The following is a 56,847-nucleotide window of genomic DNA, read 5'->3' as shown; positions in this document are numbered from 1 at the left end:
TCAGCAGCCCGCCGAGCAGCGGCGGCACGGTCTGATGAAGCGGCGGGGCGGCGGGCATAGGGTGCAGACGGTCCGTGATTCGATACCGGGCCATCATAGCAAGTCGGCGGCGGACCCTCACCCGAGGCATGGGCCGGCCGTGGATTGGAGCTGCCAAGCCGTTCTCAGCATCGGACCTCAGGGTGCCCTAGGGTTAGGTTAGCTCCGGAATCCCGTACAGGAACCCGTTGCAATGAGCTCCTCGCCCAAGCACCTGCTCGCGCTGTCGCCCGCGATGTACGCGGGGGAGCCGCTCCAACCGCCCGCCGCGGCGGCGTCTGGCGCCGATACGGCGCAGGAAAACGCCGCGCCTGAGCGTACCGGCGGGCCGCCGCCGCCCGCTGACAGCGGCCATTTCATCTTCACGCGGCTCAAGCACCGGCTCGCGCCCGCGGCGGTGGCGCGCGCAGCGGATGCCGCCGCGGCCGAGCCTGCGGCCGGGCCAGTGCAGCAGGAGATGCCCGCGCAGCAGGAGATGTCCGTGCAGTCGGGAGAGGGTAAGACCGAGGAGCTTTGGCGCGCAGCTCGCGCCGGGCGCCAACGGACGCCGGTGCCGGATTGGCTGCCGGAGTCGCAGCTGGAGCATGCCGCGCCGAGCGCCGTCGCGCTGCTGACGCGGCTCTGGGGCGGCGCCGCCGCGGGTAGGGCGCTGCACGTCCTGGTGCTCGACGGTGAGGGCATGGTGCGGCGCTGGCCGAGCTGGGTGTGGCCGGAGCTCGACATGCTCTGCGCCGTGCATGCATACAGGCTTGCGGTGAGAACAGGGGCCCCGAGCACATCCGTGCTCGCCAGCCTGCCGCTGTTGGAGAAAGGGTACCGCCATGTGGTGGAGCGTCTGCTGCGTAGCTGGGGCAACGTGGAGGCCTTCGCCGTAGTCTGCCACGATCTCTTCTTCGACCATCGCGGGGGCCGGACCGGTTGGCCCGCTGCTGTCTGGGAGGACCTGGTGCTGCTGCAGCAGATCCATGAGCGCGTCCACGGCCGCCTACCGGCCAATGCGCAGCCCTGGAACGATTTCGATCTGCATAGCGTTTAGCAGGGTGGATTTCGCTGCGCTCATCCACCCTACGAGTAAGCATGGGCCATGGCTATCCGTAGGGTGGACAAGCGCAGCGCAGTCCACCCCACCCCTACTCCAGCCGCCACCCGCGAATGTCCTCGGGCTCCGCTGCGCCCCAGTGCAACGGATACCAGCCTTTTCTCACCGCGGCGTGGAAGGAGCTGTACGGCCACTGTGCGGGGCGCTCGACGAGTCCGTGCTTCACCGGGTTGTAATGGACATAGTCCACGTGCCGGCGCCAGTCGTCCTCATCCCGGATTAGATGCTCCCAGAAGCGCCGCTGCCAGATCGCCTTCTCGCCACGGTGGTTGACGGGGGCATCCAGCTGGCTGGAGAAGCCGCGCTTGATATCGCGCCAGCGCCGGGAGAAATCCGCATCATCCTCCGGCAGTTGCCAAACGGCGTGGAGATGGTCAGGCAGCACCACCATGGCCTGGATCGTAAAGGGACGCGCCCGTTGGACGGCGCGCATCGCTTGCCGCAGCAACTGCACCCGATCCGGAGAACCGAAAAGGGCACGGCGACGATGGGTAACGACGGTGAAGAAGTAGCAGCCGCCCGGGACGTAGCAGCGTCGATAATCGCTCATGGGACTCTTGCTGGCGCCCGAAGCCCACAAGGTGTGTTCTGCCGCCGTATGTTGCACGAGCCTAGCGTCTCGGCTCAAGGCCGAGCGCGGATTTTGCGTGCTTGAGCGACGCGGAGCAGGGTGGATTTCGCTGCGCTCATCCACCCTACGGCTGGCCCTCGTCGTAGGGTGGACAAGCGCAGCGCAGTCCACGCCGCGCGGGCCATCAGCCTCCGGCGCGCAGGGCCGCCAGCGGCGGGCGTACCAGGGCGCGGTAGGTGCCGAGGGTGCCGGCGAGGCCGATGGCCACGCCGCTGCCGAGCACGCCGAAGAGCCACAGCCAGGGGTTCAGCGCGAAGGGCAGGTCGAAGAGCTGGCGGGCCAGCACATAGCCCGTGGCCTCGGCGAAGATGGACGCCGTCAGCCCCGCCAGCAGGCCGGCGGCGGTGAACTCCACCAGCAGCCCCCGCAGCAGCTGGCGCCGGTTGGCGCCGAGCGTGCGCAGCACCCCGTGCTCGGCCCGGCGCACGGCGAGGCTCGCCTGGATGCCGGCGTACATCACCAACAGCCCCGCCGCCAGCGTGAACAGAAAGACGTATTCCACGGCGCGGATGCCCTGCTCGATGATGCCGCGCACCTGCTCCAGCAGCGCGCCGACGTCGATGAGGGTCACGCTCGGGAAGGCGCGCAGCAGCTCCGGCACCAGGGCTTCGCGCGACTCGGGCAGGTAGAAGCTGGTGATGTAGGTCGCCGGCTGATCGCCCAGCAGCCCCGGCGTGCCGATGACGAAGAAGTTGACGTTGAAGCTGTCCCACTGCACCTGCCGCAGGTTGGTGACGGGCGCCGTCACATCCTCGCCCGCCACCTGAAAGCGCAGCCGGTCGCCAAGGCCGATGCCAAGGGTCTCGGCGATGCCTTCCTCCACCGAGAACTGCGGTTCTGGGTCGTCGCCGGTCCACCAGCGCCCGGCGGCGACGGTGTTGTCCGGCTGCATGTCCAGCGCGTAGCTCAGGTTGAACTCGCGCGCGGCGAGGCGCTGGGCGCGGGGGTCGGCATAGTCGTCCGGCTCGATGTCGCGCTCGCCGATGCCGGTGAGGCGCCCGCGGATCATCGGGAAGATGCCGGCGCCGTCGATGTTGCGCGCGGCGAGCCAGTCCGCCAGGCCGTCCGTCTCGTGGGGCTGGATGTTGATCAGAAAGCGGTTCGGCGCGCCTTCCGGCAGGGTCTGCTGCCAGCTGCTCAGCAGGTCGACGCGCACCACCGCCAGCAGCAGCAGCGCGAGGATGCCGAGGCCGAAGCCCGTGATCTGCAAAATGGCCGCCGCCGGCCGCCGCGCGAGCCCGGCGAGGCCGAGGCGCCAGATACCGCGGGTGCGCGCGGCCGCCAGCCCGGCGAGCCAGACCATCAGCGCGCCGAGCGCCACCAGGGCCGCGACGGCGGCGACGACGCCGAGCAGCAGCTTCCAGGCCAGCTCGAAGTCCCCCGCCTGCCACAGGATCATCAGCGCCAGGGCGCCGGCGGCGCCGAGCCCGGCGAAGGCTACCGACACCCGCGGCGGCCCCAGGTCGCGGCGGATCACCTTGAGCGGCGGCACGTCCGCCAGCTGCAACAGCGGCGGCAGCGCGAAGCCCGCCAGCGCCACCAGCCCGGTGCCGATGCCGACGAGCACGGGCTGGATGGACGCCGCCGGCAGCGGGCCCTCGAACCATTGCGCCAGCAGCGCCGCGAGCCCGCGCTGGCCGAGCCAGCCCACCAGGCAGCCGACGAGGCTCGCCAGCAGCCCGAAGGTCAGGAGCCGAATGGCGAAGATCCGGGTCAGCAGGTGGCGGGGGGCGCCGAGGCAGCGCATCACGGCCACGGCGTCGGTCTGGCGGTCCACCAGCCGGCGGCTCGCCAGCGCAATGGCCGCTCCCGCCACCAGCAGGGTGGTGAGCGCCGCCAGATGCAGGAAGCGCGAGGCCCGGTCCACGGCGGCGGCGAATTCCGGGCGGGCCTCGCGGGCGTCGATGAGCCCGGCGGCCGCCGGCAGCAGCGGCTCGGCCCATTCGGCATAGTCGGCGATGGCCTCCCGCGGGCCCGCCAGCAGCAGCCGGTGGCGCACCCGGCTCGCGTCGGTGACCAGGCCCGTGGCCGGCACGTCGTCCAGGCGGATCATCACCCGCGGTGCGATCTGGAAGAAATTGCCGCCGCGGTCCGGCTCGTAGGCGATGAGCTTCTCTGCCGTGAAGCGTGCTTCGCCCAGATCGATGCCGGCGCCGACGTCGGCGCCCAGCACGTACAGGAGCCGCGGCTCCACCCAGGCGGCGAGCGGCGGCGGCGGTGTGCCGGCCGGCTCCTCGGCGGCGTCGAGGTCCGCCTTGAGGCGCATCTCCCCGCGCAGCGGATAGGCGTCGTCCACGGCCTTGACCTGCACCAGCTGGCTGTCGTCGCCCGCGAGCACGACGCTGCGGAAGGTCAGGGTGCGGGCCACGGTCAGGCCGCGGGCGGCGGCCTCGTCGGTGAAGGCATCGGGGATGGGGCGGGAGGAGTCGATGGCCAGGTCCGCGGCGATGAGCTCGCCGCCATGGCGCTGCATCGCGCGCTCGATGCGGTCGGTGAAGAAGCCGACCGCGGTGATGGCTGCCACCGTCAGCACCAGGGCGGCGGAGAGCAAATAGAGCTCGCCGCTGCGCCAGTCGCTGCGCAGCAGCCGCAGGGCCAGTCCCCAGGCGGGCAGGCGCAGGGCGCTCATGGCAGCACCTCCAGGTGGCCGTCCTGCATGCCGAGCCGGCGGTCGCAGCGCCCGGCCAGGGCCTCGTCATGGGTTACCAGCACCAGGGCGGCGCCGGCGTCTTCGCGCAGCGCGAACAAGAGATCGATGATTTTGCGGCCGGTGCCCAGGTCCAGGTTGCCCGTGGGCTCGTCCGCGAACAGGATCTGCGGGCCCGGCGCGAAGGCGCGGGCGATGGCGACGCGCTGCTGCTCGCCGCCGGAGAGCTGGCGCGGATAGTGCCCGGCGCGGGCGGCGAGGCCGACACGCGCGAGCGCCTCGCGGGCGACGGCGCTGGGGTCGTGGCCGTTCAGGCCGGTGTCGGGGCGGACCTGACCGTTGCCCTTGGTGGTCTGGGCGCCGGCGGCGGCCAGCTCCAGCGGCAGGGAGACGTTCTCCAGCGCGGTCAGGGTCGGCAGCAGCTGGAAGTTCTGGAACACGAAGCCGACCCGCCCGCCGCGCAGTGCCGCCCGGCCGTCCTCGTCCAGCGTGGACAGATGCGCGCCGCAGAGCTCCACGTCGCCGTCGCTGGGGGCGTCCAGACCGGCCAGCAGCCCCAGCAGCGTGGACTTGCCGCTGCCGGAGGCGCCGACGATGGCCACCGCCTCGCCGGCGGCGACGCTGAGCGAAAGCCCGTGCAGGATGGTCAGGCGCCCCCCGGGGCCGCTAACATGCTTGGCCAGCCCATGGGCGCGGCACAGGATCTCTGGGGTATTCATGCGGTCTCCTTGCGTAAGCTGTGCGCCGGCACGGCGTCTGCTGCTTTGTGCGGCGGCGCTGCTGGCCGGTGTTGTGATGTCGACGGTCGGCGCTGCCGCGCCGCCGCGGGTGCTGGTGTTGGGTGACAGCCTGAGTGCCGGCTTCGGGACAGCGCTAGATCAGGGCTGGGTCAGCCTGCTCAAGCAGCGCATCGATGCCGAGGGCCTGCCGCACCAGGTGGTGAACGCCAGTATTTCCGGCGAGACCACCGCAGGTGGGCGCTCGCGGCTGCCGGCGCTGCTGGCGGAGCATACGCCGGCGGTGGTGGTCATCGAGCTCGGCGCCAACGACGGCCTGCGCGGCTTCCCGCCCAAGCGCATCGCGGGCGCCTTGACGGTGCTGGTGGAACAGGCGCAGGCCGCCGGCGCCCGGGTGCTGCTCATCGGGGTGCGTCTGCCGCCCAATTACGGCAGCGCCTATGCGGAACAGTTCCAGCAGCTGTATGTCGAGGTGGCCGAGGATACGGGTGCCGCGCTGGTGCCGCGGCTGCTCGCCGGCGTTGCCGAGGATCGGGCTTTGATGCAGGCGGACGGCCTGCATCCCACGGCCGCGGCGCAGCCGCAGCTGCTGGAGAACGTGTGGCCGCAGCTGTTGCCGTTGCTGGAGGCCACTGCGCAGGCCGATGCCGGGACCTGAGCCCATTCGGGTGGACTGCGCTTCGCTTGTCCACCCTACGGCGGCCGGCGCGGGGCTTGGACGGCGTCGGGTGGATGAGCGCAGCGAAATCCACCGGGGGCCGCCGCGGTTTTAGGGGCTCGCGGGGTTTGCCTGCGCCGGAGACAAGCCCAAATCCCAACCAATCGCAAATGTGTTTTGAGGAGGAGATCCGATGCCACGCGTCAGCATCGTCGGTTCCGGCTTCGGGGCGCTCACGGCCATCTCGTCCCTGCGCGAGGCAGATCCGAGCCTCGACATCACGGTGGTCAGCCCCAAACCCGAATTCGTCTACTACCCCGGCCTGATCTGGGTGCCGTCGGGCCTGCGCAGCGGCGAGGACCTGCGCATCGACCTGACCACCTTCTTTCGCCGCATGCAGGTGACCCATTACGCTGCCGAGGCCACGGGCTTGAGCGACGATGGCCGCACCCTGCACACCAGCGACGGCGACATCGACAACGACGGTCTGATCATCGCCAGCGGCGGGCGCTTCATCAAGAAGCTCCCAGGCATCGAGCACGCCATCACGCCCTGCGAGGGCATCCCGGCGGCGGAGGCCATCCGCGACCGGCTCAAGACCTTGGACGGCGGCACCGTGGCCATGGGCTTCGCGGGCAACCCCAAGGAGCCCGCGTCCATGCGCGGCGGGCCGATTTTCGAGTTCCTGTTCGGTCTCGACCGCCAGCTGCGCAAGGAGGGCCGGCGCGAGCGCTTTCGCATCGTCTTCTTTACGCCGGCGGAGCGCCCGGGCAACCGCCTGGGCCCGAAGGCCGTGGACAAGCTCCTCGGCGAGATGCACAAGGTCGGCATCGAGACGCACCTGGGCCACAAGATGAAGGGCTTCGCCGCGGACAAGGTGATGACCGAGGGCGGCGAATTCCCGGCCGATCTCATCATCTTCATGCCCGGCATGACCGGCAACCAGTGGTTCGACAATACCGAGCTGCCGCGCTCGCCGGGCGGGCTGATCCAGGCGGATGCCCACTGCAAGGTGCCGGGGACCAACCGCGTCTATGTCGTCGGCGACTCCGGCAGCTTCCCGGGGCCGGAGTGGATGCCCAAGCAGGCGCACATGGCGGATCTACAGGCCAAGGCGGCGGCGAAGAACCTGGCGGCGGAGCTCAAGGGCGAGCCGGCGGCGGCGACCTTCGACGTCGAGCTGCTGTGCATCGTCGACGCCAACGACCGCGGCATGGTGGTCTGGCGCACCGAGAAGCGCAATTGGATCCTGCCCAACTCCGTCGCCTTCCACTGGCTGAAGCGCGGGTTCGAGTGGTGGTACCTGCGGCAGTACCGGTGACGAAGGGCTGAGGGCTGGGGGCTGAGGGCTGGGGCGAGCACTTCGGTCGGGTGCGCAGAGCCAGGCGCGCGGACCCCCTCGCTTAGAGCCGCATGCACCCGTCCAAGCGCAGACCTCCCTCAGCCCTCAGCCCTCAGCCCTCAGCCCTAATAAACAGGCCGCTCGCCGTACTCGCGTGACAGGTCCTTGGCCGCTGAGTCGGCGGCGTCGATGATGGCGCTGCGCTGGCCGCGGCGCTTGCCCCGATACACCTGGTCCAGCCCGACGGCGCCGGTGCTCTTGCGCCGGGCCCGCAGGCGCAGGTCGATGCGGTCCAGGCCGCCGCTGTAGCGCTCCACCCGCACCACGCTCGGGTCGATGAGGACCTCAGCCTCGTTGCGCTCGCCGCGGGCGGACAGCGGGATTACCGTCGCGAAGGCGTCGGAGTCGCCGAGCACGCGCACGATCTCACGCTGGAGCCAGTTGCGGTCCGTCGCCGACGCGCCGGCGAACTGCACCGGGGAGACCGCAGCGGCGAGAGGCCCGCGATAGGCCTCGTCATCGGCGATGGCGATGACGTCTGGACCCCCGCCGGAGGAGCCGCAGCCCGCCAGCACGGCAACGGCGGCCGCGAGGGTGAAAACGCGAAGCAGTGCAGGGCGCATAGGGAGCCGTCCTCTCGAATCTGAGCGAGTCCAGGCCACGCCTGCCGGCCCGGCCCCAATCAGCCCACTATTGTCGGGGCAGGCGCCGCAGGTTGCCAGCCTGGCCGACGACCTCGTGGCTGCTGCCCGCACTGGGTCGACGCCGATGATCGCGCGTCAGTCGGTTGATCGAAGTCGAAAAACAACGCACAATGGCGGGCTTCGCCGCGTGCGCGGCGCTCTCCTTGCCTCACCGCGGTCGGCTTGCACCCGCCGTCGGGAGGCGCCTGATCCGTGAGGAGTCCAATGCGACATTACGAAGTGGTGTTTCTGGTGCATCCGAGCCAGAGCGAGCAGGTGCCGGCGATGATCGATCGCTACCGCACCAATCTAGAGGGACATGGCGGCAAGATCCACCGGCTGGAAGACTGGGGCCGCCGCCAGCTGGCCTATCCCATCAACAAGGTGCATAAAGCACATTACGTGCTCATGAACATCGAGTGCGACAAGGACGCGCTGGACGAGCTGGAGAATGCCTTCCGCTTCAACGACGCCGTGCTGCGCAACCTGATCATTCGTCGGGAGTGCGCCGTCACCGAGCCCTCGCCGCTGCTGAAGAGCGAGGAAGAGGGCGGCGAGGAGCGCGGCGGCGAGCGCGGGGAGCGCCGCGGCCGCCGCGACGATGAAGGCAGCTCCCGGCCGCGGCGTGAAGACGCCTGACGCCGCCGTCAATCCAGCACCCAGAGGATACCCACCATGGCCCGCTTTTTCCGCCGCAAGCGCTACTGCCGCTTCACCGCCGAAGGCATCACCGAGATCGACTACAAGGACTTGAACCTGCTCAAGGCCTATGTCAGCGAGTCGGGCAAGATCGTGCCGAGCCGCATCACCGGCACCTCCGCCAAGTACCAGCGCCAGCTCGCCGATGCCGTCAAGCGCGCGCGCTACCTGGCGCTGCTGCCGTATACCGACGGGCATTGATCTCAGAGAGCCTGGCTTCGGTCCCGAGACCTGGTGATCCGGGTCCGCGCCGCCCGGCCCTCGCCGCTGGACTCGGCAGCCGACCAGGGCCCAACGGCTCGATCTCGCCCCGCGGCCAGTCAGTGATGGCGCGGGCTGTACACCCCTCGCCATGATTCCAATTTTCGAGGATTTCCAATGGACGTCATCCTGCTGAAGAAGGTCGGCGGTCTCGGCGATCTCGGCGACAAGGTCGCCGTGCGCCCGGGCTTCGGCCGCAACTATCTGATCCCCCAGGGCGCTGCCGTGCCCGCGACCGCAGAGAACCTCAATGCCTTCGAGGCACGCCGCGCCGAGCTGGAGGCCCAGGCCGCCGAGGCCCTGGCCCACGCCGAGCAGCGCCGCGAGCACCTGGAGGGACTGACGGTCACCATCCCGCGCAAGGCGGGCGACGAGGGCCGGCTGTTCGGCTCCGTGGGTGCCGCGGACATCGCCGACGCCCTCACCGACGCGGGCTACGAGGTCCAGAAGGGCGAAGTGCGCCTGCCCCACGGCCCCTTCCGCAACATCGGCGAGTTCGAGGTAGAAGTGCACCTGCACTCCGACGTCCATGTGGTCATCCTCATCGAGGTGGTCCCCGCCGACTGAGCCAATTTTGGGGACGGTAACCTTAACTCCGCTGAAGCGCTTCTTGAGGTTACTGTCACCATTTCGGGGGAGGATCACCGCAGCTTCGGCCACTTAATACGGTGACAGTAACCTGATTTGCTGCGACCGCGTTACGTTGTCTGCGGCACTTCATCGAGGAAGCGATCGCCGGCTCTCGCAAATTAAGGTTACCGTCCCCGTATCTGGGCCGGGTGCTTGCCGCAGCGCCTTGTCGCGTCGACAATCGACGGCCTTTCCAGCACGAGTGATCGGTCGCTGCGTCCCCGTCAGGCGTTGCGCCGGGGCATGGCCAGGTGCTGATTTTCTCCAGTGAAAACAGGAGGCGGCGGAGTGGAGACCGACGAGCATGAGGCGCCGCCCCCGGCGCCCTTCGGCGGCGAGGGCGCTGGCGTGCCCGGCTTCGAGGGCATGCGGGTCCCGCCGCACAACGTGCATGCGGAGCAGTCGCTGCTCGGCGCCTTGATGCTGGAGAACGGCACCTGGGAGCTGGTGGCGGACAAGGTGCGGGAGGTCGATTTCTACCGCCGCGAGCACCAGCTGGTTTTCCGCGCCGTGGTGGTGCTGGCCGAGGGCGACCAGCCCTTCGATGTGGTCACGCTGGCCGAGGCGCTGGAGAAGCGCAAGCTGCTGGATGACATCGGCGGCATGGAGTATCTGGCGGAGATCGACCGCAACACCGCCTCCGCCGCCAACGCCGCGCACTACGCCCGCATCATCCGCTTCAACTCGGTGCTGCGCCAGCTCATCAAGGCTGGCACCGGCATCGCCGACCTGGCCTTCGACACCGGCGGGCGCTCGGAGGCGGAGATCCTCGACGCCGCGGAGGCCAAGGTCTTCGGCATTGCCGAGCAGCTGGCCCGCGGCGGCGGCTTTCAGCCCATCGAGCAGTTGCTCAAGCTCGCGGTCGATAAGATCGACGAGCTGTTCCATCGCGATGAGCCCATCACGGGGCTGCCCACGGGCTTCATCGACTTCGACATGAAGACCTCCGGTCTGCAGCCGGCGGATCTGGTCATCGTCGCCGGCAGGCCGTCGATGGGCAAAACCAGCTTCGCGATGAACATGGCGGAGAACGTCGCCATCAAGACCGGCCAGGGCGTGGCCGTGTTCAGCATGGAGATGCCCGGCGACTCGCTCGCCATGCGCATGATGTCCTCCCTGGGGCAGATCGACCAGCACCGGGTGCGCACGGGCAAGCTCACGGACGAGGACTGGCCGCGGTTGACTTCGGCAGTGCACATCCTCTCCCAAGCGCCCCTGCACATCGACGATACGCCGGCGCTGTCGCCGACGGAGGTGCGCGCCCGGGTGCGGCGGCTGCAGCGCGAGCTCCAGCGCAACGAGCAAGACCTCGGCCTCATCGTCATCGACTATCTCCAGCTGATGCAGGCGCCCACTGACGGCGAGAACCGGGCGACGGAGATCTCGGCCATCAGCCGGTCGCTGAAGTCGTTGGCGAAGGAGCTGAACGTGCCGGTGATTGCGCTCTCGCAGCTGAACCGCTCCCTGGAGCAGCGCCCCAACAAGCGCCCGGTGATGTCGGACCTGCGTGAATCGGGCGCCATTGAGCAGGATGCGGACGTGATCGTCTTCATTTACCGCGACGAGGTCTACAACGAAGACAGCCCGGACAAGGGCGTCGCCGAGATCATCATCGGCAAGCAGCGAAACGGCCCCATCGGCACCGTGAAGCTGGCCTTCCTTGGGCAGTACACCAAGTTCGAGAACCTCGCCGACAATCTGTACGGCGACGACGGCTACTGAGCACAGCAGCCGCCTGATCGTGGCCGCAGGCCGCTCCCACAGCGCACGGCACCCCATGGCTCAACGCCCGAAAAAGCCCCGCGGCGCCTATGTCTGCAACGCCTGCGGCGCACAGCAGCCGAAATGGTCCGGGCAGTGCCCGGACTGCGGCGCCTGGAACAGCATCGACGAGCTGCCGGCGGCGTCCGCCACGGCCAGCCGCGGCGGCTGGGCCGGGGCTGGCGCCGGCCGCGGCGGCGCGCTGCCGGTGCCGAGCGAGGTGCTGTCCCTCGCAGACGTGGCGCCGGAGCAACAGACCCGGGCGCCGAGCGGCATCATGGAGCTGGACCGCGTCCTCGGCGGCGGCCTGGTGCCGGGCTCCGTGGTGCTCATCGGCGGTGATCCCGGCATCGGCAAGTCGACGCTGCTGCTGCAGGCGGCCGCCGCCGTGGGGGCCCGGGAGCGGGTGCTCTATGTCACCGGCGAGGAGTCGCCGCAGCAGGTGAGTCTGCGCGCCCACCGCCTGGGCCTGGCGGCGTCCGGCGCCGGCGAGTCTGCGGCGGGGCTTGGGGGTGCTGCGGCGCCGGGTGGTGCAGCAGCACCGGGTGGTGCAGGAGCGCTGGGCGGCGCACTGCGGCTGCTGGCGGAGACGGGCGTGGAGCAGATCCTCGCCACCGCCGCCGCCGAGCGCCCGCGGGTGCTCATCATCGACTCCATCCAGACGCTGTTCACCGACAGCCTCGCATCGGCACCGGGCAGCGTCTCCCAGGTGCGCGAGAGCGCGGCGCAGCTGGTGCGCTTCGCGAAGCTCACCGACACCACGGTCTTTCTCGTCGGCCATGTCACCAAGGAGGGCGCCCTGGCCGGCCCGCGGGTGCTGGAGCACATGGTGGACACGGTGCTCTACTTCGAGGGCGAGGCGGACGGCGCCCACCGGCTGATCCGCGCCGTCAAGAACCGCTTCGGTGCCGTCAACGAGCTCGGCGTCTTCGCCATGACCGACAAGGGCCTGCGCGAGGTGCGCAACCCCTCGGCCATCTTTCTGTCCCGCCACGATCAGGCGGTGCCGGGCTCGGTGGTGCTGGTGACCCGCGAAGGCACCCGGCCGATGCTGGTGGAAGTGCAGGCGCTGGTGGACCAGAGCCCGCTCGCCAATCCGCGCCGGGTCGCCGTGGGGCTGGAGCAGAACCGGCTCGCCATGCTGCTGGCGGTGCTGCACCGCCACGGCGGGATCGGCATGTTCGACCAGGACGTCTTCGTCAATGCCGTCGGCGGCGTGCGCGTCACCGAGACCGCCGCGGATCTGGCCCTGTTGCTGGCGGTGCTCTCCAGCCACCGCGACCGCCCACTGCCGCTGGACTTGGCGGTATTCGGCGAGATCGGCCTCTCCGGGGAGATCCGCCCGGTGCCGAACGGCCCGGACCGGCTGCGCGAGGCCGCCAAGCACGGGCTCAAGCAGGCCATCGTGCCCAAGGCCAATGTGCCTAAGGGCGGCGTCCAGGGCCTGGCCATCAAACCGGTGCTGGCGCTGGCCGAGGCGCTGGATGCGATTTGAGGCCCAGCGCTATGCGATAATGCGGGGCTTTTCGATGCAGCGCCGCGCCTGCTCTGGCCGGTGGCACCCTCGGGGCGAGCGCGACGGCTGCCCCGCGGAAACCCGGAGATTCGCCGCCCAATGAGCCTCCCGGAGATCAAGCTCGGCAACCCCCGCGCCCCCAGCTGGCGCGAGCGTCTGGATGCCTACGTGCGCCTGGTGCGCCTGCACAAGCCCATCGGCATCTTCCTGCTCATGTGGCCGTCGCTGTGGGCGCTGTGGCTCGCCGGCCAGGGCCACCCGCCCTGGGGGGTGGTGCTGATCTTCATCGCCGGTGTGGTGCTGATGCGCTCGGCGGGCTGCGCCATCAACGACTACGCCGACCGCGACTTCGACGGTCATGTGGAGCGCACCAACGCGCGGCCGCTGGCGCTCGGTATCATCTCGCCGGCGGAGGCGGTGGCCGTGTTCGTGGTGCTCTGCCTGGCCGCCTTCGCCTTGGTGCTGATGCTCAACTGGCAGACGGTGGCGCTGTCGGTGGTCGCCGTGGTGCTGGCGGCCATCTACCCCTTCATGAAGCGCTATACGCACTTTCCGCAGCTGTTCCTGGGCGCCGCCTTCGGCTGGGCCGTGCCCATGGCGTTCATGGCCATCCAGGAAGGCATCCCCGGCTTCGCCTGGGTGCTGTTTGCGGCCACTGTGATCTGGGCGCTCATCTACGACACCCAGTACGCCATGGTCGACCGCGACGACGACCTGAAAATCGGCATCAAGTCCACCGCCATCCTGTTCGGCCGCTACGACCGGCTCATCGTCGGCCTGCTGCAGCTGCTGATGCTCGCCATGCTCGCCTGGGTGGGGACGGCCGCGGGGCGCGGCTGGGTCTATTTCGCCGGGCTCGGTGCGGCGACCCTGCTGGCGCTCTATCAGCAATGGCTGATCCGGGACCGGGAGCCGCAGCGCTGCTTCGTCGCCTTCTTGAACAACAACTACTTCGGCATGGCGATTTTCCTGGGCCTGGTGCTGGATTATCTGGTGCACCCGGCGGCCGCCGGCTAGGGGTACGCCGGCCCGCGTAGGACCCCGAGTGGAGCCCCGGCCTGGGTGGCCCGCCCAAGCTGTTTTCAGTGATTGATGCAGGCCGCGGGCGTGCCGGTACGATTTGGTTGCCCCGGTGGTCCAATCATCGGCCGGCGAACACGTCCACCTGCATAATCCGCACCGGCGTCCCCACTTGCCGTGCAGCCGCGGCCGTCGGCGCCGTCCCTTCGATACCGCTGATAGAGGAGACATCCGTCATGACCACGCAACCGCACACGCCGCATCGCGTCCCGCCGCTGGCTCGGGTGGGCGCGCTCTTTGTTCTGATTTTGCTGGCGTCCGTCGCACTGGCGGCAGGGAGCGTCGACGAGGGCATCGACTATCGCGTGGTGGCGGACCCGGCCCGCGCCGAGGCGGGAGACGACGTGGAGGTGCTGGAGCTGTTCTGGTACGGCTGTCCGCACTGCTACCAGCTGGAGCCACACATCGATCGCTGGCTGGAGGAGAAGCCGGCGGGGGTAACCTTCCGACGGATGCCGGCGGCCGCCTCGCCGCGCTGGGTGCCGCATGCCAAGGCCTACTTCGCCGCCGAGCAGATCGGTGCCCTGGATCAACTGCATCTGCCTCTGTTCAAGGCCCTGCACGACCAGCGCCGCAAGATCTTCACCGAAGAGCAGATCATCGCCTTCGCCGCCGAGCAGGGCATCGACGAGGACGCCTTCCGCGCCGCCTACAACTCCTTCCCGGTGGACATGCAGGTGCGCAAGTCCGCCGATTTGGTGCGCCGCTACAACATCGACGGCGTGCCGGCGATCGTCGTCAACGGCAAATACGTCACCAGCGCCTCCCAGACCGGCAGCAATGACCGGATGTTCCAAGTGATCGACCACTTGGTGGCCCGCGAAGGCGGTGACGACGGCCAGGCCCAGCCCGCCCAAGCGGCGCCTGCGGCGAGCGAAGGGGCGAGCTGAGGGCTCGCTGGAGCAGTACTCCGCCCGCCTGTGGGAGCGGCGTCTCGCCGCGACGGGTGCTGGCTGTGACACTGGAAGTCGTCGCGGCAGGGATGCCGCTCCTAAGGGGCGCGCTGTAGCTGTGGGAGCGGCGTCTCGCCGCGACGGACGCTGGCTGAGGCACTGGAAGCCGTCGCGGCAGGGATGCCGCTCCCACGGTACGCGCTGGTGTGTGGGAGCGGCGTCTCGCCGCGACGGATGCTGGCTGGGCGCTGGAAGTCGTCGCGGCAGGGATGCCGCTCCCACGGTGCGCGCTGGTGTGTGGGAGCGGCGTCTCGCCGCGACGGACGCTGGCTGAGGCTCTGGAAGTCGTCGCGGCAAGGATGCCGCTCCCACGGTGCGCGCTGTGGCTGTGGGAGCGGCGTCTCGCCGCGATGGATGCTGGCTGAGGCTCTGGAAGTCGTCGCGGCAGGGATGCCGCTCCGACGGCGCGCGCTGTTCTGTGGGAGCGGCGTCTCGCCGCGACGGATGCTGGCTGAGGCTCTGGAAGCCGTCGCGGCAGGGATGCCGCTCCCACGGTGCGCGGTGGCTGTGGGAGCGGCGTCTCGCCGCGACCGATGCTGGCTGAGGCTCTGGAAGTCGTCGCGGCAGGGATGCCGCTCCCACGGGGCGCTGTTGGCTGTGGGAGCGGCGTCTCGCCGCGACGGATGCTGGCGTGGCGCTGGACATCGTCGCGGCAGGGATGCCGCTCCCACGGTGCGCGCTGTAGCTGTGGGAGCGGCGTCTCGCCGCGATGGATGCTGGCTGAGGCTCTGGAAGTCGTCGCGGCAGGGATGCCGCTCCCACGGGGCGCTGTTGGCTGTGGGAGCGGCGTCTCGCCGCGACGGATGCTGGCGTGGCACTGGAAGTCGTCGCGGCAGGGATGCCGCTCCCACGGTGCGCTGTTGGCTGTGGGAGTGGCGTCTCGCCGCGACGGGTGTTGGCTGAGGCGCTGGAAGTCGTCGCGGCAAGGATGCCGCTCCCACGGGCGACGCTGTGGCTGTGGGAGCGGCGTCTCGCCGCGACGGATACTGGTTGAGGCTCTGGAAGTCGTCGCGGCAAGGATGCCGCTCCCACGGCGCGCGGTGTGGCTGTGGGAGCGGCGTCTCGCCGCGACGGATGCTGGCTGAGGCGCTGGAAGTCGTCGCGGCAGGGATGCCGCTCCGACGGCGCGCGCTGTTCTGTGGGAGCGGCGTCTCGCCGCGACGGATGCTGGCTTGGCGCTGGACGTCGTTGCGGCAGGGATGGCGCTGCCGCGTTAGAGGCCGATGCGGGCGTCTAGGTCGCTGGTGGAGAGTCCGCGCAGGATGTTGATAATGATCTCGCGGCTCTGCTCTTCGTGCGGGGTGTCTTCCTTGCCCTTGCGAGCGGCGGCGAAGAACTTGGCGAGGGTGCGGTGGTCGTCGGGGGTCAGACTCTCGGTGAAGCCGCGCTTGCGCCCAAGCTCTTTGTCCGGCACCCGGTTGGGGGCCTGCTCGTCCGCCGCTTGCCGGCCGTGGGCCCAGTTCATGGCCCGTGCTGCGTAGAGGATGACGCGGTCCAGCAGTACGAAGGGGAAGCGCGAATTGGTCACCGGCCCCAGCGAGAAGCGCTCCACGCCCAGGGTGCGCTGGATGTCGAGCTTCGCCAGGGCGGCGCCCCCTAGCACGCCGAGCGCCCCGCCAACGACGCCGCCGATGAGCGCAACCGTGCCGAATGCCAGGCCGCCGAGCCCGAGGTCGATGGCCCCGCCGGAGACCGCGCCGGCGGCGGCGCCGGCCATTGCGAGCTGGCGTTGACGCAGCCCGAGCGCCTCTTCCACCTCTTCCGAGAACAAGTCCTTCGCCAGCAGCGAGGTGGCCGGCAGGTCCCAGACGTTGTGGCGGAAGTGGCCGCGGATGTCCTGCTGAGCCTCCACCTCCAGCTGGCGCAGGGCCTGCTGCAGGGCTTCGGTGAGCTGGCGCTGGATGGCCTCGCGCTGGTCGTCGGACTTGATGTCGTCCACCTTGACGATCCGCGTGACGCGCTTGGTCAGTGCGTCTTTCATGAGCTGGATGATGGTGTCCGCACTGGCCTCGATGCGGCGGGACCAGTCATCGCGGAAGGCGCGGATGGTCTCGTCCAGCATGGGCTCCCAGCGCTGGTCGATGGCCTTGAGCGCCCCCAGCAACGCGAGGCGCTCGGCATAGGTGGCGCGATGGGCGTTGAACTCCCGCACCGAGTTGAACGACTTGTTCAGTGCATCCTGCCAAGCCGGCATGTGCTTGCTGATGTTGGAGAGGTTGTTCAGGATCGCCATGCGCGGGCGTGCCGTGAGGCGCAGCAGCTCCATCTCGGTGCGGTCCTTCTCCTTAATGCGCTTGGAGCCGTCCACCACCAGGATGATGCCGGCCCCTTCGGCCACGGGCCGCAGCAGCGCGCAGTCGTGGCTGAACATGGGATCGTCGCCATGGGCGGCGACGAAGGCCCCGGCGAGGTCCGGCTCGTCGGCGTGGGCCTGGAACCACTCCAGGATGTCGCTCGGGTTCTGGAAGCCAGGCGTGTCCACGAACATCATCACCGGGCGGCCGTCGATGATGACGGGATACTCGTCGGTGGTGGTGGTGGTCCCGGCGCGCTTGTCGATGGCGATGCGGTCGTTCTCGGTGAGGGTCGCCACCACCGAGGACTTGCCGGCGTTCGGATGGCCCATGATGGCGAGCACCGGCACCCGGTCCGCCGCCTCGCCGACGCTCTGCGGCGCTGCGGCCTGATAGTCGCTGCTGCCCTGGCGCCTTGGCATCCGGACGCGGCCTGCGCTTGCCATCAGTCTGTCTCCTCGGCGGGGCCCGCCAGCATCTCCAGGCGCAGATAGGGGTCGCCCAGCTGCTCCAGCTTGCTCTGCCAGTCCTGGAACTCGAAGGGCGACAACGGCGGCAGCGGATCATCGCCGTCCGGGTCGCCCACCAGCACCAACAGCAGCTGCGCATGCTCGCCCGCCGCCGCCCGCACCGCCCGTAGAAAGCGCAGCGTCTCGGTGATGGGCGGCTGAGACCCGTCCGAGAGCAGCGCGACGCGCGGCGGCGGGGCCTGCCAGTCGGCGGCTTTGATCATAGTGAGCGCCTGCTTGGCCATGGTGCTGCCGCCGCCGAAGGTGGCGCTGCCGGCCACCCGCCAGCCGGAATGGCCGTGCAGCAGCCGTTGCAGGCGCTCGTGGTCACTGTCATCCAGGACATCTGCCACGTCCACGTGCATCAGCAGCAGGCAGGCGTCTGGGGCGATGGTCAGGGCGCCTTTGGCCTTGGCAGCCGCTGCTGCGGGCGGGGGTGCGGAGCGCAGCGCAGGCTCGGTGGTAGGCGCGCGCTTGGCGGCTAGCGGCGGTGTCTTGCTCGGCTCCGGGGTCCGCTTGGCCGCCGGCGACGGCTGGGAGGGCGCCTTGGCCTGCTCGCGGGGTGCGCTCGCGCCGCCAGCGGCTGCGGGCGCCTTGTCGGCCTTGGCGGTGCCGCCGTGCTCGGCCCGCGGCTCGGCGGCAGCCGGCTTTGGCGCGGGGGCAGCCTTTGCCGCCGGTGCGGACCCCGACTTTCGCGCGGGCGGTTTCGCTGCGGGTCGCGGCGCCGGCTTTGGCGGCGTAGGTGCTGCCTCATCCGGTACGGCGGATGGCTGCTGCGCCGCCGGGGGCTTCGCCGGCGGCGCTGGCGCGGGAGATACCGGCTGCGCACGCGGGGCGGCCCGCGGCCCACTCATCGGACTCAAGGGGCCCGGGATCGGCATCTCCGGTCCGTGGCCGGTGCCGCCGGCGGTTTCCAGCTGCGGCGTGATCATGCGCGCATACAGCGCCTGGGTGCGCTGGTGGGTAAAGGGCAGTGCCGCCAGGGTGCGGCGCACCGTCAGCAGCGACAGCCCCAGCAGCACCAGCCGCGGCAGTAAGCCGTAGGTGAATACCGCGAGCACCAGGAACCAGCGCCAGGAGCGTAGGTGCTCGGCATCCATGATAAACAGTGGGTCCTTCAGGCTGATGCGTGTGCCCTGCACCTGCTCGAGGGTCGGCACGCCTAAGCCGTCGCCGAAGAGCCAGGACCAGGGCAGTGCGATGATGTGGGCGAGGGTATGGATGGTGCCGGGCTGTACGTCCAGCGCCGAGCCCCAGCCGAAGGCCATGTCGGTGAACCATTCCAGCGCGACGGTGGTGAGGATGACACCAACGTTGAAACCGATCCCGAACAGCTGCGCTGGAATCAGCATGGGCAGATAGGCAGCCGGTCCATAGAGGGAGAAGTGACCGGACAGCAGTCCCTTGCGGGCCTTGGCATGCTCGCGCACGTCCGGCGGCACATGTGCCAGGCGCTGGTGCTGGACCCAACGCGCCGCAGCGCCGAACAGCGGCTTCAGTAGATGGCCGACCAGCGAGAAGTCCTGCACCGCCGTTTGCATGGTGTGCGAGCGCCGGGCGTACCAGGCCACGGCCGTGGCAATCAGGAGCAGCACCTGGAGGATCACCAGCACGAAGACATACCAAGAGACGTTGACCGGTTGGTCGCCCTCGTAGTGCAGCAGCGCCGAGGCGACACCGACGCCGCCGAGGAAGCCGAGCACAGCGAGCGCGATGGCCACCAGGCGCTGCCCGCGGGCGAAGGCCGAGCCGGGCAGCAGGGCCCGGATGGAGGCATCCTCACTGCCGCGGCGGATGCCGAGCCAGCGGCGGAGTGCGGCGCTGCGGTGCGCCGGGGTATGCTCGGGGGCCTTGACGCGGGGCGCGATGCGCTCACGATAGAGTCGACGGTCGCGCTCGGCGAGGTGCTTGCGCTCGGCGGGCTCCTGGCGCATACGCTGCTCGTCGCGGTCGACGTAGTAGTCGAAGTCCAGCAGGTCTGGCAGGCGCCAGCGGCTGGTGTCCGGCTCCGCCATAGGCGCAGGCTCGGCCGACTGGGGGCCGGTGTGAACAGCGGGTTCCATTGCGGTGGTGACTGGCGTGGTGCTGTGGCCGGGACTGCGAGACGGCGTCGGGGCAGATGGCGCCGCCGACGACGCGCGGTGCTCTGGGCGGGCAGCTGACGGCAAGCGGCTGGTGCCCCGCCCGCAAGCACGTTATACCCTGCTTCTGCCGCCGATCAAGGGCTGGACGCCCAGACCGCGCGCCGGTTAGGCCGTGCACGGGCAACCGGCGGCTATACGACCACCTTGGGAGGACAGTTGTAAGCCATGCCCCGACAGCGAGCCGCAGCGCCGGGATACCCTCGCGGCGCGCGCCGCCGCGGCGCCGAGGCCCCGGCGGCACTGCTGCGCGCCCTGGACGAGCAACCGTCCGCGCAGCTGCTGCGCGAGGCGCTGGCGCATACGCACTATCGCGTGCTGGCGCGCGCCGCCGAGGCGGCCGGCGACAGCCTGCATTATGCCCTGGAGCCGGCGCTGATGGACGCCTTTCGCCGTCTGGCGGCGCTGGATCACAAGGCCGACCCCGGCTGCCTCGCCAAGGGCGCGCTCGCCCGTGCGCTGGTGGCGCTGGACTGTCTGGATGCCGATTGCTTCCGCAGCGGGCTGCGGCTGCGCCAGCCAGAGCCCGTCTGGGGCGGCCAGGTGGACACCGCCGCCGATGTGCGCGCCAGCTGTGCCATGGGCCTTGCGGCCTCCGGCGCGGCTGGGGCGCTGCGCGAGCTGGTGGACCTGCTGGCTGACCCCGAGCACCGCGCCCGCAGCGGCGCCGTGCGCGCCATCGGCTGCACCGAGCCCGGCGCCGCCGAGGCGGTGCTGCGCACCAAGGCCCTGCTCGGGGACCCGGAGGCGGAGGTCATCGACGAGTGCTTCCGCACCCTGCTGGCCCTGGCGCCGGACACGGCGCCGCCCTTCGTCGCCCGCTGGCTGGACGACCCCGGGAGTGCGGACCCGGCGCTGGCGGAGCTCGCGGCGCTGGCCCTAGGCGAGAGCAAGCTCGACGCTGCGGTGGCCCTGCTGCGGGCGCGCTGGGAGGCGGAGCCCCTGCGCGGGCGGCGCCCGCAGGTGCTGCTGCGCGCGGCCGCGCTGGCCCGTACGCCGGCCGCCCTGGACTGGCTGCTCGGCCTCGCCGCGGATGCCGAGCGCACGACAGTACGCCAGGTTATCGCGGAGCTCTCCGTGCACCGCGGCCAGCGCCGCCTGCGCAGCGCCTTGCACGAGTGTCTCCTCGCGCGCGGCGATGCGGGCTTGCTCGAGGACTATGCCGCGCAGTTCGCGCCGGCCGCCGGCAAGCCGGAGGCATGAGCCTCTAAGGGCAGGACGACTTGTCGCCGGGCACCTGGCCGGTGAGGGTCAGGAAGTCATTGAAAGGGCCCATGACCGACATGGCCTCGCCCTTGGGGCCGCTGAACTTGAGCTTGCCGGTGGTCATGGCGCCCATGGCGCCGCAGCCGAACTTGCCCTCGCCCATGCACGCCCAGTCCTCGTCCGTGGCGTACATCAGGTAGTCGACGTCGTAGTCCGGGCTGGTGTTCTGCACGCTGCCGCCGCGGGTGCAGATGGCCTTGCCGTCCTGCGACGAGATCTTGAGCTCGACGCGGCTGCCGAGGCCGCAGTCCTTGCGGTACATGTGAATGGTCTTGAACCCGCGGCCGGCGTCGTTCTCCACCCAGCCGCCGCCGAGCTTGCCGGTCAGGGTCGGGTTCTTGTTCCAGGCCTCGCAGAGCGCCGCTGCCCAGGCGCTGTCCATGAAGGTCGCGCCCTGGGCCGACAGGCTCAGGCTGCCCAGGCAGAGGGCGGACAGGGCGATGGTCTTTTTCATGATCTCCTCCTCATCGATGTTTATCGGTATGCTCGACGGCGGGTCGAAGCCTACGGAAGGCGAGCACCGAGCGCAAATCCCGCGCTTGCCCCGGGGGTGGCACGGCTGCCTCCGGCTCCCGCCCCACCGCCGTATAGACCATGCAGCCGCGGACATGCACCTTACGGTGACGGCGAGCGATAACGGCATGCTCGTGCCGTCGCGGCGTCACCCGGCGGCTCGATGCCGGCCGTCTGGGACGCGGTTGCCGCGCCAGAAGGCGGGTCCGTAGAATCCCGCATCGGCGGCCATGTCCTGCTGCCCATCCCGCCGTGCCTGCGCCCTCGAACCTCCGGATCCCTTCGATTGTTATGGTCCTAGAGCACCGCCCAGGGGCCCTGCGTGCCTGCCTGTTGCTGACTTGTCTAGCCGTGCCGGCGCCGTCGGCGCTCGCCGACGACCCGGCGTCGGCGGTGGCCGCTGATGCCGACGCACAAGGTGCAGCAGCGCCGGAGTCGGTGTCGGCGCAGCAGACCGGGGAAGGCGCAGCCGCAGGCGCCGAGGCCGCGCAAGAGCCGAATCAGCGGCCAAGCGAGCTGCCTTTCGACCCGGCCTTGGTGGGCCTGCCAGGGTTGCCGCAGCCGATGACCTCGGCGGAGGACTTTCACCAGGCTCTGGACTTGATCGACGCGCGGCTGGCGGAGCTGGAAGCGGCCCTGGAGGCGTTGCCGGTCGATGCGGACCCGGCGGCCGACGCAGCCGCGGCTGGCGAGGATGCGGCCCCGCCGCCCGGCGAGGCAGCGGATACGGCCGACACCCCCAACGAGAGCCCCGCCGAGAGCCCCGCCGAGAGCCCGGCGGAGCACATCGGACAACAGCTGAAATTGCTGCGCAATCTGCGCCTCGTCGTCCAGCGTCGGGCCACACTCGGCGAGCGTCTCGCAGAAAGCGAGACCGGGCTGGCACAGTTGCGCGACGAGCTGGCGGCGGTCGAGCGCGACGGCATCGCCGAGGAGCCGCCGTACCCGGTCTCCCGACTGGACCAGGCGCGAGCCGACTTGGCCTTGTCACAGGCCGCCGAAGACGTGGCGGAGACGCGGGCGGAGACGGCCGCCCGCCGGCGCGACGCCGCCGAACGGGCCCTGAGCAGGGCCGTGAGCGAGCGGCGGGCGGCGCGCGATCGACTGACTGCGGCAGAGAACGGTGCTGCCGGCGCCGCCGAGCGCGCAGCGCTGGTCCAGGCCCTGGATCTGGCGCGGCTGACGGACCTGCTGGCGCGCCAGGAAGCGGCGGCCGCCGTAAGTGCGCTGGCTTTGGCGCGCGCTCAGGACGACATGGCCGAGGTAAAACAGACCCTGGCGGGCGAGCGCGTGCGCTACCTGCAAGCCCGTGTCGTGCTGCCGCAGCAAGCGCTGGACGAGCGGCTCGCGGAGCTGACGGCGCGCGAGGACAGGCTGCGCGCGCAAGTCGACGAGGTTGCGGCGGCAGGCGATGCGGCCGAGGCGAATCTGTATCGCGCCCGCCGGCGTCTGGCGGAGGCCGAGTCGGACGCTGACCGGGCGGTGCTGCAAGAATGGGTGGAGACCCGCGATACCGAGGTCCGGGTCGCACGCACCGGTGTGGATTCCCTGGCGGCGGCCATCGCCGACCTGGCCCAGATGCACCAGCTGTGGGAGCTGCGCCATCGCTTCATGGAGGCGCCGGATGCCGTCGACCTGCCGCAAGCGCTGCAACAGGTGCTCGCCAATTTGGACACCGCGCACAAGGCCAAGGACGACATCGAAGAGCGGCTCAGTGCGCTGCGCTCCATGCAGCTAGCGCAGGCGCGGCGTCTGCGCGAGCCTGACCTGCGCGAGGGCGTGCGCGAGGCGCTGACGGCGCGCCGGGATGCCCTCGACGGGGCGGAGGGCTACGGCCGCGAGCTGCTGGAGACCAAGGACGCACTGATCGCCCTGCTCGAGGGCATGCGGTATCAGCTCCAGGACCAGGTCCAGACCCAAGCGCTGCAGATACGCCAGGCCCGGGAGGCGTTGGTGGATTGGTGGAGCGCCGAGCTTCTGGTCATCGACGATCAGAGCGTCCGCGCGCGGGAGCTGGTCACGGCGCTGGCGATGTTCCTGGTGGTGGTCGTGCTGGTGTCGCTGATCCGCGCGGGCGCACGCCGGGCGCTGAAGCGGCGCAAGGGCCGTAGCGGAAGCGCCGAGGCCGGCGACCTGCGCCTGGCGCTGTCGGCGGTGGCTGGCAACACCAGTCAGATCTTCGTGCTCATCGCCGCCTTCTACGTCGCCATGGCCTTCTCGGGCGTTCCGAGCCCGACGGTGCGCGATTGGCTGTGGACCTTGCTGGTGGTCGCCTTCTATTTCCAGCTCGGCATCTGGGCCAACGCGGCGATGGTGGACTATTTCAACCGCCGGCGCACGCGCCAGGAGATGCGCGACCCATCCACCGTGACCGGCTACGGCGTGATGATGTTCTTCATCCGCGCCGGGATCTGGATCACCGTGATCGTCTCTCTGCTGGCCTACTTCCAATACCCCATCGCCGGGCTGGTGGGCGCCCTGGGTGTCAGCAGCCTCGCCGTCGCCTTCGCCGTGAACACCATCCTGGCGGATGTGTTCAGCTCCATGGCCATTGTGCTGGACAAGCCGTTTCGGGTCGGCGACTTCATCATGTCCGGCGACACCCTGGGTGTCATCGAGCACATCGGTGTGAAGACCACCCGCATCCGCAGTCTCTCGGGCGAGCAGGTGGTGATGTCGAACAGCGACCTGCTCAACAGCCGTATCCACAACTTCAAGCACTTGCAGGAGCGCCGCGTGGTGTTCCACATCCGCGTCGTCTACCGGACGCCGCGGGCGTTGCTGGAGCGGATTCCGGACATGATCCGCGAGGCCGTCGAGGAGCAGCCGAGGGCTCGCTTCGATCGGGCCCACTTCTTCGAATACGGCGATTATGCGCTGGTGTTCGAGGCGGTCTACTACGTGCTGAGCCCGGACTATGCCCTCTACATGGACATCCAGCAGGGCATCAACCTCGGCATCCATCGGCGCTTCGAGGCCGCCGGCGTATCCTTTGCCTACCCGACGCAGGAGCTGATCCTGCGGCGTGGGGCCTCGGGCGGCGCTTAGTGGTTGAAGCGTTACTCGGCGCGCGCGGCGAGCACGGTGTCGATACCGATGCCGATTGGCATCGCGAGCGGCGCCGGCCGGTCTGCCGGGGCGCACGCCCTGCGACCCTCAGGCCAGAAAGAGGCGCTCCAGCGCGCCGCGGGCGATGTTGCCGCGGTTGTCCTCGGCTTCGAGGTAGTAGCGGACATCGCCGGCCCCCACCGGCAGCTCGGCGGTGACATAGTCCGCCGTCAGCCGGGCGCCGGTCTGTGTGGGGTAGGGGCCGTGGCTGCGCATGGGTAGGCGCTGCTCGCCATTGGCCGTGCGCAGCACCAGGTCCACGCGCGCCAGGCCGGAGCAGTCGGCGATGAAGCTGTGCACAGTGGCCTCTCGCGGCGCGTCCAGCAGACAGCCCTGGCCCCAGCGCTTGCCGCCCGGATTTTCCGGAATCACCCAGGGCGGGAAAATGGTCGGCGGGGTTTGCTCGCGCCCGGCGGAGACGATGGCGTCGACGGCGGGCTTGATGCGTGAGAGCCCCAGGTTGGCGGCATTGGTCACCTGCTCGTCCCAGACCTGCTGCCCGGTCCAATACCAGTAGCAGCTGGTCTCGGCGGTGAGCAGCAGCCGCATGACCTCCGCCAGCTGCGGATGGCTCGGCTCGGCTGCGGCCAGGGTGTGCACCAGGTTCTGGAAAGCCGTGAGCACCGCCCAGGAATTCAGGTCCGGCGAGTAGGGTTGGTCGTAGCGGCTGAACCACTTCATGAACTGGGGGTCGCCGTTGTCGGCGCCGGCCCAGGAGCCGGGCTCGATGTGGATGACCTGCTCCGGGTCCGGCGGGAAGCGCTGTAGGTAGTCCTCCGGCGTGGTGAGCTCGAAGCGCTGGTCCTGCTTGAGCCACCGCACCAGCTCGCCGGTGTTGTGGTGGTAGTAGCTGTCGGCGCCGCCGCCGTGGTTGTCGCCGTCGGAATGGAGCAGGAAGAACGGCGGGTGCGCCGGGTCGAAGCTGCCGGTGTCGACGATGCGCTGGTAGAGCTGCCCCAGCACGTCCGGATACTGCAGCGCCCCGAAGCCGCCGCGGGCGTCCTCGTTGCCGATGTAGCGCTCGGCGGGGATGGCGATGATCTTTTGCAGCGTGCCGTCCGGGTCCTCGTAGCCCACGTACTCGGGCTTGAGCAGCGACGGCGAGATCTTCGACGCCGCCCAGATGTTGTGCAGCTGCAGCCAGTCGTCCACCGGCGGGTTGACCTGCTCTGCGGGGCTCGGCGGCAGCATGCCTTCTTCGATGCCGGCGTAGGGATAGTCGCGGCAGGCCCGGAAGCGGTGGATGGAGTCGTAGATCACCGCCTCCACGCCGGCCTCCAGCAGCGCCGGGATCATGCGCACGTGAAAGGCCGTCTCCGGCGGGAACAGCACCCGCGACGCCGGCACGCCGAAGGCCTGCTCGATGGCCTCGCGGTGCCAGGCGATCTGGCGGACGATGTCCTGGGGCGGGATGAGCGGCATCAGCGGGTGGAAGAAGCCGAGCCCGGAGAAGCTGATGCGCGGGTTGCCGAGGGCCGTGGTGGCATCGGCCATGTGGCGCAGGGGCGCGCTCCAGCCGCCGAAGCGTCCGCCGCAGCGCCCCAGCTCGGCACAGCGGTCCAGCTGCTCGATGAGCGAGCCGCTCCAGCTGGTGGACAGCCCGGCGTGCGGCAGGCCGCCGTCGATGTACTGCTGCACCGCCGCAGGCACGAAGTCGGTGTAGTTGCCGCCGCGGGAGCCGAAGATCTCGTCCTTTTCGCCGTCCCAGGCGTCGGGGTCCGTGGTGTTGTAGTAGGGCTGGTGCATGTGCTTGTGGATGCCGAAGTAGAGCTTCACTTCGGCGCCGCCGGCCAGCGCGGGCTCGACGCGGGGCTGCGCCCGGGCGCCTTGGCCCGCGTTGGCACCGCCACCGTTGGTGCCGACAAGGCGGATCTCGCGGAAGGCCTTGATCCAGTCGCCGCCGCCGGCGTTGTCGATATCGGCACGGCGGCAGCCTTCCACCTGCACTTGCAGGCGCTCACCGGGGGCACTGCCCGCCGGCACCTCTACCCAATAGCGCCAGTCGCCGGTCTCGGTTTGCCGGGCTTGGATGTCACTGCCGTTGAACAAGGTCTCCCGGCCGGCGGCGCGCAGGATCACCTGCGGGAATGGGATCTCGCCGTCGGCGCCGAAGCGGATGGTAAAGGCCGGATGCTCGCCGTTGCGCTCGACGGTGAGCTCCGACGGGCAGTCGATGCTGTGTATGGCTGTGAAGGTCGACATGGTCCCGGGCGCGGTGGGGAATGCGTGGGCCCGACCCTAACACAGCCCCGGGGTCCGGCTCCCGGCGGCCCCGAGGGGCTAGGGCCTTCAGCTTCGCCGCGCCGGGCGCCAGTTGCCGTCGAAGGCGTCCGCCGGCGTCAGCGGCTCGGACCAGAGATAGCCCTGCCCCCAATCGCAGCCGAGCCGGCGCAGCACTTCGAGCTCGGTAACGCGCTCGACGCCCTCGGCCACCACGCTCTTGCCCAGCGAGTGCGCCATGGCGACGATGCCCGCCACCAGGCGTCGGTCCTGCTCGGCCGTGACGCCGCGCACGAAGTCCCGGTCGATCTTGAGGGTGGAGATGTTGAGCTCGCGCAGATGCGCCATGGAGCTGAAGCCGCTGCCGAAATCGTCCAGCGCAATGCGGATGCCGCCGTCGCTGAGCTGGCGCAGGGACTCGCGCACGCTAGGCGTGATGCGCAGCAGTACGGACTCGGCGATCTCCAGCTCCAGCCGCGTCGGAGCCACCCCGGCATCGGCCAGTGCCTGCAGCAGCGAGCGGGCGAACCAGCGCGCCTCCAGGTCGGCGGCGGTGACGTTGACGGCCAGTACGGGGTCGGCGCCGCTCGCCCCGGCGTGCTCGCGCAGGACCAGCAGGCTGCGCGCAAGCACCGCCTCGGTGACGGCGCGCATCAAGCCGTTTTGCTGCGCTGCATCGATGAATTCCAGTGGTTGCAAGAGACGCCCCTCGGCGGTGCGCCAGCGCGCCAGCACCTCGAAGCGGGGCTCGGGACGCCGGGTTGCAATGGGCACTTGCGGCTGGAGCAGGATCTCTATCGCGGTTTTCGGGCTGCGTCCGAGGATCTCCCGAGCGATCTCGAGCCGCACCAGGGCGCGCTGCTGCAGGCCGCTGTCGAAGGCCCGCACGCAGTCGCGACCGGCATCCTTGGCTTGGTAGAGGGCCATGTCCGCCTGTTTCAGCAGCTCCGTGCCCTGGGAGGCGCCATGGCCGAGGGTGACACCCATGGAGACGGACACGGCGAAGCGGTCGTCGTCGACGCTGATGGGCTTGCGGAAGGCGGCCACCACGCGCTCCGGCATCGCGTCTAAGGCGTCCTCGTGGCCTGAGGGCAGCAGCAGCGCGAACTCGTCGCCGCCGAGCCGGGCCACCACGGCCCCCTCGGGCAATACGGCGAGGATGCGTTTGGCGGCGGCCGCGAGCAGGATATCGCCCTTGTCGTGGCCCAGGGTGTCGTTGACGCTTTTGAAGTGGTCGATGTCCAGCAGACCAATGCCGAACACACCGCCGGTGGTCTCGGCCTGCTCGATGGTCGTCGCGAGTATCTGGCGGAAGCGCTCGCGGTTCGGCAGCCCAGTGAGGCCGTCGCGCAGCGCCAGGACCTCGAAGTGCGCAGCACTGGCGACGATGACCTCCTGCGTGAGATTGCGCAGGGCCTCGGCGGTGCCGAGCTCGGACCGGGTCCAGGGCGGGGCGTGGTGGATACGCTCCTCTTCCCAGGGCTCGAAGCGGCGCGTGCTCCAGGGGCTGGTGTCGTCCGCCGCCGGCGACAAGGCCGCCGGCCGCGCGCCCCAGCGCACCTTGAAGCGGGTGCGCCGGCGGCCGAAGAGCATCACATAGTCTTCGGTCGGACCGATAAAGATGGCGATGATGCCGGCGAGGCGCTCCGGGTATGCCGCCGCCGGCTCGAATTCGCAGGACAGGCAGTCCGTGCTCCAGACGCCGCCGCCGCGCTTGCGCAGGAAGTGCAGCAGCGCACGCTGCTCCTCAGCGTCCAGGTCCAGCGCGCCCTCTTCGAGCAGCGGGGCATCGCGGTGGAAGATCTGGACGGCATCGGCGGCGAACAGGCCGCGCAACAGTGCCTCGTTGCCGACGAAGCCCTGTGGGAAGGGCTTGCGGATGTCCAGCCGGCCGATGATGGCGTTGATGGCGGCCACGCCCTGCTCCCGGGCCTGGAGCTGGATGCGCTGCTCGAGCAGCGCGATGCGCGCCGACACCAGCGCCGCCAGCTCCGCCAAGCGCTGGCGCAGGGCCATCGAGATGGCGTGCGGGCGGCGGTGATGGCAGATGACGAGCCCCCATAGTTGGCCGTCGCAGACGATGGAGAGCGACAGGCTGGCGTTGACGCCGAGCTGCTCCAGGTAGGCGCGATGGGTGGGGTGCAGGGTTCGCAGCTGTGCGGCGCCGATGTCGATGCTGGTCGGGGGCTCGCGCTCGGCGAGGAGGGGTATCTCGGCATGGTCGCGGATCGGCACGTAGCGTAGGGGGGTCGCCGTGTACAGCGCCCGCGCCCGGGTCGGGATGTCGGCTGCGGCATAGCGCAGCCCGCGCACCGAGGGCAGGGTGTCCGGGGCCAGGTCCTCGGCGATGACGGTGCCGTCCCAATCCGGCTCGAAGCGGTACACCAGGACTCGCTCGAAGCCGGTGAAACGGCGCAGCGCGCGAGCTAGACGGCTGCACAGGATGTCGATGTCCGCCGCGGCCAGCAGCTCGCGGCCGAGGGCGCCCGGGTCGCAGGCGCCGGCCTGCGTCGCCGTCGCCAGCGGCACATCCGGCTCGATCTCCAGCAGGAGCCTGCCATGCCAGGGTGTCAGGCGCAGGCTCAGCGCCAGGTCCGGCAGGTGTGGCTGCGGTGGGGCGCTGAAGGCTTCCGGGCAGAAGGTTTCCGGCTCGGACTGGGTCTCGCGCACACAGGCGACGAGGCCGCCGTCGCCTGACGGCAGTAGGGTCCCGAGCTCGGCGCCGAGCACGGCCTGTGGCTCCAGGCCCAGGAAGTCCTTGGTGTTGGCGCCCGCGGCGACGACCCGCAGACTGTCCGCTGCGAGCACCAGCAGGCAGCCGAAGGATTGCAAGCTGGCGCAGTGAGCAATGGGCTGGGCATCGCAGCGCCCGGGGTCGCGAGAGACCATGCTCAGGCCGGTGTCGACGCCGCCGTCACCGGCCACGTCGGGCATGCTGCGTTGCGCCAGGTGTTGCAGCGGCTCCACCACGATCCAGTACTCGCCGTCGGCTGCGGCGTTGCGCATATGGATGCGCGCCTGCACCGGCTGCATGCGAAAGTCGTAGATGAGCTCGAAGGTGCAGCTCAGCTGCCCGGTCAGCACCCCCTGGCGAAAGCGCCCGTAGAGCTCGGGCATGGCGCTGGCGGGGGCCACCTCGCGAAAGAAATCGCGCCCGAGCACCTGCGCCGGTATGCGGCCGGTGAGGCTGGCCTGGTGGTGACTGTAGAACAGGATGCGCCCGTCGCTGTCGAGGCGAATGGCACCGACGGGCAGGGCGTCCAGCTCGGCGTCGGTGAGTGCGTCGAGGTGGCTCGGGTCGTGGATGTCGACGTCGATGGTCATCGCCGGCCGGCCCCGTGTCGGCAGCGCGGGCGCCCGGGCGGTGTTGCTGTGGTCCACACGGGCAGCGGCAGGCCGGGGCGGTGGGCCGCGGTGAGTCGGGCTCGCACCGGTGCTGCGCGGCTAGCTCGACTCGCCCTGCGCATTCAGCCGCCGCTGTGCCAGGTGCAGCGCTGCGGAGTCGAGTCCGCCGTCGCCCCGGCCCACCAGGGTGTTGAGCAGCTGGGCTACCAGGGCCGCACCGGGCAGGCCGAGGCCCAGCTCGTGGGCGGTCTCCTGGACGATGCGCATGTCCTTTTGATGCAGCGCAGCCTTGAAGCCCGGCGTGTAGTTGTCGTCGAGCATGCGCTGACCATGGACCTCCAGGATGCGGCTGCCGGCGAAGCCGCCGAGCAGCGCCTCGCGCACCCGGGCACCGTCCACGCCGGCGGCCTCCGCCAGCAGCAGGGCCTCGCCGACGCCGGCGATGGTCTGACCCACGACGATTTGGTTGCAGGCCTTGCAGATCTGTCCAGCGCCGTGCTCGCCGACGTGGACCACGTGCCGGCCCAGGATCTCGAACAGCGGCGCGAGCTGCGCGAAGGCCTCGGCCGGGCCACCCACCATGATGGACAGGGTGCCGTCGCGGGCGCCGATGTCGCCGCCGGAGACGGGGGCGTCTAGCATGGTGGCCCCGGCCGGGGCCAGCTCTGCGGCGATCTGCCGTGTCACCGCTGGTGAGATGGTGCTCATGTCCACCACCACGCTGCCGGGGCGGATGCCGGCGATGACGGCGCGGGCACGCCGGTCGTCGCCGCCGCCGTCGCTCGCGCTGACTCCGGTGGTGCTCCCGCCGGTCCCCCCGCCAGTCCCCAAAACCACCTCGGCCACGTCCGGCGTGTCGGCGAGCATGGTGAAGACGATATCCGCCTCGCGGGCGACGCCGGCCGGGCTGTCGCAGGCGCGTGCGCCGGCGTCGGTGACGGGGGTGAGCGCCTCGGTGCGGCGGGCATAGACGCTGAGCTCGTGGCCGGCCGCGAGCAGGTTCAGGGCCATGGGGCGGCCCATGATGCCGAGGCCGATGAAGCCGATGCGCGCGGTCATCAGTGACTGTCTCCTTGGCTGATCAGCACAGGCGCCGTAGCCGGCGCCCTGCTATTGGATCCCACAGTTTACGACGAGGAGGACGGGCGTGGGCATCGGCGTGGACAGGACATTTGCGAGGCGATGATCCGAGGTTTCGGGGCCGTGATGTGTATGGGTGGGCTCGGCGCCTGTGGACTCCGCGTCGCAAGCCGTTGATCCGGCAGCGGATAGAGCCGCCGCGCTGATCGCTATCAACCTTTTCTGCTCAGGGGGGTTTCGCTATATCTAGGGTTCTCTATAATGTCTCGCACAATATCTAGTGTTTCTCACGAATCAGGAGCGCATTTAATGGTGGCGGAAACCAAGGCCTTGGCGGTGCTGCCGACGCGGGTGGCCAAGCGCGACGGCGGCGAGGTGCCCTTCGACGCGGGCAAGATCGAGTCCGCCATCCTGCGCGCCGGGCAGGCCACCGGCGAGTTCGACGAGCCGGAGGCCAAGCTGCTGACGGCGCAAGTGGTGAAGGTGCTCGCGCATCGCTACGGCCGCCATGACATTGCGCAGATGCCGGACATCGAGGGCATCCAGGATGTCGTCGAGCAGACGCTCATCGCCGCCAATCACTTCGAGACGGCGCGCTCCTACATCGTCTACCGCGAGCAGCGCGCCAAGCTGCGCAGCGACCGCCACACCCTGGTGGACGTGGCCACCTCCATCAACGAGTACCTGGACCGCTCGGACTGGCGGGTGTCGGCCAACGCCAACCAGGGCTACTCGCTGGGCGGGCTCATCCTGAACACCTCCGGCAAGATGATCGCCAACTACTGGCTCTCCCACGTCTATCCGCCGCAGGTGGGGGAGGCGCACCGCGCGGGCGACCTGCACATCCACGACCTGGACATGCTCGCCGGCTACTGCGCCGGCTGGTCCCTGCGCACGCTGCTCACCGAGGGCTTGAACGGCGTGCCGGGCAAGGTGGAGGCCGGTCCGCCGAAGCACATGTCGAGCGCCGTCGGGCAGATCGTGAATTTCCTGGGCACGCTGCAGAACGAGTGGGCCGGCGCGCAGGCCTTCTCCAGCTTCGATACCTACATGGCGCCCTTCGTGCGTCTCGACGGGCTCTGCTACCGCCAGGTCAAGCAGTACATCCAGGAGCTGATCTATAACCTGAACGTGCCGAGCCGGTGGGGTTGTCAGACCCCCTTCACGAACCTGACCTTCGACTGGGTCTGCCCGGAGGATTTGAGAGAACAGGTCCCGGTTATCGGCGGCGAGGAGCAAGCCTTCACCTACGGCGAGCTCCAGGCCGAGATGGACATGATCAACCGCGCCTACATCGAGGTGATGACCGAGGGCGATGCCAAAGGGCGGATCTTCACCTTCCCGATCCCGACCTACAACATCACCGACGACTTCCCGTGGGAGAGCGAGAACACCGAGCTGCTGTTTCGCATGACGGCCCGCTATGGCTTGCCGTACTTCAGCAACTTTCTCTCCTCCGACATGGAGCCCAACATGGTCCGCAGCATGTGCTGCCGGCTGCGCCTGGACGTCTCCGAGCTGCTCAAGCGCGGCAACGGCCTGTTCGGCTCCGCGGAGCAGACCGGCTCCCTCGGCGTCGTCACCATCAACTGCGCGCGCTTGGGCTTCTCCCACGCCGGCGACGAGCCGGGGCTGTTGGCCCGCCTGGACGAGCTGATGGAGCTTGCCAAAAAGAGCCTGGAGCTCAAGCGCAAGGTCATCCAGCGGCACATGGACGCCGGACTCTTCCCCTACACCAAGCGCTATCTCGGCACCCTGCGTAATCATTTCAGCACCATCGGTGTCAACGGCATCAACGAGCTGATCCGCAACTTCACCGCAGACGCCGAAGACATCACCAGCGACTGGGGCCACGCCTTTGCGGCGCGGCTGCTGGATCACGTGCGCGAGCGGATGGTGCAGTTCCAGGAGGAGACCGGACACCTGTACAACCTGGAGGCGACGCCGGCGGAGGGGACGACTTACCGCTTCGCCCGCGAGGACAACAAGCGCTATCCCGGCATCATCCAGGCCGGCTCGGAGGACGCGCCCTATTACACCAACTCCTCCCAGCTGCCGGTGGGCTACACCGACGACGCCTTCCAGGCGCTCGCCATGCAGGACGAGCTGCAATCCAAGTACACCGGCGGCACCGTGCTGCACCTCTACATGGGCGAGCAGATCAGCTCCGCCGATGCCTGCAAGCGCCTGGTCCGGCGCGCGCTCACCAACTTCCGCCTGCCCTACATCACCGTCACCCCGACCTTCTCCATCTGCCCGCACCACGGCTACATCGCCGGCGAGCACGAGTTCTGCCCGAAGTGCGATGCGGAGCTGGTCGAGAAGAAGCGGAAGGAGAGGGCCGAGGGTCGAGGAGCGAGGGCCGAGGCCGAATCGAGGTCCGAGGCGGCGCTCGGATGATGTGGACAAATGCGTCCTGAATCGGTCGAGCGCCGTGATCGCGATTGGCTGTCAGTGTGCGGAATACCGTCCCTCAGCCCTCAGCCCTCAGCCCTCGAGATCGCAAGACCTGCGAGCCACCCATTCAACCCAGCCTTTCAACCGCAAAACCAACGAGGACCCGAAAGATGAACATCGATGGCATCGAAATCCGCGACGAAGAGCGCACCCGCTGCGAGGTCTGGACCCGCGTCATGGGCTATCACCGCCCGGTGAGCGCGTTCAATGCTGGCAAGCAGTCCGAGCATCGCGAGCGCACCTGCTTCAGCGAGCAGCCCAGCGGTGCCCAGGCCGAGCGCCCGCGCCGCGCCGAGGCCGCCTGAGCAAGCGCTGCCGCCCAAGCTCCAGAGGCGGGCCAAAATGTGTACCCGCCTCGCAGGCGCTCCGGCGTAGGTCGGGCCGACGCCAGGAGGCCCGACAATCAGCCTCGGCGTAGGTCGGGCCGACGTTAGGAGGCCCGACAATGAGGCGCTGGCAGCCGGCGTGGTGTCGGGCTTCGTTCCTGACGTGCTCTTCTGCGTGAGCTTTGCACTCTTCGTGGTTGCTGCCGGCTCCCGGGGCGAGCCGATAGCCAATCCAAGGCAACAGTGGCAATGACCGGTTCTGTCGAAAATGCCGACCAATTGCGCATCGGCGGTCTAACTCCGCTCACCAGCGTCGACTACCCGGGCGAGCTGGCGGCGGTGATCTATTGCCGCGGCTGCCCTTGGCGCTGCCCCTACTGCCACAACGCCGATCTCCAAAAGCCGGACGGCCCGCCCGAGCCCACCTGGCCCGAGGTCCTCAACTTGCTCGAACGCCGCCGCGGCCTGCTCGACGCCGTGGTCTTCTCCGGCGGCGAGCCGACGGCACAGCGCGCGCTCCCCGCGGCCATGGCCGAGGTCCGCGCCCTGGGCTTCAAGGTCGGTCTGCACACCGGCGGACCCTATCCGGAGCGCCTCGCCCGGCTCCTACCGCTGGTCGATTGGGTGGGTCTCGACATCAAGGCCCTGCCAGAGGACTACTCCGGCATCACCGGCGCGGCGGGCTCTGGCGAGCGGGCCTGGGAGAGCCTGAGGCTGCTGCTGGATGCCGGCGTGGATCTTGAAGTCCGCACCACGCCCATGCCCGGACTGGATGATCCGGCCTACATCGAACGACTGTCACAGCGGCTGGCCGATGCCGGGGTCGGCTGCTGGGTGTTGCAGCAATGCCGAGAGGTCGGGGACGGAGATCCGGCGCTGCGACCGCGGCGGCTCGCGGCGTCCGATCCGGACGTTTTGCATGCTGCGCGCCGGTTTGAGTGGTTCTCATTGAGGGCGGCTTGATCGAAGCCAGATCAGCGCTTTGAGCGCGGTGGTAAAGGTCGCTGCGGGTGCTGGAATGCAAGATCTGGCCCCGCTGCTCGGAGGGCCGGCTGACACGGAAGGGTCTTGCCCCACCAGGGTCGCGACGAAGGATGCGGCGGGCGCGATTACCGAAATTCCGGCTCCGCGGCCATGGCACCCGACATGGCCAGGAAGAGATCGGACACGCACGCCACCGAGGCGCCGCTGGCCCGTCAGGATGGGCCCGCCGGACCAGATGCGGTCGGCGGTTTGCGCAACCGCGCAGGCGCCGGCGAGCAGCAGGGCGGCGGCCGTGGCGAGTCGGAGCATCGCAGTCTCCCGGAGGTATCGAGCGGCGGATGCGCAAGCATAGGCGCAGGGCCGCGTCGAGTCGACTGTCCGCGGCGACCTGGCCCCGCCGCGCACCGCTGCCGAATGGCCGGCGCGGGGACGACGGCAGCCGGATCGGCAGTCTGGACCGCCGCCGTGTCAGCGCTGCGGAGGGCTGAGTTGCAAAATTATGTTTACCGTCCCCAAATCTTAGCGGCCGGATGACTTGCGGAGTTATGGTTACCGTCCTCAGAATCAGTACCCTGGTGGCGGACCTCTGGCTGGCGCCCGCAACAGGCGTCGGCGAAGCTCTGGCGCTCAGGCTGGCGATACGGAGCGGCGCCAGGCCGCGGGCGGGACGCCGACGAGGCGCTTGAAGGCGCGCGAGAAGGCGGCCTCGGACTCGTAGCCCACCTCCAGTGCGATGTCGGCGACGCTGCGCCGGCTCTCGCGCAGCAGCACCGAGGCGACCTGGATCCGCCAGTTGGCCAGGTAGTGCATGGGCGGTTGGCCGAGATAGGCGGTGAAGCGCTCATGCAGGGCCGAGCGCGAGAGCCCGACCCGACTGCCCAGCTCGTCGATGGTCCAGGGATGCTCGGGGCGCTCGTGCAACAGGGCCAGGGCGCGTCCGACGTGGCGGTCGCGCAGGCCAGCCAGCCAGCCGGTGGCGTCCGCCGGCAAGCCCTCCAAGTAGCGCCGCGCGGTGTCGACGAACATCATCTCGGCGAGGCGCTCGAGCACGGCCTCGGTGCCCGGGTGCGGGGCGGCGGATTCCTTTGCGGCCTGATCGATGACATGGCGAATCCAATCGCCGCCATGCCCGGCGGGCAGGTGCAGCAGACGCGGCAGGGCGGACACCAGCGGGTTGAACGGGCGCAGGTCGCAGCCGAGGAAGCCGCAGACCAGGATGCTGTCGGCGTCCTGCACCGGTAAGGTCGCGCCGGGCTGCAAGACACCCCGATGGAACGCGATGGGAATGGGCTTGGGCTCGTGCCGGGTCGCGAAGACCCATTCCGGCTCGATGCGCTCGGGCGCGAGCCCGGGGGCGCTGGACATGACGTGGGCGTCGCCGTGGGGGAACATCAGGATGTCGCCCGCCCGCAGCGGCACCGGCTCGCGCCCCTGCAGGGCCGCCCAGCCGCTGCCGCGGGCCACCATGTGGAACTCCATCACATGCTCGGCCCCGGGCATCACCGCCTCGGCGATCTCATGCGCCGGCGGGGCCTGGGCCGCCCAGTCTGCCTGGTTGCTCACGTAGTAGAAGACCGCAGTGCGCAGGCGCACCGCACGCAGCAGATCGGAGAGGGTGTCTCGGCTCATGGCATCGGCTTCGAGCGCGCCTCGCGTGGCCTGGGGAGACACCGATTTATTGGGCATCCTGCCCAAAAATCGGACGGAACCGGAGAACGCGGTTCCCCGGTTCCTTCATTTTCAGCGGCTTACGCCGCTGACCATGGCGGGCCGTCCTGGCCCGCACGGGAAACGCCGAGAAATCGGCGTTTCCCGTGCGGACGCACGAGCAAGTTTGCAGGACGCCGGGTCAAGCAGCGGCCGGCTGGCGACGAAACAATGGACCTGTCGGTGTCCAGCGCCCGGCGCAAGCGCCGCGGCGCGATAACTACACAGTTTCAGCCACCGGAGGTCAATCATGCGCGAGTCCGTTCAAACCCGGCCGTCTGACCAGCTTACAACCGCCGGCGCCGTCGCGGCAGAGGCGCCGGATTTCGAGGCCATCAAGCAGCGCCAGCGGGCGACCTGGGCCAGTGGCGATTACGCGATCATCGGCACCACCCTGCAAGGCGTGGGCGAAGCCCTGGCCGAAAACATCGATCTGCGGGCCGGCGAGCGCGTGCTCGACGTGGCCGCGGGCAACGGCAATGCGACGCTGGCGTCGGCGCGGCGCTTCGCCGCCGTCACCGGCGTCGACTATGTGCCGCAGCTGCTGGACAAGGCGGCCGCCCGCGCCGAGGCCGAAGGGCTCGACGTCGAGTTGCGCGTGGCCGACGCCGAGGCCTTGCCCTTCTCGGACGCGAGCTTCGATGTGGCCCTGTCGATCTTCGGGGCGATGTTCGCGCCCGATCAGACCCGCGCCGCAGGCGAGCTGCTGCGTGTGGTGCGCCCGGGCGGTCGCATCGGGCTGGCCGCCTGGACGCCCGAGGGCTTCATCGGCGCCTTGCTGCGCACCGTCTCCCAGTACGTGCAGCCGCCCGCCGGGCTGCGCCCGCCGACGCTCTGGGGCGAGGCCGAGCATCTGCACGCGCTCTTCGGCGACGGCGCCGCCGACATCCGCTGCGCGCGGCGCACTTTCAACTTCCGCTACCGCTCCGCGGACCATTGGATCGAGGTCTTCCGCAGCTATTACGGCCCCTTGCACATGGCCTTCGACGCGCTGGACGGCGACGGCCGGTCGCGGCTGCACGCCGATCTGGTGGAGCTGCTGGAGGCGCGCAACATCGGCGGCGACTCGCTGGTGGTGCCGGGTGACTACCTGGAAGCGGTCATTGCACGGGCAGACCGCGCCGCGAGCTGACAGCGCCTGGGCCGCCGGCACCCAGGGCCTCGCCGCAGGCCGTCGGTGCGCTAGGACGCGGCCTCGTCGCTGCGCCGCTCGGGCGCTGGTGCCGCGTCCTCGGCGCCCGGCGACTCGGCGGTCGACTCGGCGGGTGAGGACACGGCGGCGGCCATGGCCGCGGCAGTGGCGTCGTCATAGGCGCCGTCCTCGGCGATGGCATGGGCCGGCGCTTCGGCCGTCTCCTCGCCCACCGCCGGCAGCACGTCGTGGAAGGCCTCGCCGTAGATCTCCCAGATGGTGAGGAACAGGGACGCGATCACCGGGCCGATGAGCAGGCCTGCCATGCCGAAGGTGAAGAGCCCGCCCAGGGTGCCGAAGAAGATCATCAGCTCGTGCATGTTGGTGTCTTTGCCCACCAGGATGGGCCGCAGCAGATTGTCGATGCTGCCCACCACCAGGGCGCAGAACAGGAACAGCCCGACGCCGGCGACGACACTGCCCTGCAGCATGAGGATGATGGACGCCGGCACCCAGACCACCGCCGAGCCGATGCCGGGGACGATGGACAGCACCGCCATCACCGTCCCCCAAAAGACGGCGTGCGGCACGCCGGCGACGCCGAAGGCGATGCCCGCCAGCGCGCCTTGGAGCAGCCCGATCAGGAAGGTGCCCTTGAGCATGGCCTGGGTCACCAGCGTGAACTTGGTGAGCAGACGCCGCTCCACCCGGTCCTCCAGCGGCAGGTAGTAGAGGATCGCGTGCACCACCTTGTGCCCGTCCAGCTGGAAGAAGAAGAAGGTGTAGAGGAACACCAGCGCCATGAACAGCAGGTTCGCGGTGCTGATGGCCACCTGCGAGAGTCCGCCCACCAGGAAGCTGCCGGCGGCCTCGATGGACGCGGCGAGCTGGTTCTTCAGCTCGTCCTCGTAGGCCATGACCTCCTGATAGTAGGGCAGGTTGTGCAGCCAGGTGATGAAGGCCTCGGGCTCGCGCACGAACTGCACCGCGATGGGGGTCAGCGAGCGGCCCACATCCACGGCCTGGGCGATGACGATGCCCGCGAGCAGCGTCACCGGCAGCAGCACCACCAGCACCAGCAGCAGCAGGTTCACCGCCGCGCCCAGGTAGCGGTTGCCGCCGAAGAGCCGGGTGAGCCAATGGAACACCGGCTGGGTCAGGGCCGAGAACAGCCCGGCCATGAGGATGGCCATCAGGAACTGCGCGATCATGCCCAGGAACAGCAGCGATATGACCGCCACCAGGCCCAGTAGCACCAGCTTGTTGAGGTTGTTCTGTGTCATCGCCTGTGCTCGGACTGGCATTTCAAAAGAGGGTTACACCACAAAGGACACGAAGAGCACGAGGAAAGGCCAATAAAATTAGATAGATACAATCCGAATCTGGCGTCCTTTCCGGCCCGGCGGAGGGATCGCGCACGCTCGGCTATCGATCCGACAAGCTTCGTGCTCTTCATGCTCTTCGAGGTCCAATTGCCGGCCCTAGGCCCTAGGCCCTAGGCTCCGGGCTCGGGCCGGGCCGGTTCACGAACGGTGGCGCAGCGTCGTCGGTGCTAGCTGCGCCAGGTGACGGCGACGCCGACGGAGTCCAGCCCCACGTGCGCGCCCAGGATGGGCGCCGTCTCCATCAACCAGGCCGGCTCGCTGCCGAGCACGTCCGCGGCCTTGGCGGTGAGGCGTGCGGCAGCCGCCGGCGCCGCCGCGTGCACCACGGCCCAGCGCTCGGTCTCGCGGCGCCGCTTGCCCCGGCGCAGCCGCGCGAGCATACCGCGCTCCAGCCCATCCACCGACAAGGCCGCGCCGCGGACGGCCGCCGTGCCCTCGGCGTTCACCGACACCAAGGGCTTGAGGCCGCTCCAGCGGGCCAGCTTGCCGACACCGGCGCTAATCCGCCCGCCGCTCACCATAGCCTCCAGGCTCGGTACCAGCACGAAGATGTCCGTGCGCGCGGCCAGATCCCGGGCCAGCTCGGCGGCGGTCCGGGCATCGGCGCCGTCCGCCAGGGCCTCGGCGGCGCCGAGCACCACCAGTCCGAGCGCAGCCGACAGCCGGCGCGTGTCGACGCAGTGCACCCGCCCGCGGCCGGTGCGCTCGGCGGCGAGCCGCGCGGCACCAAAGGTGCCTGACATGCGCGCCGACAGGTGTAGCGACAGCAGCTCCTCGTGGCAGCCCAGGAGATCCCCGTAGAGGCGCTCGAAGCGCGGCAGCGGCGGCTGCGAGGTGCGCGGGTGTTCAGGGGAGCGGCCGAGCTGGCTGTAGAAATCCGCGGCGGTCAGCGTACGCCCGTCGATGTACTCGTGCTCCTGCCATTGGATGGTGAGCGGCACCTGGTGCACCTGGTAGCGCTCGCGCAGGGCGGCCGGCAGGTCGCAGGCGCTGTCGGTCACCAGCCCCACTGGTGCCGCCGGGCCGTGGTGGGCGGCGTACTGCAGGCGCATGTCTTCCACCTTCTGCGGGCCCAGACGCCCGTGCGCCCGCAGCCGGGCGGCGGCCAGGTGCGGCTGGTTGGTGTGCAGGTGTACCTTCAAGCGCGGCGCACGGCCGGCGGCGATCACCGAATCCCCCAGGTCCGCCAGCAGCCCGCGCACTTGCTCGGGGCTCGCCCGGGTGTCTTCCAGCAGGATCTCGGTGCACCAGCGCAGCGTCGGCGGTGCCGGCAGCCGGGCGGGGTCATGATCGCCGTGCAGCGACTCCGGCAGCATCGGCGCGTCCGGGTCCGCCAAGGCCCCGTCGGCGTCCGGGGATGTGGCCAGCGCCGCCGCAAAGCCGCCGAGCAGGCAGACGAAGCCGTCCGCCCCGGCGTCCACCACGCCGGCATCGGCGAGGGCGGCCAGTTGGCTCGGGGTGTGCGCCAGCGCCGCCGCCGCCGCTTGGCGCGCCCCGGCCAGCGCCGTCGCGAGGTCGGCGAGCGAATCCGGGGATGCTGCCTCGGTACAGGCCGCCGCGAGCGCCTCGGCCCAGGCGGCCATGACGGTCAGCACGGTTCCTTCCACCGGCGCCGCCACTGCGCCGCGGGCGCTCGCCACCGCGGGACCTGCCGCTGCTGCGAGAGCGCGGGCATCCACCCGCTCGGCATCGCGCAAGCCCGCAGCGAGGCCGCCGAGGAACTGCGCCAGGATGATCCCTGAGTTGCCGCGGGACGCCGCTAGGGCGGCGCCGGCGAGGGCGTTCTGCATGTGCCCGGCGTGGCGCAGCGGCGTGCAGGCGGCCACGGCTTCGGTCAAGGTGGCGGCCATGTTCGTGCCCGTATCGCCGTCGGCGACGGGAAAGACGTTTTCCTGGTCCAGGCGTCCGCGTTGCGCGAGCAGCGCCGTCGCCGCCCCGTGCCAGCAGTGCAGCAGCCGGCGCCCGTCCAGCGGCGCCGTCGCAGCGGTAACATCGGGCAATGATTGCGCGCTCATGGTCGCGGCCTGCGGCGGTGATCCGGCCGGTGGCGGCCGTTGCGGTTCTTCATGGCATCCAACCCAGTGGCTTAGGCATCCTGTTGTCAGTTTATGCGGCCGTCGGCCGCGCTATGCGAATTCTTCTCGATCACCGACCCGGATACCCCCATGGATACCTTCACCCGCAATTACAGCATCGCACTCGCCGTCATCGTGCTCGGTTTGCTCGCCTTGTGGATCACCGCGAGCTGGAACCCGCGCGTTGGCGAGCTGAACGAGGTCCTCGAGTCCGACCCCAAGCTCGCCGACTATGTCTACGATTTTCGGGTCGTTGACTACGCCGACGGCGTGGCGACCATCTCGACGCCGCGCTCCTTCGATGTGCCCGCCATGCGCTTTTTGGAGATTGTCAAGCCGGAGCTCGCCGGCAAAGCCCAGGACGACCCGGCCATGGTCGCCGCCCAGCAAAACCTCATCGAGCACCAAAAGCGTGCTCAGACCCTGATTTTGGGCAAGCCCGACGTGGAGCGCGTGGACTGGCAGCTCGATGTGCAGTGGCTCGCAGAGCACGGCGTGCAGGCGCCCGCGCGCTGAGGCGGGTGGCCGCGCCATGCCCCGCGCGGTCAATTCCACGCTGGTATGGGTGGATTTTGCCGGCTCCCGACCGCAAATCCCACCCCGCGCGCAGATGGAGCCAGCGCCGCAGGCGCTTCGCCGCGGCGAGGCAGTCGATGCGGCGCGGGGCCGATGGTGCTGCCTTTGGTGGCTAACGACGCCTCCGGCCTTGCATCGGGGCCGCCGTTCAGGCAGCGTACGGCGCCCGCGGGCCGGGGGCTGCCGGTCGGGCAGGCCGCGCCCCGCAGGATACTGCCCCAGTGCCCGCCCAGCGCCGCCGCCCAGCGCTCGCATCGGGCTCGCGCGCGTGCGCCGGGGATGCCGAGCGCGGTGGCCGTCGAGCGGTCCGGACGCCCAAGACATTGGCGGACCTGTGCTCTGCGGGCTTGGCCAATGCGGCGTCGCGCACGCCAAGGCGGCTCGCGACGGCCTACGGGCTGGGCCGGCACTGGGCCGGCAAGAGTAATGCCGCAGCCCGCCGCTGGGCTTCGCTGGCCCATCGGCGCCGCCCGTGGCCGGCTGGTGCGAGGGTTGCCCCGAGCCTGCGGCCGAGTGTGCACAGGGCCAGTGTCCAAAGCCAGATTCCATCGGGATTTCATTAGCATAGAAACACATCGCCGTAACAGAGGAACACGACCGTGAGCAACGCCCTGTCCTGGCTGGCAAAACAGTTTTCCACGCTCTACACCGACGACGTCGGCGCGCTGATGGTGAAAGGCGCCGTCGCCTTCCTCGTGGTGGGCAGCGCCTATCTGCTGCTGGGGCAGGCTGCCAGCAAGCCTGATACGCCCTCACCGGAAGAGGTGACCGCCAACCTCGAGCCCATCGGCACCGTGACCGTTGCGGCACCGCCGAAGCCGGAGCCGGCCGAGGCGCCGGCGGCAGCAACCGCTGAGGCCGAGCCGGCGGCGCCCGAGGCCGGCACCGAAGAGACCGCCGCGGCGGCGGATGAGGAGCCGGCAGCGGAAGCGGCGGCACCGGAGACTGCCGCCGCGGAGCCTGCCGAGGATGCAGCGCCCGCCGAGGCCGAGCCGGCGACCGCGGAGGCAGCCGCCGAGCCGGCAGCGGCCCCGGCCCCTGAGGAGCCTGCAGCCACCGAGGCAACGGCCGAGGCCCCTGAGGAGCCTGCAGCCGCTGAGGCAACGGCCGAGGCCGCGGAAGCCGAGGCACCCGCCGAGCCGGCCACCGCCGAGGCACCGGCGGAGCCTGCTGGCGAGGCGGCGGAGCCGGCAACGGCGGCTGCCGAGGCCCCGGCGGAGCTAGCTGCCCCAGCGGAGCCGGCTGCCCCAGCCGAGGTGGCCACCCCAGCCGAGCCCGCTGCGCCGGAGGAGACCGCCGCTGCACCGGAGCCGCCGGCTCAGGCCGAAGCCGCACCCGTCCCCGCCGAGCCAGCCCCCGCCGAGCCAGCCCCTGAGGCGCCGACAGAGGCAGCACCGCCGGCGCAGACGGCAGAGCTGCCCACCGAGCAGCCGACCAGGCGCGAGCCCCAGCGCCGGCCGATGCCGCAGGTGCCCACCGGCGGTCCGAACACCTTTGTGGTGCCGATCGCCCCGAAGCCCATGGGGCCGAGCCGGCCAGTGCCCATGTGGGCGCCGCAGTTCTCGCCCATGCCGCCGACGCCCGAGCGGCGCTGAGCGCGGGTTAGCAGCCGCCACCCGGGGCGTTGGCCCCGGGCGGCAGCCATGCTCGGGCCACGGCCCCGCAGCCCCAGGCTGCGGGGCCGTTGTGTTTTGCGGCAGATGCTCTGGCGGCGCGCGGCGACCCCTGCTGGCGCCGGCGCGCCCGGTCGGGTGCTGGGTCCGCGGCAGGGTCAGGTCAGGGTCAGGAGGCGGGGCTTGCGGTGAGCAGTCCCAGTGCCTTGCCCATGCACACCCGTTGGCCCGCCGCCTGCTCCGGCAGCCAGGTGACGCTGTCCCTCGGCAGCAGCAGGATGACTGTGGAGCCCATGTCGAAGCGCCCAAGCTCGGCGCCGCGGGCCAGCGTCGGTGCAGGGGTCGGCAGCTGTAGGTGCTGTAGCCGCCGGCCGCGCGGCGGCGTGACTTGGCCTTGCCAGACGGTCGCGATGCCGCCGACGAAGATCGCGCCCACCAGCACCACCGCCAGCGGGCCGGCAGCGGTGTCGAACAGGGTCACGACACGCTCGTTGCGGGCATAGAGCCGCGGTACCCGGGCGGCGGTGACCGGGTTGACGCTGAACAGCCGCCCAGGCACATGGAAGGCGCTGCGGAGCCTGCCGGAGACCGGCATGTGCACCCGGTGGTAGTCCCGGGGCGCTAGGTAGAGGGTCGCAAAGGCGCCGTCCGCGAAGGTCGCCGCCAGCCTGGGGTCGCCGCCGAGCAGCGCCTGCACGTCGAAGCTCTGTCCCTTGGCCTGGAGCAGGCGTCCGCCGGTGAGGCTACCGATCTCGCTGATGCGGGCATCCGCCGGTGCCAGCAGGGCCTCGGGTCGCGGGTCCAGCGGCCGGGCATCCGCGCGCAGGGCCCGGGTGAAGAAGTCGTTGAAGGTCCGGTAGGCGCTGGCCGCGGGCTGTGCCGCCTCGTGGAGGTCCACACCATAGGCCCGCACGAAGGCGCGCACGGCGAGATGGGTCACAGGCCCCGCCGGCAGCCGCGTCAGCCTGTGCACGAGCCGCGACAGCGGGTGCTGCGGCAGCACCGTCTGCAGGCCCACGAACAGGCGCTCGCCGACCGCCCGCAGGCGCCGCCCGCCGGACTGGAGGGCTTCGCTCCCTAATGGGCTCCCAGATGGGCTCATCGCTGGCGTGCCCGCTGCTCGGCGAGCGCGGCCAGGTCTTCGGCGATGGCCGCCGGGGGTTGGGCGCCGGGGAAGATGGCCACCAGCTCGGCGGCCGGATCCAGCAGGAACAGGGTCGGCGGTGCATCGGGCACGCCGTCGAGGGCGCCCTCGGCATCCGCGCCCAGGGCCGCCGCCAGCTCGGCGACCTCGGCCCTGGCGCCGCTCAGCACGGCGATGGCCGGCGACAACCGCTCGAAGTCCCGCGCCAGGGCGGGTGCGGCATCCGCGGTGGCCATCAGCAGACGCAAGCGCTCGCGCAGGTCCCGCTCGCCGGCGAGGCGGTTGGACACCGCCACCAGTCGGGAGATGCCCCGGTGGCCGGCGGCCCCGGAGAGGTTGCCGAAGGCGAGCAGGCTCCAGTGCTCGAACAGGGTCCCGCGGCCCACGGGCTCGCCGCCGGTGTCGTGCAGGACGAAGTCGGGCAGCGGCTGCGGCGGGCGGATCAGCACGCCGTCGATGTCCGGCGGCTCGCCGCCGTCGTAGCGATACTGGTTGCCCCACTGGTAGGCCAGCAGGAACAGGCCGATGGCGGCCACCGCCATCACTAGCCGCGGCAGCAGCGGGCGAGCGTGTCGCCCGCCCCGTGCAGGGCCCGGTGTCTTGCTCAAGCTCGGTGCAGCGCAGACATAGCGGCGGGCGAGCTCAGCGTGCCAACATGGACTGGGCTGCGCTCAGGGCCGCGCCGGTGTCCGCCTGGTGGCCCATGTCGTTCAGCACGCTGCCGAGGGCGCCCAGGCAGAGCAGGATGTTCTCGGGCCGGCTGGAGTAGCCCATGAGCCCGATGCGCCAGACCTTGCCGGCCAGCGCGCCGAGGCCGGCGCCGATTTCCAGGTCGTAGGTGTCGAGCAGGCGCGCGCGCACGGCGGCCTCGTCCACACCGCCGGGCACGGCGACGGCATTGAGCTGCGGCAGGCGCTCCGCCTCGGGCACTACCAGCTCCAGGCCCAGGGTCTCGAGTCCGGCGCGCAGCGCCAGGTGGTTGCGGTGGTGGCGCTCCCAGGACTGCTCGATGCCCTCTTCGGCGAGCATCACCAGGGCCTCGTGCAGGCCGTACAGGGCATTCACGGGCGCCGTGTGGTGGTAGGAGCGCTTGCTGCTGCCGCCGTCGTTGCCCTGCCAGTAGCCGAGCACCAGGTTCAGGTCCAGGAACCAGCTCTGCACCGGCGTGCTGCGTGACGTGACCTTGGCCAAGGCCCGCTCGCTGAAGCTGACCGGCGCCAGGCCCGGCGTGCAGGACAAGCACTTCTGACTGCCGGCATAGACGGCGTCGATGCCCCAGGCGTCCACCTCCAGCGGCGAGCCGCCGAGGGCCGTGACGGCGTCGACGATGGTCAAGCAGTCGTGGCGGTGGGCCAGCTCCACCAGGGTCTTGACGTCCGAGCAGGCGCCGGTGGAGGTCTCGGCGTGCACGCAGGCGACGAGCTTGGCATCCGGATGGGCCTTGAGGGCGTCTTCCAGCTTCTGTGGGTCCACGGCGCGACCCCAGTCGTCCGCCACCACCACGGCCTCGCCGCCGCAGCGCACCACGTTCTCGCGCATGCGCCCGCCGAAGACGCCGTTGCTGCAGACGATGACCTTGTCGCCCGGCTCCACCAGGTTGACGAAGCAGGTCTCCATGCCGGCGGAGCCCGGGGCCGAGACGGGCATGGTCAGCGGGTTGTCTGTGCGCAAGGCGTAGCGCAGCAGTCCCTTCAGCTCTTCCATCATGGCGCTGAAGGCGGGGTCCAGGTGGCCGATGGTGGGTCTGGCCAGCGCGGCGGTCACGCGCGGGTGGACATCGGCGGGGCCCGGCCCCATCAGCGTCCGTGGTGGCGGTTGGAACGAGCTGACTTGCATAAGCGTTTCCGTTGTGTTTCAGCCCCTTGGGCTCATTTCCGGGGCCTGCCTCAGTGAATCCGCCAGTATAGCGGGGCCAGGATCGCGCTCACAACCGCGTGCGGCCAGCTGGCCAGCCCCCCCAGCCAGCAGCCCAGCTGTACCCGAGCGAGCCGCTCCGTAGCCCAGCAACGCATTGCGAGGAGACCCAGATGACCGAGAAGATCGAGAAATCCGATGCCGAGTGGCGCGCCGAGCTGACCCCGGAGCAGTACCGCGTGCTGCGCCGGCAGGGCACCGAGCCCGCGTTCACCGGCGCCTACTGGTCCACCAAGGACGCCGGGCGGTATCTGTGTGCCGGCTGCGGTGCCGAGCTCTTCGCGTCCGCTCACAAGTTCGACTCCGGCACCGGCTGGCCGAGCTTCTGGCAGCCGAGCGCCGACGGCGCCGTCGAGACCGACACCGACACCAGCCACGGCATGCGGCGCACCGAAGTGCACTGCGCGCGCTGCGGCTCTCACCTCGGGCACGTCTTTCCGGACGGCCCGCGGCCGACCGGCGAGCGCTATTGTATCAACTCGGTGTCGCTGACCTTCGAGCCGGAGGATTGAGCGGCGCTGGGCGGGCCCGGCCGAGGTGGGAGCGGCCTCCCTGCCGCGACGACTTCGGGTGCCTCGGCGCGCTGATCTCGCGGCAAGGATGCCGCTCCCACAAGGGCACGATGAGCACGATCTTGGCGTGCTCGATGGTGAGCTGCGCTTTCCAGGCTGCTCGCTTCGAACTGTCGGTCCGCGCCGTCGCGGCGGCTCACCGTTGCGGCTGCGTGATGGAATCCACGGGAAAGCCCCAGACGCCCCGCTCCCGGGCGCGGGCGATGCGCTCCATGGCCTGGTATTCGAAGGGGGCGCCCGGCAGCGCCAGCGCCCAGCCGCGCTCGATGAGATAGGCAGCCAGGTCCAGCCCCGGGTCGAAGCTGGTGCGGTCCTTCCAGCAGGTGGCCTGGATGCTGCCGTCGGCATTGCGCCGGCGCTCGATGCAGCGGATGAAGCCCTCGGTGATGAAATCCAGCGCCAGCACGCCGCGCTCGGCGCAGCGCACCGGCGAGATCCACCGGCGGCACTGGCGGTTGGTCTCCGGCATATAGATGCCGAACAGGTGCACCGTGCGGTTGCCGATGAGCAGGCTGCCGTCGTCGCGGACGATGGCGTGGCCCTCGAAATCGAAGTCCGCGGCCTTGGCCGCAGTGCCGACGATCAGCAGCAAGAACAGGCATAAGCTTGGCGTTTTCAGCATGTCGCCTCCCGGCTCTGTGCCGTGGCGTCGTCGGGTTTGCCGCGAGTGTGTCTCGTCGGGCGCGTGCCTCGGTCAATTCTTTGGGTGGCAGGGCGATGACAGCATCGACCAGCCCCGCTTCCACCAGCTCCTTGCGCATCAGGTACTCGTAGGCGTGCCCCAGCACGTCCGACGGGCCGCTGTTGTTGGAGTAGTTCTTTTAGTCCTGGCCCGCGGTCTTGCCGCGCAGGATGTTGGCGGCGCCCCAGAGGTGGGCTTCGAGCTGTTGTTGGGAGAGTCTCACGCGCTCGGATTCCTGGCCGCATCGGCGTTGTCTTCGTGGGTCCAGCGGTAGCGGACCTTGAGGTCGTTGCAGTGGGTGTGCGGTAGCAGGCCCTTGTGCTGAAGCTGGCCGACGACGATGCCGGGGGCGATGCCCTGGGCTACGGCAAAGTTCCGGATGGCCGCCTTGCTGAAGGTGCCACGGCTTGCGAATTTCGCAAAGGCACGCTGCGGGATCAGCTCCTGTTCCGCGAAGGCGTTGGCCTCGGCTTCCTTCTGCTCGTCCATGTTGTCAATGCCGGGGTGGTTGATGCCGGGGCCGTTGGTGCTCGTGCCGTTGACGGTCTCCAGGAACAGGGCCTTTTTGCTGTGCAGCAGGATGTGGCCGGCCTCGTGGAAGAAGGTGAACCAGAGGTGGTCGTTGCTCTTGTAGCGCAGGCTCAGCTGGATGATGGCCTTCTGCGGGTGCAGCCAGCGGGTGGCGCCGCTGACGCCGGTCTTCGGTAATGCCGGCACGAAGACCACGGCAACACCCGCAGCGGCGCAGCGGCCCTGGAGCTTCGGCACGAAGCATGCCGGGTCGGTCGCTGCGGTTAGGGGACGTACCTCGTCGAGGGCGGTCCGGAAAGCGGCCTTGTCGTAAGGGGCGCAGTCGATGTGCTCGGCATCCAACTCTCCCTTGCGCAGCCAGGCGGAGACGGCAATATTGCAGAGTTTCTGCTTGGTGTGCTGCCGGTAGGCGACGGCCAGGCGCGGCCACATCTGCTCCCACTGGGTCGCGCTTGCAATCCCGAAGAAGCGCAGGACCTCCACCAGCTGGTCCTTCTTGTCGCGATGCCTCGGGAGCCACCCGAGCTTGGTCATTTCGGCTACGGGTACGCGTTGGAGCCAATCCAGACCCTGCTCCAGCTCGCCGTGCTCGGCGAGGCGCGCGCAGGCCTCCCGGTAGTTGGCTTCCAGGTTGAGCCAGTACTCCGCGGGCATGCCCAGGGCGCGCTCGAGCTTGATGGCCGTCTCCGGCGTGATACTGGCGCTGCCCCTGGACTTGACGATGGCGTTGATGTGCTTCTCGCTCAGGCCCGTGCGGCGCGCGAGCTCCGACTTCGGCATGTGGCGCAGTTCCAGCTCGTACTCCAGCACGTCGCCGGGCGGGACCGCGTAATCCGGGACGTATTCGTTGCGGTCTTCGTTAATCATGGGTGTTCTCGATGCCGAGTATCTCGCCGGAAGGAATCGGGCACGGAGCTGTTAAACTGTCGGCCCCGCCGCGGGTCCAAGCCCGCAGATGCGCCCGGCCCTGTCCCGGGTGCCAAGTCTAGAATTCTGAAGAAGCTCCACGGAGTCCCTCATGCCCGACGCGAGTCCGCTCGAAGCCCCGTCCCGTTACTCCCCCGAGACCCATCAGCGCGGCCGCGACAAGGTCGCGCGCATTCCGGTGAAGATCGAGCCCACCGGCGAGGTGCCGCGCAAGCCGAGCTGGATCCGGGCCAAGGCGCCCACGGGTAAAGGCGTCGGCCGGATCAAGCGGCTGCTGCGGGAGACCGGGCTCGCGACGGTGTGCGAGGAGGCGCAGTGCCCGAACCTGGGCGAATGCTTCGGGCACGGCACGGCGACCTTCATGATCCTCGGCGACATCTGCACCCGCCGCTGCCCCTTCTGTGACGTGGCCCACGGCCGCCCGGAGCCGCTGGACGCCGCCGAGCCCGAGCGCCTGGCGGAGTCCATTGCGCAGATGGGCCTGCGCTACGTGGTCATCACCTCGGTGGACCGGGACGATCTGCGCGACGGCGGTGCCGGGCATTTCGCGGCCTGCCTGAGCGCCGTGCGCGCCCGCAGCCCGGAGATCCGCCTGGAGGTGCTGGTGCCGGATTTCCGCGGCCGCGAGGCGCGGGCGCTGGACGCCTTCACCGGTGAAGCCGTGCCGGATGTGTTCAACCACAACCTGGAGACCGTGCCGCGGCTCTACCGCGAGGCGCGGCCGGGTGCCGATTACCGGGGCTCCCTGGAGCTGCTGGCCGCGTTCAAGGCGCGGCATCCCGACGTGCCCACCAAGTCCGGCCTGATGCTGGGCCTGGGCGAGGAGCGCGACGAGGTGCTGGCCGTGCTGCGGGATCTGCGCGCCCACGGCTGCGACATGCTCACCCTCGGGCAGTATCTGCAGCCGAGCCGCGACCATCTGCCGGTGAAGCGCTTCTGGACCCCGGCGGAGTTCGACGCCCTGGGGGCGGAGGCGCAGGCCATGGGCTTCTCCGCCGTCGCCAGCGGGCCCATGGTGCGCTCCTCCTATCAGGCGGATCAGCAGGCCAAGGCATTGGCTCGCGATTGATGCCGTCGGCATCGATGTCGCTCGCCCCGATGCATCGGACCTGGTTGCGCACGAGGCCGCCGGCTCCGGTGGATCTGCTGCCTGCACGCGCTTGACCGGCGATGGCCTGGCTCTGGCTGCTGCTCGCCTTCGGCGTCTTCATGGCGCTGCTGCGCAGCGTCTATGCCGTGAACCGAGCGGCGCTGCGGCGTTACGGCTACGCGCCCTTCTCGCTGCCCAATGCGGCGCTGATGCTGGTGGTGAATCTTTTGTTGCTCTCGGCGCTCGCGCCGGCGGGGACAGCGGCGGCCGTCGGCGATGGGGCCTTGCGGCAGGCCGTGATGCTCGGGATCGCGGCGGTGCTGGCGCTGGGCGTGTTGGTGGTGGTCGCGCGGCGCAGCAGCATTTGGTTTGCGCTCTATGCGGTGGCGCTGATGAGCGTCGCCGCCATCGCCGTGCTGCCGAGCCTGGTGTTCATGCGCTTCGCCGGGGCGGCGGACGATGCCGAGGATGCGGGGTCCGACGGGCCCCCGGACCGCGGGGGCTAGCGCACAGGCGTTAGAATCCGGAGACCGTTTGCAATGGTGTTGACGAGTCGGGGTCGGTATCGGCATCGCTGTCGAGCCGCCAGTGACAGCGTGTCGATACCGACACCGATACCGATACCGATCTCGATCCCGGTAGCGATCCCGATACCGATAGCGATACCGCGCCGCAGACACCGGGCATGATGTGAGACCACCCGACGTCGGTGCCCTTAACAGCAGCCACGGAGACATTCGCATTGCATGGAAGCCTATAGCGTCCTGAAGCAGCTCTTGCTGCCGCCGGGTCTGTTCCTGGTGCTGATCGCCATCGCCTTCTTGCTGGTGCGGGGCATCCTGGGCCGGATGGTGCTCTTCGTCGCTTGGAGTCTGTTGCTGATCATGAGCCTGCCCGTGTTCGCGGGCCCGTTGATCGCGCTGTCGGAGCGCTACCCTGCGCTGCCGCCCGACGCCGTGGACCAGACCGGTGCCGGGGCCATACTGGTGTTGGGCGCCGGCGTCTATCGGGACGCACCGGAGTACGGCGGCCACACCGTGGATCTGAACGGCATGAAGCGCGCCCGTTATGCCGCCTGGCTGCATCGGCGCACCGGGCTGCCGATCCATGTCAGCGGTGGGGCCGGCCCTGCAGCACCGGGGCGGGTCATGCGGCGGTTCCTGGAGCAGGAGCTCGGCGTCCCGGTGGCGATGCTGGAGGATGAGAGCCGCAACACCCGCGAGAACGCCGAGCGCTCGGCGCCCCTGCTGGGCGCGGCCGGAATCCACCGGGTGCTGCTGGTGACCGACGCCTGGCACATGCCGCGGGCCGCCGATGCCTTCCGGCGGGCGGGTGTCGACGTGGTGCCGGCGCCCACCTATTTCCTGTCCGGGAGCCGCCGGCTGCCCGGCGACGGCCATACCAATGACCGCGCCCGGCGTTGGCTGCCGCAGGCAGCGAGCTTCTATGCGAGCTACTACGCGATCCACGAGTTGGCCGGGGCCGTGTACTACCAGCTTCGCGCCCGGCTGGTTGGGGCGGATACGCCGGGCGCTGATCGGGCTTGACATGGATCAAATGCGCGTCGCGGCCTCGGGTGTCGGCTGTCGGGCGGTGTTGTCGCTTATGCACAGACGAGGGGCGGACCCGGCAGCGGGGGCGGGGCTCAGCGCCCCGCTTGCCGCGGATTCTGCGAAGAAATCCCAAGATACTGATCAAAAATTAGAAATTGCGTTGGCTAAGTATTGGACAATTTCATGGGACTGTCACTGTGTCAGTGACTTAGCCTAGTCGCACAAGCTTCTTCCACAGACTTATCCACAGACGCTGTGCAAGACTCAGGATCGGCCCGGTGCCGCCGTCGGTTAGGCCATGGGGCTAGAGGTGCTCTCAACAGTGAGTCGTAAATGCGTGGACTACCCTAAGCCCACTTGTCAAGGCGGGAATCGCTGAGTGTGGGTTGTCTATGCAGACGCAGCGCGGCCCATCCCGTCGCGGGAGTCCGGTATCTCCGGGGGGTCGGTCTCCGACGGAGCTTGGCTCCCGCCGCCTGGAGCCGCCGGCGTGGGGGCGGCCGCTTCGAGCCGAATGGGGAATTGCGGTATAAGCTTTCGCCGCGCCGGGGGAGCGTCGAAGACGTCCGCGCTCCCCGGGGCGCGTATCCATCACCTGGAGGAGGCACCCGAGAGGAGGGGCCATGACCGATGCCAATAAACAGCCCAAGCCCAAAGCGAAGAAGGCCGTCGCGCTGTCCGGCGTCACCGCCGGCAACACCGCGGTCTGCACCGTTGGGCGCACGGGTAACGACCTGCACTACCGCGGCTACGACATCCTGGACTTCGCCGATCGCGCGGAGTTCGAAGAGATCGCCTTCCTGCTGATCCACGAGCGGCTGCCGACCCGCGCCGAGCTGGCCGCCTACAAGCGCAAGCTGCGCAGCCTGCGCGGCCTGCCGGCCGCCCTGAAGACGGCCCTGGAGCAGCTGCCGCCGTCGGCGCAGCCCATGGACGTGCTGCGCACCGGGTGCTCCGTGCTCGGCTGCCTGGAGCCGGAGGCCCCCGACATGCCGGCGGCCGCGGCCCGGGACATCGGCGACCGGCTGCTGGCGAGCTTCGGCTCCATGCTGCTGTATTGGTACCACTTCGCCCACAACGGCCGGCGCATCGACGTGGAGACCGCCGACGACTCGGTGGGCGGGCACTTTCTCCATCTGCTGCACGGTCAAATGCCCCCGGCGGAGTGGGTGCGGGCCATGCACACATCGCTGATCCTCTACGCCGAGCACGAGTTCAACGCGTCCACCTTCACGGCGCGGGTCGTCAGCGGCACGGATTCGGATCTCTACAGCACCATCACCGCCGCCATCGGCGCGCTGCGCGGGCCCAAGCACGGCGGGGCCAACGAGGTCGCCTGCGACATCCAGCACCGCTACGCCACCGCCGACGAGGCAGAAGCCGACATCACCGAGCGCGTCGGGCGCAAGGAGATCGTCATCGGCTTCGGGCATCCGGTGTACACCATCTCCGACCCGCGGAACGAGGCGATCAAGTCCGTGGCGCATCGCCTCTCGGATGCCGCCGGCGACATGCGCATGTTCGACGTCGCCGCCCGCCTGGAGCAGGTCATGTGGAGCCAGAAGAAGATGTTCCCGAACCTGGACTGGTTCTCGGCGGTGGCCTATGCGCAGATGGGCATACCGACGGCCCTGTTTACCCCGGTCTTCGTCATCGCCCGGACCACGGGCTGGGTGGCGCATGTCCTGGAGCAGCGCCATGACCACAAGATCATCCGGCCCAGCGCCCACTACGTGGGCCCCGAGCCGCGGCCCTGGCCGCCCATCGACGAACGCTGATGAACACCGAACACCGCAAGCCCCTGCCGGGCACCGCCCTGGAATACTTCGATACCCGCGAGGCCGTCGAGGCCATCCAACCCGGTGCCTACGCCAAGCTGCCCTATACCGCCCGGGTGCTGGCGGAGCAATTGGTGCGCCGCTGCGACCCGGGCACCCTGACCGAGTCGCTGGCGCAGATCGTGCACCGCAAGCGCGACCTGGACTTCCCCTGGTACCCGGCGCGCGTGGTCTGTCACGACATCCTGGGCCAGACCGCGCTGGTGGACCTGGCCGGTCTGCGTGACGCCATCGCCGAGCGCGGCGGCGATCCGGCCAAGGTGAATCCGGTGGTGCCGACCCAGCTCATCGTCGACCACTCCCTGGCGGTGGAGGCGCCCGGCTTCGATCCCGACGCCTTCGACAAGAACCGCGCCGTCGAGGACCGCCGCAACGAAGACCGCTTCCACTTCATCGATTGGTGCAAGACGGCCTTCGACAACGTGGATGTCATCCCTGCCGGCAACGGCATCATGCACCAGATCAACCTTGAGAAGATGTCGCCGGTGATCCAGGCGCGCCCGGATGAGAACGGCAGGCGCATCGCCTTCCCGGACACCTGCGTCGGTACCGACTCCCACACCCCGCACGTGGACTGCCTGGGCGTCATCGCCATCGGCGTCGGCGGCCTCGAGGCCGAGACCGTCATGCTCGGCCGGCCCACCATGATGCGGCTGCCGGAGATCGTCGGCGTGGAGTTGACCGGCAAGCGCCAGCCCGGCATTACGGCGACGGACATCGTGCTGGCGCTGACGGAGTTTCTGCGCAACGCCAAGGTGGTCTCGGCCTATCTGGAGTTTTTCGGCGCCGGCGCCCGCTCGCTCACCATCGGCGACCGGGCGACCATCTCCAACATGACGCCCGAGTACGGCGCCTCCGCCGGCATGTTCGCCATCGACGAGCAGACCATCGCCTATCTCAAGCTCACCGGCCGCGACCCCGAGCAGGTCGAGCTGGTGGAGACCTACGCCAAGACCGCCGGGCTCTGGGCCGATGACCTGGCGAGCGCCGAGTACGACCGCGTGCTGCGGTTCGACCTCTCCACGGTGGGCCGCACCATGGCCGGCCCATCCAACCCCCACCGGCGCCTGCCGACATCGGCCCTGGCCGAGCGGGGCATCGCCGGCGCATGGGAAGAGACGCGAGGCGAGCTGCCCGACGGTGCCGTGATCATCGCGGCTATCACCTCCTGCACCAACACCTCCAACCCGCGCAATGTGGTGGCGGCCGGCCTCGTGGCGCGCAAGGCCAACCAGCTTGGCCTGACCCGCAAGCCCTGGGTGAAGAGCTCTTTCGCGCCGGGCTCCAGGGTCGCCCGGCTGTACCTGGAGGCCGCCGGCCTGCTGCCGGAGCTGGAGGCGCTCGGCTTCGGCATCGTGGGCTACGCCTGCACCACCTGCAACGGCATGTCCGGCGCGCTGGACCCCAAAATCCAGCAGGAGATCATCGACCGCGATCTCTATGCCACCGCGGTCCTGTCGGGCAACCGCAACTTCGACGGCCGCATCCACCCATACGCCAAGCAGGCCTTCCTGGCCTCGCCGCCGCTGGTGGTGGCCTATGCCATCGCCGGCACCGTGCGCTTCGACATCGAGCGCGACGCGCTGGGCACCGACGCCGACGGCCACCCCGTGACGCTCAATGACATCTGGCCGTCGGACGCGGAGATCGACGCCATCGTGGAGCAGTATGTCAAGCCGGAGCAGTTCCAGCAGATCTACACGCCCATGTTCGCGCTGGGTGTGCGCGAGCAGGCCGAGAGCCCGCTCTACGACTGGCGCGACATGAGCACCTACATCCGCCGGCCGCCATACTGGCAAGGCGGGCTGGCCGCCGCGCCCGGGCTGCAAGGCTTACGCCCGCTGGCGGTGCTCGGCGACAACATCACCACCGATCATCTGTCGCCGTCCAACGCCATCCTGCCCACCAGCGCCGCCGGCGAGTACCTGGCGCGCATGGGCTTGGCCGAAGCGGACTTCAACTCCTACGCCACCCACCGCGGCGACCACCTCACCGCCCAGCGCGCCACCCTGGCCAACCCCAAGCTCTGCAACGAGATGTGCCGCGATGAGCAGGGCGAGGTGATCCAGGGCTCCCTGGCCCGCGTGGAGCCGGACGGCGAGCAGATGCGCATGTGGGAGGCCATCGAGACCTACATGAGCCGCGGCCAGCCGCTGTGCATCATCGCCGGCGCGGACTACGGCCAGGGCTCGTCCCGCGACTGGGCGGCCAAGGGCGTGCGCCTGGCGGGTGTGGAGGCCATCGTCGCCGAGGGCTTCGAGCGCATCCATCGCACCAACCTCGTCGGCATGGGCGTGCTGCCGTTGCAGTTCAAAGCGGGGGAAGACCGGCACACCTACGCCATCGACGGCACCGAGACCTTCGACGTGGTCGGCGCGCCGGCGCCCCAGGCCGAGCTGACGGTCGTCATGCACCGCGCCAACGGCGAGCAGGTGGAGATCCCGGTCACCTGCCGGCTGGACACGGCGGAGGAGGAGCGGGTCTACACCGCCGGCGGGGTACTGCAGCGGTTCGCGCAGGACTTCCTGGCCGCCGCGGCCTGATCCGCGACGCAGATGCCCACCAAGGCAGAGCTGGCGGCCTTTCTGGCCGCCGAGTTCCCGCAGACCAAGGTCATGGTGGAGGCCGTCGGCGACGGCGGCGCCCGGGTCCGCCACGCCATCGGCTTCGATGAGCTCAGGCCCGGCGGCAGCGTGTCCGGGCCCGTGCTGATGGCCGTGGCCGATGTCGGGCTCTACGTGGCCCTGTGCGGGGAGCTGGGACTCACCGTGGACGTGGCTACTACCAATCTCAACACCAACTTCCTGCGCATGCCGGCCGGCGACCGGGACATCATCGGCGAGTGCCGGCTGCTTAAGGTCGGCCGGACGCTGATCGTGGGCGAGGTTTCCCTGTTCTCCGAGGGCGACGACCGGCCCGTTGCGCACGTGGTCGGGACTTACTAAGCCGCTCGAAAGTAAAGCCAGGTCTGGTATAATGGCGGCATGAAATGCAAACGCGATTCCGACGGGCGCAAGCTCGACCATCAGTCATTGCAGACCATGCGCATGCAGGCGGTGGCCGCCGTCAAGCGCGGCCAGCCGGTGGCGGAAGTAGCGGCGGCGTTCGGCGTGAACGAGCGCACGCTGT

The 56,847-nt window shown here is 69.8% G+C and carries 45 protein-coding genes (1 of these 45 only partly in view); 26 read left to right on the top strand and 19 right to left on the bottom strand.

Going from position 1 to position 56,847, the window contains the following annotated elements:
* A protein-coding gene (locus tag CKO31_RS12705; RefSeq protein ID WP_200237924.1) for a DUF2782 domain-containing protein crosses the window boundary here: on the bottom strand, positions 1–58 show its start. Its footprint begins 278 nt before the window's first position; only the first 58 of its 336 coding nucleotides appear in the window; the start codon lies at positions 56–58; the stop codon falls past the left edge of the window.
* A 174-nt stretch (positions 59–232) separates the two neighbouring features.
* Here CKO31_RS12705 and CKO31_RS12700 point away from each other — a divergent pair, with 174 nt between their 5' ends.
* Positions 233–1,075, top strand: coding sequence for a hypothetical protein (locus CKO31_RS12700; RefSeq protein WP_200237922.1), 843 nt, complete (start codon positions 233–235; stop codon positions 1,073–1,075).
* A gap of 94 nt (positions 1,076–1,169) precedes the next feature.
* Here the strand turns inward: CKO31_RS12700 and CKO31_RS12695 are convergent, their stop codons facing one another.
* From CKO31_RS12695 to CKO31_RS12685, 3 genes are all read right to left on the bottom strand, one after another.
* Positions 1,170–1,688: an REP-associated tyrosine transposase gene (locus tag CKO31_RS12695; protein ID WP_200237920.1), complete on the bottom strand. Its 519-nt coding sequence runs from the start codon at positions 1,686–1,688 to the stop codon at positions 1,170–1,172.
* 205 nt (positions 1,689–1,893) lie between these two features.
* Positions 1,894–4,398 (bottom strand): ABC transporter permease, encoded by a 2,505-nt coding sequence (locus tag CKO31_RS12690; RefSeq protein ID WP_242475340.1) that lies wholly within the window; start codon positions 4,396–4,398, stop codon positions 1,894–1,896.
* On the bottom strand, positions 4,395–5,135 hold the full coding sequence (locus tag CKO31_RS12685; protein ID WP_200237917.1) for an ABC transporter ATP-binding protein: 741 nt from the start codon (positions 5,133–5,135) through the stop codon (positions 4,395–4,397). The genes CKO31_RS12690 and CKO31_RS12685 overlap by 4 nt, the downstream gene beginning before the upstream one ends.
* A 76-nt stretch (positions 5,136–5,211) precedes the next feature.
* On the opposite strand from CKO31_RS12685, the gene CKO31_RS12680 reads away from it, so the two are divergent.
* Both CKO31_RS12680 and CKO31_RS12675 read left to right on the top strand, forming a co-directional pair.
* Entirely contained in the window at positions 5,212–5,811 is a 600-nt protein-coding gene (locus tag CKO31_RS12680; RefSeq protein WP_242475339.1) for an arylesterase, read from the top strand.
* A 193-nt stretch (positions 5,812–6,004) separates the two neighbouring features.
* Positions 6,005–7,132, top strand: a complete 1,128-nt coding sequence (locus CKO31_RS12675) for an NAD(P)/FAD-dependent oxidoreductase (RefSeq protein ID WP_200237912.1) — start codon at positions 6,005–6,007, stop codon at positions 7,130–7,132.
* Between the two features lie 146 nt (positions 7,133–7,278).
* On the opposite strand, the gene CKO31_RS12670 is transcribed toward CKO31_RS12675, so the two are convergent.
* The gene (locus CKO31_RS12670) at positions 7,279–7,776 is read right to left on the bottom strand and encodes a hypothetical protein (protein WP_200237909.1); all 498 of its coding nucleotides are present in this window, start codon (positions 7,774–7,776) and stop codon (positions 7,279–7,281) included.
* A gap of 285 nt (positions 7,777–8,061) precedes the next feature.
* On the opposite strand from CKO31_RS12670, the gene rpsF reads away from it, so the two are divergent.
* The 7 genes from rpsF to CKO31_RS12635 all read left to right on the top strand — a co-directional run bounded on the left by rpsF (position 8,062) and on the right by CKO31_RS12635 (position 14,673).
* On the top strand, positions 8,062–8,475 hold the full coding sequence (rpsF, locus tag CKO31_RS12665; RefSeq protein ID WP_200237906.1) for a 30S ribosomal protein S6: 414 nt from the start codon (positions 8,062–8,064) through the stop codon (positions 8,473–8,475).
* Between the two features lie 36 nt (positions 8,476–8,511).
* A complete protein-coding gene (rpsR, locus tag CKO31_RS12660) occupies positions 8,512–8,736 on the top strand; it encodes a 30S ribosomal protein S18 (RefSeq protein WP_200237904.1) in 225 nt (74 codons plus the stop codon).
* A 177-nt stretch (positions 8,737–8,913) separates the two neighbouring features.
* A complete protein-coding gene (rplI, locus tag CKO31_RS12655; protein WP_200237901.1) occupies positions 8,914–9,363 on the top strand; it encodes a 50S ribosomal protein L9 in 450 nt (149 codons plus the stop codon).
* 429 nt (positions 9,364–9,792) lie between these two features.
* On the top strand, positions 9,793–11,148 hold the full coding sequence (gene dnaB, locus CKO31_RS12650; protein WP_200237964.1) for a replicative DNA helicase: 1,356 nt from the start codon (positions 9,793–9,795) through the stop codon (positions 11,146–11,148).
* Positions 11,149–11,203: 55 nt separating this feature from the next.
* Positions 11,204–12,682, top strand: a complete 1,479-nt coding sequence (gene radA, locus CKO31_RS12645) for a DNA repair protein RadA (RefSeq protein WP_200237898.1) — start codon at positions 11,204–11,206, stop codon at positions 12,680–12,682.
* A gap of 120 nt (positions 12,683–12,802) precedes the next feature.
* The gene (gene ubiA, locus CKO31_RS12640; protein ID WP_200237895.1) at positions 12,803–13,720 is read left to right on the top strand and encodes a 4-hydroxybenzoate octaprenyltransferase; all 918 of its coding nucleotides are present in this window, start codon (positions 12,803–12,805) and stop codon (positions 13,718–13,720) included.
* Positions 13,721–13,959: 239 nt separating this feature from the next.
* Entirely contained in the window at positions 13,960–14,673 is a 714-nt protein-coding gene (locus CKO31_RS12635) for a thiol:disulfide interchange protein DsbA/DsbL (RefSeq protein ID WP_200237892.1), read from the top strand.
* A 1,276-nt stretch (positions 14,674–15,949) separates the two neighbouring features.
* On the opposite strand, the gene CKO31_RS12630 is transcribed toward CKO31_RS12635, so the two are convergent.
* A complete protein-coding gene (locus CKO31_RS12630; RefSeq protein WP_306341734.1) occupies positions 15,950–17,476 on the bottom strand; it encodes a GTPase/DUF3482 domain-containing protein in 1,527 nt (508 codons plus the stop codon).
* Positions 17,476–19,554, bottom strand: coding sequence for a DUF2868 domain-containing protein (locus tag CKO31_RS12625; RefSeq protein ID WP_242475338.1), 2,079 nt, complete (start codon positions 19,552–19,554; stop codon positions 17,476–17,478). Before CKO31_RS12625 ends, CKO31_RS12630 begins: the two co-directional genes overlap by 1 nt.
* Positions 19,555–19,848: 294 nt before the next feature.
* Here CKO31_RS12625 and CKO31_RS12620 point away from each other — a divergent pair, with 294 nt between their 5' ends.
* Positions 19,849–20,883, top strand: coding sequence for a hypothetical protein (locus tag CKO31_RS12620; RefSeq protein WP_242475337.1), 1,035 nt, complete (start codon positions 19,849–19,851; stop codon positions 20,881–20,883).
* Positions 20,884–20,887: 4 nt separating this feature from the next.
* On the opposite strand, the gene CKO31_RS12615 is transcribed toward CKO31_RS12620, so the two are convergent.
* Positions 20,888–21,400, bottom strand: a complete 513-nt coding sequence (locus CKO31_RS12615; RefSeq protein ID WP_200237887.1) for an SCP2 sterol-binding domain-containing protein — start codon at positions 21,398–21,400, stop codon at positions 20,888–20,890.
* Positions 21,401–21,750: 350 nt separating this feature from the next.
* On the opposite strand from CKO31_RS12615, the gene CKO31_RS12610 reads away from it, so the two are divergent.
* Positions 21,751–24,507 (top strand): mechanosensitive ion channel domain-containing protein, encoded by a 2,757-nt coding sequence (locus CKO31_RS12610; protein WP_200237884.1) that lies wholly within the window; start codon positions 21,751–21,753, stop codon positions 24,505–24,507.
* Between the two features lie 108 nt (positions 24,508–24,615).
* Here the strand turns inward: CKO31_RS12610 and CKO31_RS12605 are convergent, their stop codons facing one another.
* The 3 genes from CKO31_RS12605 to CKO31_RS12595 form a co-directional block, all read right to left on the bottom strand.
* Positions 24,616–26,769: a polysaccharide deacetylase family protein gene (locus tag CKO31_RS12605; RefSeq protein WP_200237882.1), complete on the bottom strand. Its 2,154-nt coding sequence runs from the start codon at positions 26,767–26,769 to the stop codon at positions 24,616–24,618.
* A gap of 87 nt (positions 26,770–26,856) precedes the next feature.
* On the bottom strand, positions 26,857–30,111 hold the full coding sequence (locus tag CKO31_RS12600) for an EAL domain-containing protein (RefSeq protein ID WP_200237880.1): 3,255 nt from the start codon (positions 30,109–30,111) through the stop codon (positions 26,857–26,859).
* Between the two features lie 120 nt (positions 30,112–30,231).
* The gene (locus CKO31_RS12595; protein WP_200237878.1) at positions 30,232–31,191 is read right to left on the bottom strand and encodes an NAD(P)-dependent oxidoreductase; all 960 of its coding nucleotides are present in this window, start codon (positions 31,189–31,191) and stop codon (positions 30,232–30,234) included.
* Between the two features lie 330 nt (positions 31,192–31,521).
* Here CKO31_RS12595 and CKO31_RS12590 point away from each other — a divergent pair, with 330 nt between their 5' ends.
* From CKO31_RS12590 to CKO31_RS12580, 3 genes are all read left to right on the top strand, one after another.
* Positions 31,522–33,612, top strand: a complete 2,091-nt coding sequence (locus CKO31_RS12590) for a ribonucleoside triphosphate reductase (RefSeq protein WP_200237876.1) — start codon at positions 31,522–31,524, stop codon at positions 33,610–33,612.
* A 167-nt stretch (positions 33,613–33,779) separates the two neighbouring features.
* Complete coding sequence (gene nrdD / locus CKO31_RS12585; RefSeq protein WP_200237874.1) at positions 33,780–33,974, top strand: anaerobic ribonucleoside-triphosphate reductase; 195 nt, start codon at positions 33,780–33,782, stop codon at positions 33,972–33,974.
* A gap of 270 nt (positions 33,975–34,244) precedes the next feature.
* A complete protein-coding gene (locus CKO31_RS12580; protein ID WP_200237872.1) occupies positions 34,245–34,958 on the top strand; it encodes an anaerobic ribonucleoside-triphosphate reductase activating protein in 714 nt (237 codons plus the stop codon).
* 648 nt (positions 34,959–35,606) lie between these two features.
* Here the strand turns inward: CKO31_RS12580 and CKO31_RS12575 are convergent.
* Positions 35,607–36,608 carry an AraC family transcriptional regulator gene (locus tag CKO31_RS12575; protein ID WP_200237870.1) on the bottom strand — a complete coding sequence of 334 codons (1,002 nt, stop codon included), beginning with the start codon at positions 36,606–36,608 and terminating at the stop codon, positions 35,607–35,609.
* A 328-nt stretch (positions 36,609–36,936) separates the two neighbouring features.
* On the opposite strand from CKO31_RS12575, the gene CKO31_RS12570 reads away from it, so the two are divergent.
* Entirely contained in the window at positions 36,937–37,818 is an 882-nt protein-coding gene (locus CKO31_RS12570) for a class I SAM-dependent methyltransferase (RefSeq protein WP_200237868.1), read from the top strand.
* 50 nt (positions 37,819–37,868) lie between these two features.
* Here the strand turns inward: CKO31_RS12570 and CKO31_RS12565 are convergent, their stop codons facing one another.
* Both CKO31_RS12565 and CKO31_RS12560 read right to left on the bottom strand, forming a co-directional pair.
* A complete protein-coding gene (locus CKO31_RS12565; protein ID WP_200237866.1) occupies positions 37,869–39,101 on the bottom strand; it encodes an AI-2E family transporter in 1,233 nt (410 codons plus the stop codon).
* Positions 39,102–39,370: 269 nt separating this feature from the next.
* Entirely contained in the window at positions 39,371–41,218 is a 1,848-nt protein-coding gene (locus tag CKO31_RS12560; protein WP_200237864.1) for a DegV family protein, read from the bottom strand.
* Between the two features lie 150 nt (positions 41,219–41,368).
* On the opposite strand from CKO31_RS12560, the gene CKO31_RS12555 reads away from it, so the two are divergent.
* Both CKO31_RS12555 and CKO31_RS12550 read left to right on the top strand, forming a co-directional pair.
* A complete protein-coding gene (locus CKO31_RS12555; RefSeq protein ID WP_200237863.1) occupies positions 41,369–41,794 on the top strand; it encodes a hypothetical protein in 426 nt (141 codons plus the stop codon).
* Positions 41,795–42,453: 659 nt separating this feature from the next.
* Positions 42,454–43,449 carry a hypothetical protein gene (locus tag CKO31_RS12550; protein WP_200237861.1) on the top strand — a complete coding sequence of 332 codons (996 nt, stop codon included), beginning with the start codon at positions 42,454–42,456 and terminating at the stop codon, positions 43,447–43,449.
* Between the two features lie 187 nt (positions 43,450–43,636).
* Here CKO31_RS12550 and asd read toward each other — a convergent pair whose 3' ends face one another.
* From asd to CKO31_RS12535, 3 genes are read right to left on the bottom strand one after another with little or no spacing between them, the layout of a single operon-like run.
* Positions 43,637–44,569, bottom strand: coding sequence for an archaetidylserine decarboxylase (asd, locus tag CKO31_RS12545; RefSeq protein ID WP_200237859.1), 933 nt, complete (start codon positions 44,567–44,569; stop codon positions 43,637–43,639).
* On the bottom strand, positions 44,566–45,219 hold the full coding sequence (locus tag CKO31_RS12540; RefSeq protein WP_200237856.1) for an SCO family protein: 654 nt from the start codon (positions 45,217–45,219) through the stop codon (positions 44,566–44,568). Before CKO31_RS12540 ends, asd begins: the two co-directional genes overlap by 4 nt.
* 34 nt (positions 45,220–45,253) lie before the next feature.
* Positions 45,254–46,447 (bottom strand): pyridoxal-phosphate-dependent aminotransferase family protein, encoded by a 1,194-nt coding sequence (locus tag CKO31_RS12535; RefSeq protein ID WP_200237855.1) that lies wholly within the window; start codon positions 46,445–46,447, stop codon positions 45,254–45,256.
* Positions 46,448–46,638: 191 nt separating this feature from the next.
* Here CKO31_RS12535 and msrB point away from each other — a divergent pair, with 191 nt between their 5' ends.
* Positions 46,639–47,037 (top strand): peptide-methionine (R)-S-oxide reductase MsrB, encoded by a 399-nt coding sequence (gene msrB, locus CKO31_RS12530; RefSeq protein WP_200237852.1) that lies wholly within the window; start codon positions 46,639–46,641, stop codon positions 47,035–47,037.
* A gap of 196 nt (positions 47,038–47,233) precedes the next feature.
* Here the strand turns inward: msrB and CKO31_RS12525 are convergent, their stop codons facing one another.
* Positions 47,234–47,719 (bottom strand): thermonuclease family protein, encoded by a 486-nt coding sequence (locus CKO31_RS12525; RefSeq protein ID WP_242475336.1) that lies wholly within the window; start codon positions 47,717–47,719, stop codon positions 47,234–47,236.
* A gap of 279 nt (positions 47,720–47,998) precedes the next feature.
* Positions 47,999–49,177: an ImmA/IrrE family metallo-endopeptidase gene (locus CKO31_RS12520; RefSeq protein WP_200237849.1), complete on the bottom strand. Its 1,179-nt coding sequence runs from the start codon at positions 49,175–49,177 to the stop codon at positions 47,999–48,001.
* A gap of 151 nt (positions 49,178–49,328) precedes the next feature.
* Between CKO31_RS12520 and lipA the strand changes: the two genes are divergently transcribed.
* The 7 genes from lipA to CKO31_RS12485 all read left to right on the top strand — a co-directional run.
* Positions 49,329–50,306 (top strand): lipoyl synthase, encoded by a 978-nt coding sequence (gene lipA, locus CKO31_RS12515; protein WP_200237847.1) that lies wholly within the window; start codon positions 49,329–49,331, stop codon positions 50,304–50,306.
* A 101-nt stretch (positions 50,307–50,407) separates the two neighbouring features.
* Positions 50,408–50,833 carry a hypothetical protein gene (locus tag CKO31_RS12510; protein ID WP_200237844.1) on the top strand — a complete coding sequence of 142 codons (426 nt, stop codon included), beginning with the start codon at positions 50,408–50,410 and terminating at the stop codon, positions 50,831–50,833.
* Positions 50,834–51,073: 240 nt separating this feature from the next.
* Positions 51,074–51,874 carry a YdcF family protein gene (locus tag CKO31_RS12505; RefSeq protein ID WP_200237842.1) on the top strand — a complete coding sequence of 267 codons (801 nt, stop codon included), beginning with the start codon at positions 51,074–51,076 and terminating at the stop codon, positions 51,872–51,874.
* A gap of 629 nt (positions 51,875–52,503) precedes the next feature.
* Positions 52,504–53,658, top strand: coding sequence for a bifunctional 2-methylcitrate synthase/citrate synthase (gene prpC / locus CKO31_RS12500; protein WP_200237839.1), 1,155 nt, complete (start codon positions 52,504–52,506; stop codon positions 53,656–53,658).
* On the top strand, positions 53,658–56,261 hold the full coding sequence (gene acnD / locus CKO31_RS12495) for a Fe/S-dependent 2-methylisocitrate dehydratase AcnD (RefSeq protein ID WP_200237837.1): 2,604 nt from the start codon (positions 53,658–53,660) through the stop codon (positions 56,259–56,261). Before prpC ends, acnD begins: the two co-directional genes overlap by 1 nt.
* A gap of 12 nt (positions 56,262–56,273) precedes the next feature.
* Entirely contained in the window at positions 56,274–56,663 is a 390-nt protein-coding gene (locus tag CKO31_RS12490) for a PaaI family thioesterase (protein WP_200237834.1), read from the top strand.
* 39 nt (positions 56,664–56,702) lie between these two features.
* Positions 56,703–56,847: helix-turn-helix domain-containing protein (locus CKO31_RS12485; RefSeq protein WP_200237831.1), on the top strand; the 145-nt coding region annotated here is incomplete at its 3' end.

Source organism: Thiohalocapsa halophila (assembly GCF_016583825.1).
GTDB classification, from domain to species: domain Bacteria; phylum Pseudomonadota; class Gammaproteobacteria; order Chromatiales; family Chromatiaceae; genus Thiohalocapsa; species Thiohalocapsa halophila.
This window is presented reverse-complemented; position numbering and strand designations above follow the sequence as displayed.

Bases quoted from the DNA above. Each gene is read 5' to 3' on its own strand.
- CKO31_RS12570 (WP_200237868.1), top strand. From the start codon at position 36,937: ATGCGCGAGTCCGTTCAAACCCGGCCGTCTGACCAGCTTACAACCGCC.
- CKO31_RS12590 (WP_200237876.1), top strand. From the start codon at position 31,522: ATGGTGGCGGAAACCAAGGCCTTGGCGGTGCTGCCGACGCGGGTGGCC.
- CKO31_RS12520 (WP_200237849.1), bottom strand. From the start codon at position 49,177: ATGATTAACGAAGACCGCAACGAATACGTCCCGGATTACGCGGTCCCG.
- CKO31_RS12605 (WP_200237882.1), bottom strand. From the start codon at position 26,769: ATGTCGACCTTCACAGCCATACACAGCATCGACTGCCCGTCGGAGCTC.
- CKO31_RS12535 (WP_200237855.1), bottom strand. From the start codon at position 46,447: ATGCAAGTCAGCTCGTTCCAACCGCCACCACGGACGCTGATGGGGCCG.
- CKO31_RS12685 (WP_200237917.1), bottom strand. From the start codon at position 5,135: ATGAATACCCCAGAGATCCTGTGCCGCGCCCATGGGCTGGCCAAGCAT.
- CKO31_RS12575 (WP_200237870.1), bottom strand. From the start codon at position 36,608: ATGAGCCGAGACACCCTCTCCGATCTGCTGCGTGCGGTGCGCCTGCGC.
- CKO31_RS12625 (WP_242475338.1), bottom strand. From the start codon at position 19,554: ATGGCGGAGCCGGACACCAGCCGCTGGCGCCTGCCAGACCTGCTGGAC.
- acnD (WP_200237837.1), top strand. From the start codon at position 53,658: ATGAACACCGAACACCGCAAGCCCCTGCCGGGCACCGCCCTGGAATAC.
- CKO31_RS12600 (WP_200237880.1), bottom strand. From the start codon at position 30,111: ATGACCATCGACGTCGACATCCACGACCCGAGCCACCTCGACGCACTC.
- radA (WP_200237898.1), top strand. From the start codon at position 11,204: ATGGCTCAACGCCCGAAAAAGCCCCGCGGCGCCTATGTCTGCAACGCC.
- CKO31_RS12675 (WP_200237912.1), top strand. From the start codon at position 6,005: ATGCCACGCGTCAGCATCGTCGGTTCCGGCTTCGGGGCGCTCACGGCC.
- CKO31_RS12510 (WP_200237844.1), top strand. From the start codon at position 50,408: ATGGCCTGGCTCTGGCTGCTGCTCGCCTTCGGCGTCTTCATGGCGCTG.
- CKO31_RS12565 (WP_200237866.1), bottom strand. From the start codon at position 39,101: ATGACACAGAACAACCTCAACAAGCTGGTGCTACTGGGCCTGGTGGCG.
- CKO31_RS12670 (WP_200237909.1), bottom strand. From the start codon at position 7,776: ATGCGCCCTGCACTGCTTCGCGTTTTCACCCTCGCGGCCGCCGTTGCC.
- CKO31_RS12525 (WP_242475336.1), bottom strand. From the start codon at position 47,719: ATGCTGAAAACGCCAAGCTTATGCCTGTTCTTGCTGCTGATCGTCGGC.
- asd (WP_200237859.1), bottom strand. From the start codon at position 44,569: ATGAGCCCATCTGGGAGCCCATTAGGGAGCGAAGCCCTCCAGTCCGGC.
- msrB (WP_200237852.1), top strand. From the start codon at position 46,639: ATGACCGAGAAGATCGAGAAATCCGATGCCGAGTGGCGCGCCGAGCTG.
- CKO31_RS12505 (WP_200237842.1), top strand. From the start codon at position 51,074: ATGGAAGCCTATAGCGTCCTGAAGCAGCTCTTGCTGCCGCCGGGTCTG.
- rplI (WP_200237901.1), top strand. From the start codon at position 8,914: ATGGACGTCATCCTGCTGAAGAAGGTCGGCGGTCTCGGCGATCTCGGC.
- nrdD (WP_200237874.1), top strand. From the start codon at position 33,780: ATGAACATCGATGGCATCGAAATCCGCGACGAAGAGCGCACCCGCTGC.
- CKO31_RS12635 (WP_200237892.1), top strand. From the start codon at position 13,960: ATGACCACGCAACCGCACACGCCGCATCGCGTCCCGCCGCTGGCTCGG.
- CKO31_RS12595 (WP_200237878.1), bottom strand. From the start codon at position 31,191: ATGACCGCGCGCATCGGCTTCATCGGCCTCGGCATCATGGGCCGCCCC.
- CKO31_RS12615 (WP_200237887.1), bottom strand. From the start codon at position 21,400: ATGAAAAAGACCATCGCCCTGTCCGCCCTCTGCCTGGGCAGCCTGAGC.
- ubiA (WP_200237895.1), top strand. From the start codon at position 12,803: ATGAGCCTCCCGGAGATCAAGCTCGGCAACCCCCGCGCCCCCAGCTGG.
- CKO31_RS12555 (WP_200237863.1), top strand. From the start codon at position 41,369: ATGGATACCTTCACCCGCAATTACAGCATCGCACTCGCCGTCATCGTG.
- CKO31_RS12680 (WP_242475339.1), top strand. From the start codon at position 5,212: ATGTCGACGGTCGGCGCTGCCGCGCCGCCGCGGGTGCTGGTGTTGGGT.
- CKO31_RS12630 (WP_306341734.1), bottom strand. From the start codon at position 17,476: ATGGCAAGCGCAGGCCGCGTCCGGATGCCAAGGCGCCAGGGCAGCAGC.
- CKO31_RS12560 (WP_200237864.1), bottom strand. From the start codon at position 41,218: ATGAGCGCGCAATCATTGCCCGATGTTACCGCTGCGACGGCGCCGCTG.
- dnaB (WP_200237964.1), top strand. From the start codon at position 9,793: ATGCGGGTCCCGCCGCACAACGTGCATGCGGAGCAGTCGCTGCTCGGC.
- prpC (WP_200237839.1), top strand. From the start codon at position 52,504: ATGACCGATGCCAATAAACAGCCCAAGCCCAAAGCGAAGAAGGCCGTC.
- CKO31_RS12490 (WP_200237834.1), top strand. From the start codon at position 56,274: ATGCCCACCAAGGCAGAGCTGGCGGCCTTTCTGGCCGCCGAGTTCCCG.
- CKO31_RS12580 (WP_200237872.1), top strand. From the start codon at position 34,245: ATGACCGGTTCTGTCGAAAATGCCGACCAATTGCGCATCGGCGGTCTA.
- CKO31_RS12695 (WP_200237920.1), bottom strand. From the start codon at position 1,688: ATGAGCGATTATCGACGCTGCTACGTCCCGGGCGGCTGCTACTTCTTC.
- lipA (WP_200237847.1), top strand. From the start codon at position 49,329: ATGCCCGACGCGAGTCCGCTCGAAGCCCCGTCCCGTTACTCCCCCGAG.
- CKO31_RS12610 (WP_200237884.1), top strand. From the start codon at position 21,751: ATGGTCCTAGAGCACCGCCCAGGGGCCCTGCGTGCCTGCCTGTTGCTG.
- rpsF (WP_200237906.1), top strand. From the start codon at position 8,062: ATGCGACATTACGAAGTGGTGTTTCTGGTGCATCCGAGCCAGAGCGAG.
- CKO31_RS12620 (WP_242475337.1), top strand. From the start codon at position 19,849: ATGCCCCGACAGCGAGCCGCAGCGCCGGGATACCCTCGCGGCGCGCGC.
- CKO31_RS12700 (WP_200237922.1), top strand. From the start codon at position 233: ATGAGCTCCTCGCCCAAGCACCTGCTCGCGCTGTCGCCCGCGATGTAC.
- rpsR (WP_200237904.1), top strand. From the start codon at position 8,512: ATGGCCCGCTTTTTCCGCCGCAAGCGCTACTGCCGCTTCACCGCCGAA.
- CKO31_RS12690 (WP_242475340.1), bottom strand. From the start codon at position 4,398: ATGAGCGCCCTGCGCCTGCCCGCCTGGGGACTGGCCCTGCGGCTGCTG.